57 protein-coding genes (1 of these 57 running past the window's edge) are annotated in these 56777 nt (G+C 54.8%); 28 read left to right on the forward strand and 29 right to left on the reverse strand.

What is annotated here, in order from left to right; all coding sequences use genetic code 11:
* Window positions 1-283 precede the first annotated feature (283 nt).
* The 5 genes from AYI96_RS13385 to AYI96_RS20680 all read left to right on the forward strand — a co-directional run bounded on the left by AYI96_RS13385 (window position 284) and on the right by AYI96_RS20680 (window position 4665).
* Window positions 284-838 (forward strand): NADAR family protein, encoded by a 555-nt coding sequence (locus AYI96_RS13385; RefSeq protein WP_082014284.1) that lies wholly within the window; start codon window positions 284-286, stop codon window positions 836-838.
* Between the two features lie 112 nt (window positions 839-950).
* Window positions 951-2084 carry a pyridoxal phosphate-dependent aminotransferase gene (locus AYI96_RS13390; RefSeq protein ID WP_144361764.1) on the forward strand — a complete coding sequence of 378 codons (1134 nt, stop codon included), beginning with the start codon at window positions 951-953 and terminating at the stop codon, window positions 2082-2084.
* Window positions 2085-2190: 106 nt separating this feature from the next.
* Complete coding sequence (locus tag AYI96_RS13395; RefSeq protein ID WP_144361765.1) at window positions 2191-2649, forward strand: hypothetical protein; 459 nt, start codon at window positions 2191-2193, stop codon at window positions 2647-2649.
* Window positions 2646-3062, forward strand: a complete 417-nt coding sequence (locus AYI96_RS13400) for a hypothetical protein (RefSeq protein ID WP_144361766.1) — start codon at window positions 2646-2648, stop codon at window positions 3060-3062. Before AYI96_RS13395 ends, AYI96_RS13400 begins: the two co-directional genes overlap by 4 nt.
* 289 nt (window positions 3063-3351) lie before the next feature.
* Window positions 3352-4665: a PAS domain S-box protein gene (locus AYI96_RS20680; protein ID WP_144361767.1), complete on the forward strand. Its 1314-nt coding sequence runs from the start codon at window positions 3352-3354 to the stop codon at window positions 4663-4665.
* Window positions 4666-4930: 265 nt separating this feature from the next.
* Here AYI96_RS20680 and gabT read toward each other — a convergent pair whose 3' ends face one another.
* From gabT to AYI96_RS13460, 11 genes are all read right to left on the reverse strand, one after another.
* The gene (gene gabT / locus AYI96_RS13410; RefSeq protein ID WP_039034295.1) at window positions 4931-6202 is read right to left on the reverse strand and encodes a 4-aminobutyrate--2-oxoglutarate transaminase; all 1272 of its coding nucleotides are present in this window, start codon (window positions 6200-6202) and stop codon (window positions 4931-4933) included.
* 47 nt (window positions 6203-6249) lie between these two features.
* A complete protein-coding gene (gabD, locus tag AYI96_RS13415) occupies window positions 6250-7692 on the reverse strand; it encodes an NADP-dependent succinate-semialdehyde dehydrogenase (protein ID WP_039034296.1) in 1443 nt (480 codons plus the stop codon).
* Between the two features lie 46 nt (window positions 7693-7738).
* On the reverse strand, window positions 7739-9025 hold the full coding sequence (locus AYI96_RS13420; RefSeq protein WP_039034297.1) for an NAD(P)/FAD-dependent oxidoreductase: 1287 nt from the start codon (window positions 9023-9025) through the stop codon (window positions 7739-7741).
* A 164-nt stretch (window positions 9026-9189) separates the two neighbouring features.
* A complete protein-coding gene (locus AYI96_RS13425; protein ID WP_025009896.1) occupies window positions 9190-10005 on the reverse strand; it encodes an ABC transporter permease subunit in 816 nt (271 codons plus the stop codon).
* Window positions 10002-10901 carry an ABC transporter permease subunit gene (locus AYI96_RS13430; RefSeq protein WP_037436682.1) on the reverse strand — a complete coding sequence of 300 codons (900 nt, stop codon included), beginning with the start codon at window positions 10899-10901 and terminating at the stop codon, window positions 10002-10004. Before AYI96_RS13430 ends, AYI96_RS13425 begins: the two co-directional genes overlap by 4 nt.
* Window positions 10898-12034: a polyamine ABC transporter ATP-binding protein gene (gene potA / locus AYI96_RS13435; protein WP_025009894.1), complete on the reverse strand. Its 1137-nt coding sequence runs from the start codon at window positions 12032-12034 to the stop codon at window positions 10898-10900. The genes AYI96_RS13430 and potA overlap by 4 nt, the downstream gene beginning before the upstream one ends.
* A gap of 118 nt (window positions 12035-12152) precedes the next feature.
* Window positions 12153-13256, reverse strand: coding sequence for a polyamine ABC transporter substrate-binding protein (locus AYI96_RS13440; RefSeq protein ID WP_144361768.1), 1104 nt, complete (start codon window positions 13254-13256; stop codon window positions 12153-12155).
* A gap of 155 nt (window positions 13257-13411) precedes the next feature.
* Window positions 13412-14785, reverse strand: a complete 1374-nt coding sequence (locus tag AYI96_RS13445; protein WP_144361769.1) for an aspartate aminotransferase family protein — start codon at window positions 14783-14785, stop codon at window positions 13412-13414.
* A 10-nt stretch (window positions 14786-14795) separates the two neighbouring features.
* Entirely contained in the window at window positions 14796-16145 is a 1350-nt protein-coding gene (locus AYI96_RS13450) for a glutamine synthetase family protein (RefSeq protein ID WP_028780689.1), read from the reverse strand.
* A 1-nt stretch (window position 16146) separates the two neighbouring features.
* Window positions 16147-16911: a gamma-glutamyl-gamma-aminobutyrate hydrolase family protein gene (locus AYI96_RS13455; RefSeq protein WP_071477026.1), complete on the reverse strand. Its 765-nt coding sequence runs from the start codon at window positions 16909-16911 to the stop codon at window positions 16147-16149.
* Between the two features lie 369 nt (window positions 16912-17280).
* Window positions 17281-17829 carry a cupin domain-containing protein gene (locus AYI96_RS13460; RefSeq protein WP_039034340.1) on the reverse strand — a complete coding sequence of 183 codons (549 nt, stop codon included), beginning with the start codon at window positions 17827-17829 and terminating at the stop codon, window positions 17281-17283.
* Window positions 17830-18038: 209 nt separating this feature from the next.
* Between AYI96_RS13460 and AYI96_RS13465 the strand changes: the two genes are divergently transcribed.
* On the forward strand, window positions 18039-19346 hold the full coding sequence (locus AYI96_RS13465) for an NAD(P)/FAD-dependent oxidoreductase (protein WP_144361795.1): 1308 nt from the start codon (window positions 18039-18041) through the stop codon (window positions 19344-19346).
* Window positions 19347-19433: 87 nt separating this feature from the next.
* Complete coding sequence (locus tag AYI96_RS13470) at window positions 19434-19655, forward strand: hypothetical protein (RefSeq protein ID WP_144361770.1); 222 nt, start codon at window positions 19434-19436, stop codon at window positions 19653-19655.
* Window positions 19656-19709: 54 nt separating this feature from the next.
* Here AYI96_RS13470 and AYI96_RS13475 read toward each other — a convergent pair whose 3' ends face one another.
* Window positions 19710-21206, reverse strand: a complete 1497-nt coding sequence (locus tag AYI96_RS13475; RefSeq protein ID WP_039034303.1) for an aldehyde dehydrogenase — start codon at window positions 21204-21206, stop codon at window positions 19710-19712.
* A gap of 255 nt (window positions 21207-21461) precedes the next feature.
* Between AYI96_RS13475 and AYI96_RS13480 the strand changes: the two genes are divergently transcribed.
* From AYI96_RS13480 to AYI96_RS13495, 4 genes are all read left to right on the forward strand, one after another.
* Window positions 21462-22799: an aspartate aminotransferase family protein gene (locus tag AYI96_RS13480; RefSeq protein WP_144361771.1), complete on the forward strand. Its 1338-nt coding sequence runs from the start codon at window positions 21462-21464 to the stop codon at window positions 22797-22799.
* 16 nt (window positions 22800-22815) lie between these two features.
* A complete protein-coding gene (locus AYI96_RS13485; RefSeq protein ID WP_144361772.1) occupies window positions 22816-24300 on the forward strand; it encodes a CoA-acylating methylmalonate-semialdehyde dehydrogenase in 1485 nt (494 codons plus the stop codon).
* 18 nt (window positions 24301-24318) lie between these two features.
* Entirely contained in the window at window positions 24319-24681 is a 363-nt protein-coding gene (locus tag AYI96_RS13490; RefSeq protein ID WP_144361773.1) for a cupin domain-containing protein, read from the forward strand.
* Window positions 24682-24800: 119 nt separating this feature from the next.
* Window positions 24801-25523 (forward strand): TorF family putative porin, encoded by a 723-nt coding sequence (locus tag AYI96_RS13495; RefSeq protein WP_409928945.1) that lies wholly within the window; start codon window positions 24801-24803, stop codon window positions 25521-25523.
* A gap of 129 nt (window positions 25524-25652) precedes the next feature.
* On the opposite strand, the gene AYI96_RS13500 is transcribed toward AYI96_RS13495, so the two are convergent.
* On the reverse strand, window positions 25653-25904 hold the full coding sequence (locus AYI96_RS13500) for a hypothetical protein (protein ID WP_313954998.1): 252 nt from the start codon (window positions 25902-25904) through the stop codon (window positions 25653-25655).
* A gap of 138 nt (window positions 25905-26042) precedes the next feature.
* On the opposite strand from AYI96_RS13500, the gene AYI96_RS13505 reads away from it, so the two are divergent.
* A complete protein-coding gene (locus AYI96_RS13505) occupies window positions 26043-26384 on the forward strand; it encodes a DUF3634 family protein (protein ID WP_144361775.1) in 342 nt (113 codons plus the stop codon).
* Here AYI96_RS13505 and AYI96_RS13510 read toward each other — a convergent pair whose 3' ends face one another.
* From AYI96_RS13510 to AYI96_RS13575, 13 genes are all read right to left on the reverse strand, one after another.
* Window positions 26385-26615 carry a hypothetical protein gene (locus AYI96_RS13510; RefSeq protein ID WP_101056851.1) on the reverse strand — a complete coding sequence of 77 codons (231 nt, stop codon included), beginning with the start codon at window positions 26613-26615 and terminating at the stop codon, window positions 26385-26387.
* A 414-nt stretch (window positions 26616-27029) separates the two neighbouring features.
* The gene (locus AYI96_RS13520) at window positions 27030-27623 is read right to left on the reverse strand and encodes a DUF3833 domain-containing protein (protein ID WP_234501381.1); all 594 of its coding nucleotides are present in this window, start codon (window positions 27621-27623) and stop codon (window positions 27030-27032) included.
* Entirely contained in the window at window positions 27617-28309 is a 693-nt protein-coding gene (locus tag AYI96_RS13525) for a hypothetical protein (RefSeq protein WP_052248100.1), read from the reverse strand. The genes AYI96_RS13520 and AYI96_RS13525 overlap by 7 nt, the downstream gene beginning before the upstream one ends.
* 12 nt (window positions 28310-28321) lie before the next feature.
* Window positions 28322-28963, reverse strand: a complete 642-nt coding sequence (locus tag AYI96_RS13530) for a DUF2878 domain-containing protein (RefSeq protein ID WP_144361777.1) — start codon at window positions 28961-28963, stop codon at window positions 28322-28324.
* Window positions 28964-28966: 3 nt separating this feature from the next.
* A complete protein-coding gene (locus AYI96_RS13535) occupies window positions 28967-30226 on the reverse strand; it encodes an SAM-dependent methyltransferase (RefSeq protein ID WP_101056848.1) in 1260 nt (419 codons plus the stop codon).
* 321 nt (window positions 30227-30547) lie between these two features.
* Window positions 30548-31339, reverse strand: coding sequence for a DUF1365 domain-containing protein (locus AYI96_RS13540; protein WP_144361778.1), 792 nt, complete (start codon window positions 31337-31339; stop codon window positions 30548-30550).
* A complete protein-coding gene (locus AYI96_RS13545) occupies window positions 31336-32607 on the reverse strand; it encodes an NAD(P)/FAD-dependent oxidoreductase (protein WP_144361779.1) in 1272 nt (423 codons plus the stop codon). The genes AYI96_RS13540 and AYI96_RS13545 overlap by 4 nt, the downstream gene beginning before the upstream one ends.
* A complete protein-coding gene (locus AYI96_RS13550; RefSeq protein ID WP_144361780.1) occupies window positions 32604-33353 on the reverse strand; it encodes an SDR family NAD(P)-dependent oxidoreductase in 750 nt (249 codons plus the stop codon). Before AYI96_RS13550 ends, AYI96_RS13545 begins: the two co-directional genes overlap by 4 nt.
* A complete protein-coding gene (locus AYI96_RS13555; protein WP_144361781.1) occupies window positions 33350-33844 on the reverse strand; it encodes a nuclear transport factor 2 family protein in 495 nt (164 codons plus the stop codon). The genes AYI96_RS13550 and AYI96_RS13555 overlap by 4 nt, the downstream gene beginning before the upstream one ends.
* 27 nt (window positions 33845-33871) lie before the next feature.
* Window positions 33872-35371 carry a deoxyribodipyrimidine photo-lyase gene (phrB, locus tag AYI96_RS13560; RefSeq protein WP_144361782.1) on the reverse strand — a complete coding sequence of 500 codons (1500 nt, stop codon included), beginning with the start codon at window positions 35369-35371 and terminating at the stop codon, window positions 33872-33874.
* Between the two features lies 1 nt (window position 35372).
* Window positions 35373-36344: a MerR family transcriptional regulator gene (locus AYI96_RS13565; RefSeq protein WP_071477036.1), complete on the reverse strand. Its 972-nt coding sequence runs from the start codon at window positions 36342-36344 to the stop codon at window positions 35373-35375.
* A complete protein-coding gene (locus AYI96_RS13570; RefSeq protein ID WP_144361783.1) occupies window positions 36334-37290 on the reverse strand; it encodes a YbgA family protein in 957 nt (318 codons plus the stop codon). Before AYI96_RS13570 ends, AYI96_RS13565 begins: the two co-directional genes overlap by 11 nt.
* 300 nt (window positions 37291-37590) lie before the next feature.
* Entirely contained in the window at window positions 37591-38511 is a 921-nt protein-coding gene (locus tag AYI96_RS13575; RefSeq protein ID WP_039034313.1) for a DUF368 domain-containing protein, read from the reverse strand.
* Between the two features lie 393 nt (window positions 38512-38904).
* Between AYI96_RS13575 and AYI96_RS13580 the strand changes: the two genes are divergently transcribed.
* The 3 genes from AYI96_RS13580 to AYI96_RS13590 all read left to right on the forward strand — a co-directional run bounded on the left by AYI96_RS13580 (window position 38905) and on the right by AYI96_RS13590 (window position 41290).
* The gene (locus AYI96_RS13580; RefSeq protein WP_144361784.1) at window positions 38905-39399 is read left to right on the forward strand and encodes a hotdog fold domain-containing protein; all 495 of its coding nucleotides are present in this window, start codon (window positions 38905-38907) and stop codon (window positions 39397-39399) included.
* A gap of 98 nt (window positions 39400-39497) precedes the next feature.
* On the forward strand, window positions 39498-40664 hold the full coding sequence (locus tag AYI96_RS13585) for a DUF418 domain-containing protein (protein ID WP_144361785.1): 1167 nt from the start codon (window positions 39498-39500) through the stop codon (window positions 40662-40664).
* A complete protein-coding gene (locus AYI96_RS13590; protein ID WP_144361786.1) occupies window positions 40661-41290 on the forward strand; it encodes a cold shock and DUF1294 domain-containing protein in 630 nt (209 codons plus the stop codon). The genes AYI96_RS13585 and AYI96_RS13590 overlap by 4 nt, the downstream gene beginning before the upstream one ends.
* Window positions 41291-41348: 58 nt before the next feature.
* Here the strand turns inward: AYI96_RS13590 and AYI96_RS13595 are convergent, their stop codons facing one another.
* Entirely contained in the window at window positions 41349-41909 is a 561-nt protein-coding gene (locus tag AYI96_RS13595) for a TetR/AcrR family transcriptional regulator (RefSeq protein WP_144361787.1), read from the reverse strand.
* Between the two features lie 117 nt (window positions 41910-42026).
* On the opposite strand from AYI96_RS13595, the gene AYI96_RS13600 reads away from it, so the two are divergent.
* Window positions 42027-42575, forward strand: a complete 549-nt coding sequence (locus AYI96_RS13600; protein WP_162206685.1) for an HPP family protein — start codon at window positions 42027-42029, stop codon at window positions 42573-42575.
* Here AYI96_RS13600 and AYI96_RS13605 read toward each other — a convergent pair.
* The gene (locus tag AYI96_RS13605; RefSeq protein WP_028781171.1) at window positions 42562-43872 is read right to left on the reverse strand and encodes a short-chain fatty acid transporter; all 1311 of its coding nucleotides are present in this window, start codon (window positions 43870-43872) and stop codon (window positions 42562-42564) included. The two genes, AYI96_RS13600 and AYI96_RS13605, sit on opposite strands and share 14 nt — an antisense overlap.
* A gap of 454 nt (window positions 43873-44326) precedes the next feature.
* Between AYI96_RS13605 and AYI96_RS13610 the strand changes: the two genes are divergently transcribed.
* A complete protein-coding gene (locus AYI96_RS13610) occupies window positions 44327-44797 on the forward strand; it encodes an FKBP-type peptidyl-prolyl cis-trans isomerase (RefSeq protein ID WP_039034318.1) in 471 nt (156 codons plus the stop codon).
* A gap of 141 nt (window positions 44798-44938) precedes the next feature.
* On the opposite strand, the gene AYI96_RS13615 is transcribed toward AYI96_RS13610, so the two are convergent.
* A complete protein-coding gene (locus tag AYI96_RS13615) occupies window positions 44939-45439 on the reverse strand; it encodes a zinc ribbon-containing protein (protein WP_071477041.1) in 501 nt (166 codons plus the stop codon).
* Between the two features lie 122 nt (window positions 45440-45561).
* Here AYI96_RS13615 and leuS point away from each other — a divergent pair, with 122 nt between their 5' ends.
* The 11 genes from leuS to AYI96_RS13670 form a co-directional block, all read left to right on the forward strand.
* Complete coding sequence (gene leuS / locus AYI96_RS13620; protein ID WP_144361788.1) at window positions 45562-48141, forward strand: leucine--tRNA ligase; 2580 nt, start codon at window positions 45562-45564, stop codon at window positions 48139-48141.
* Window positions 48142-48158: 17 nt separating this feature from the next.
* A complete protein-coding gene (lptE, locus tag AYI96_RS13625) occupies window positions 48159-48668 on the forward strand; it encodes an LPS assembly lipoprotein LptE (protein WP_025011678.1) in 510 nt (169 codons plus the stop codon).
* Window positions 48668-49699: a DNA polymerase III subunit delta gene (holA, locus tag AYI96_RS13630; protein WP_144361789.1), complete on the forward strand. Its 1032-nt coding sequence runs from the start codon at window positions 48668-48670 to the stop codon at window positions 49697-49699. Before lptE ends, holA begins: the two co-directional genes overlap by 1 nt.
* Window positions 49700-49708: 9 nt before the next feature.
* Window positions 49709-50365, forward strand: coding sequence for a nicotinate-nucleotide adenylyltransferase (gene nadD / locus AYI96_RS13635; protein ID WP_144361790.1), 657 nt, complete (start codon window positions 49709-49711; stop codon window positions 50363-50365).
* 91 nt (window positions 50366-50456) lie between these two features.
* A complete protein-coding gene (gene rsfS / locus AYI96_RS13640; protein ID WP_025011675.1) occupies window positions 50457-50786 on the forward strand; it encodes a ribosome silencing factor in 330 nt (109 codons plus the stop codon).
* The gene (rlmH, locus tag AYI96_RS13645; protein ID WP_039034324.1) at window positions 50786-51256 is read left to right on the forward strand and encodes a 23S rRNA (pseudouridine(1915)-N(3))-methyltransferase RlmH; all 471 of its coding nucleotides are present in this window, start codon (window positions 50786-50788) and stop codon (window positions 51254-51256) included. The genes rsfS and rlmH overlap by 1 nt, the downstream gene beginning before the upstream one ends.
* A gap of 87 nt (window positions 51257-51343) precedes the next feature.
* On the forward strand, window positions 51344-53188 hold the full coding sequence (mrdA, locus tag AYI96_RS13650) for a penicillin-binding protein 2 (RefSeq protein WP_409928944.1): 1845 nt from the start codon (window positions 51344-51346) through the stop codon (window positions 53186-53188).
* Complete coding sequence (rodA, locus tag AYI96_RS13655; RefSeq protein ID WP_039034326.1) at window positions 53172-54275, forward strand: rod shape-determining protein RodA; 1104 nt, start codon at window positions 53172-53174, stop codon at window positions 54273-54275. Before mrdA ends, rodA begins: the two co-directional genes overlap by 17 nt.
* An 11-nt stretch (window positions 54276-54286) precedes the next feature.
* Window positions 54287-55282 carry a lytic murein transglycosylase B gene (gene mltB / locus AYI96_RS13660; protein WP_101095962.1) on the forward strand — a complete coding sequence of 332 codons (996 nt, stop codon included), beginning with the start codon at window positions 54287-54289 and terminating at the stop codon, window positions 55280-55282.
* Window positions 55269-56060 carry a septal ring lytic transglycosylase RlpA family protein gene (locus AYI96_RS13665; protein ID WP_039034328.1) on the forward strand — a complete coding sequence of 264 codons (792 nt, stop codon included), beginning with the start codon at window positions 55269-55271 and terminating at the stop codon, window positions 56058-56060. Before mltB ends, AYI96_RS13665 begins: the two co-directional genes overlap by 14 nt.
* A gap of 128 nt (window positions 56061-56188) precedes the next feature.
* A protein-coding gene (locus AYI96_RS13670) for a serine hydrolase (protein ID WP_071477045.1) crosses the window boundary here: on the forward strand, window positions 56189-56777 show its 5' portion. Its footprint extends 593 nt past the window's final position; only the first 589 of its 1182 coding nucleotides appear in the window; the start codon lies at window positions 56189-56191; the stop codon falls past the right edge of the window.

Raw genomic sequence — 56777 nt, forward strand, 5'->3', positions numbered from 1 at the left:
CATGCTTACGAGCGAGAGCCAGGGATGGCGAACTGGCAGTTGTGCATGGATGCACTTGCTCCACGACTTTAAGCCGCTGGCACAGCGGCTATCATGGCTTTAAGCCAACTCTTCACCGACCGTGAACATTCAAGAAATTTCGCTAAATTGTAAGCTGGTGTAGCATGGCCTCATACACAACTTATAGAATTCATAACAATCTCTGAGTTCAGTGCCAAGGCCTGAACTGACCAGGGTAAGAAAGTCTTTTGCAGGTAAAAAGCAACCAAGCATAGGAATCACTTTGAAAATTAGGACAAGAGAACAGTTGGTCGATTTCGTAGACCAAGGGAATAAGGTCAAGTACATATTCTTCTGGGGACACCAGGAGAAAGGAGAACAAATTTCCAAGAGTTGTTTTAGTCAATGGTATGACGCAAAGTTTGAAGAAGAAGGCAACGTCTTCATTACTGCGGAGCATTACATGATGTATCACAAGGCAAAGCTATTTGGTGATGACATTGCATGTGAAAGAATCCTCCTTGCAACCAACCCTGGCGCAGCCAAAGCTATTGGTCGGGAAGTTGTCGGGTTCAACCAAGAAGTCTGGGATGAGAGACGCTTTGAAATAGTGCTTAATGCAAACTTAGCTAAGTTTGCTCAGCATACTGAACTAAAATCGTTTCTGCTTAATACTGGAAACCGTATCTTGGTCGAGGCTAGTCCTGTAGATAAAGTATGGGGGATAGGGCTCGCTCAAGATCATCCTGAATCTGAAATTCCCAGGAGATGGAACGGCTTAAACCTGTTAGGGTTTGCACTCATGGAAGTTCGCGATCGGCTCAGAAAAGATCTCTGACAATCAAAAGCCAAAAGAATAACAAGCTTCAAATAATGAATAAAAATTCATTTATTTTCTCTCCTCCTCTGGGTAGACTGAGCGCCCTCTTATCCAGAACATCATAATAAACATGCAATTAAGTCGTAGGCATTTTATTCAGGCCGGTTTAGCCGGTACCGCACTGGGGCTCAGTGGCTGCAGTAATTTCTCTCTATCTTCCCAGGAGCAAGCCCAAGCTACTGCCTCCAAGGGTCCCCTGGCGCTGAACTTCAATGAAAACCCGCTGGGGATGCCAAGCAGCGCCCGGGAAGCCATTATGCAACATATGGGCGAGGCGCACCTGTATCCCGACACTGCCCGTCAGGCCTTGCTCAAGCGCCTGGCAAGCTATCACGGTATCAGCCAAGAGCAGCTCATCTACGGCAATGGCTCTTCCGAAGTACTCAAGTTCGCCATAGATGCCATGGCCAGCGCTCACTGCCAGTTGGTGATGCCCAAGCCCACCTTTGACATAGTGGCCGACTATGCCAAGGCCCGGGGGCTCAAGGTAACAGAAGTGCCGCTGACCGCCGAGCTGCAAACCGATATCGCCGCCATGCAAGCCGCCGTGGCCGCGCACTCTGGCCCTTCCATTGTCTATCTGTGTAACCCCAACAACCCAACCGGCCTCTTGCTGCCCAAGGCGCCGGTTGCACAGTGGCTGGCCAAGGCCAGTCCCGAGCTGCAGTTTATTATTGATGAGGCCTACGGCGAGTATGCCGGTAGCGATTTCCAATCCGCGCTGCCTTTCATCCAAAATGGCCAGCAACACACAGTGCTGACCAAGACGTTCTCCAAGGCATGGGGAATGGCGGGACTAAGGGCCGGTTATGCCATTGCCGCTCCGGAAATGATAGCCGCCATGCAGGCCCAGGCGAGTTTTGACAACGCCAACCTGTTTGCCCTCTATGGGGCGGCAGCAGTGTTGGATGACAGCGCCTGGCTGGCGCAGACCCGCAGCAACAACTTAGAGGCCGGTGCCATTATCATTGCCACACTCAAACAACTGGGGCTCGACTATCTGCCGCTCAACGCCAGTTTTATTTTCCACCGCATCAAGGGCAATAATGAAGACTATCGCAAGCGGATGCAGCAGGCCGGCATTCTGGTGGGCCGCACCTTCCCAGGGCTTGAAGGCTGGAATCGCTTGACCTTGGGCACACCAATGCAGATGCAACAAGTTGCCAAAGAGATGCAACGTCTGCGTTTGGCAGGTTTGCTCTAATTTCTCTTTCAAGAGCTGTTTCAAGAGCTGTTTCAAGTGCTCTTTCAAGTGCCTTGACTTTTCGCTAGACTCGGACTTTCGCAGCCTTTTTCAGAAGGATTCTGATATGCAAGTCCAATCCATTCTGGGGGCGTTATTCGCCCTCGGTTTCTCCCTGTCGTTGCAAGCCGCCCCCGGCGAGCTGGTCATCAACAAAAATGCCAAGCCCAAATCTTCAAACCGCTATATCGAAGCCGTTCATAAAGAGATCCCGGTAGCGGGAGCCAGTGAGGCCCAGGTTCGCTATGCCATTCTCGAAGGAATGCTCAGCACCAAGGGCTTTGCCTGGGTATACGAGGGCGAAGGTGAGGGCTATATCCTGGCCCGTTTCGACTATCGCGGCGACACTAATGTGATGCGCATTGAATACGACGCCAACTATATTCAGCTTAAATACCACGCCGCCCTGGGGGATTTTGTCTGCAAGAAGCTGATTGATGATATCTGCTACAAGAATGGCCGCGGCTATTACAACTACATCAAGAATCTACGTCTCTCCATCGCCCAGGAGCTGAAAAAATCATGAAACGAATACTACTGCCGCTGCTGCTGAATCTGTTATGGCTAACCCCGGCTTCCGCCGAGACTGAATATCAATTGCAACGCTGGCAAAACCCTGTACCCACAGGTGGTTATGTGCAGGATATCCCCGCCATGTTGCAGCGGGCCGTTACCCGGGATAACTGGGAACTGGAAACTGCCGCTGATGGCACCTGGCTCGCCCGGCTCAATAACTACAAGGGATACACGGTCGAAGTAGAAGTCGCACGACAGGCACAGGAACTGCAGCTTAGCCTGATCTCCAGCCGCTGCGATTGCAAAATGGACCAGGCCAAAATCGACAGCTGGTTAATTCGCCTCAGGCGCAATATCGCCCTCGAAGTCACCAAAGCCGCCAGAGATGAGAGTTTGCGACAAAAGCTGAAGACCAAATATTAAGGGTATTCCCTTGATCGGCAAAGGTGTCGAAATCTTAAGTTAACAAAAACTTGCTAGTCTGTGCGCCGGAGCCTTTCATGCCACACAGCACAGGCTCCAAGGTGTGACAGTTGAAGCTTAATATCATTTACCGCTTTCACTCTGCCACACTTATGCTACCTTTCAGCGACGCTATAATAAGTAAAAATATGCAGCCTATCAGGAATAACGACTGCGAAATGGATCCTCGCCTCAGAATACGAGCCGACAGCAAGCTGCCGACTAAACCTAACAAGTGGGGATCTGTTTTATGTTCTTCAATAAATCGTCCAGACATGCGCTGGAACAATGTCAATTGCAGCTATCCAGGCAACTGGCAACAGTACAAGCCATAGAGCAGTCGCTTGCCTGTGTGGTGTTCACACCCGAAGGCACTGTGATAGAAGCCAATCGCCTGTTTGCCGAGTTGTTTGGCCTGGAACAGGAAAAGCTCAAAGGCATGCCTCACAAAAGCTTGTGTCAAACCGATTATGCCGCCTCAACCCAGTACCGCAGGTTTTGGGAGCAGCTCAGGCAGGGGAAAGCCGCTGCCGGGGTGTTTGAACGTCGCCATGCAGATGGCAGCAGCATCTATTTGCAGGCCACCTACTTCCCGGTGTTTGAGCAGGGTAAAGTCACCCGCGTCATGAAAATTGCCGCCGATGTCACCAACAGCCAAATGGAAACCGACACTCAAAAAGCAGTGGCCAACGCCCTGGATAACTCCCAGGCGATTATCGAGTTTGACCCCAAGGGCAATATCATTGAGGCCAATGCCAATTTTCTCGACGTCATGGGCTATACCAGGGCCGAACTGAAAGGACAACACCACAAGCTGTTTTGTGACGAGGCCTTCTACCGGGAACACCCCCATTTTTGGGAAGAGCTCAATAAGGGCCAGTTCAAGTCCGGGCTGTTTAAACGCTTCAATAAACTGGGGCAAACCGTCTGGCTTGAGGCCAGCTATAACCCGATACACAATGCCGCCGGTAAAGTAATCAAGGTGATTAAGTTTGCCAGTGATATCACCGCCAGGATAGAAAAGTCCCAGGCGATTAAGGAAGCGGCCGAAATAGCCCACAGCACGGCGCTGAATACAGGTGCCACAGTCGAGCAAGCCATAGACAGTCTCGACAGGGTAACTGCTACCTCAAACAACATAACCTATCAGGTACAGCAGGCCTCAGAGGCGATAGCTCAGCTCAATGAGCAGTCACGCCATATCCAGGCGATAGTCTCGACCATCAGCGCCATTGCCGAGCAGACCAATCTGTTGGCGCTCAATGCCGCAATTGAAGCTGCCCGCGCCGGTGAACAGGGCCGAGGCTTTGCCGTTGTCGCCGATGAAGTCAGGCAACTGGCGGCCCGCACCAGTGAGTCCACCAAGGAGATAGGCTCTGTCGTCAGTCAAAATGGTCAGCTTACAGACAAGGCCACCCGGGAAATGGCGGCGGTGGCCGAAGCGGCCAACCAAGGTAAAATCCAACTTCAGGATGTCGCGGACCTAATGAGCGCAATTCTCGATGGTGCCCGTAATGTGGTTGATACAGTCGCGTCCCTGTCCGATGAACATCAGGGACATTGATTCGAAGGCTCATCCCGCTCCTCTAAAAAGCCCCCCCCAGCCAAGGCCGGGGCTTTCGTCGGATCTTGAGTTTACCCAACGGTTCGTTTCGGCTATATCGCAACTGCGCCAGCGTCAGGCACAATGCGCGTGCAGATAAAAAGTTAACAGCGACAAAATAGCCGCTTGGACACGCCAAGCCTCAAGCAACTCAAATGAATAAGCCTCTTTTTTACTACTGACATAAAAAAGGGAAGCGCTGTGCTTCCCTATCATCCTTACCGGCTCAACTACGCAGTTGCCGGAAACACTCGGCAATAATCTCCAGCCCCTGCTGCAGATCCCTGTCACTGACGGTCAAAGGCACCAAGAGACGCAGCACATTGCCATAAGTGCCACAGGAAAGCAGGATAAGACCGCGCTCTCGCGCCAAGGTAAGGACTCGGGCGCAGTACTCCGGTTTTGGCACACCATCTTCAACCAGCTCCATGGCCACCATGGCGCCGAGGCCGCGAACATCGGCAATAAAGTCGTGCTCCTGTTGCAGCTTGCCAAGCGCTTCTTTAATGACAGCACCCACCTGCTTGGCCCGCGCCAGCAGCTGTTCCTTCTCGAAGGTTTCTATCACCGCCAGGGCGGCAGCGCAGGCAAGCGGATTGCCGCCATAGGTGCCTCCCAAACCGCCGGGACCTATGGCATCCATCATCTCGGCCCGACCGGTAATACCGGAGAGTGGGAAACCGCCGGCAATGGACTTGGCAAAAGTCGTGATATCGGCGGCAACGCCCATCTGCTCCATGGCAAAGAAGGTGCCGGTACGGCCGGCGCCCGTCTGCACCTCATCGGCAATCAGCACTATCCCTTCCTTGTCACACAGCTTGCGCAGCCGCGCCATAAACTCGGGGGATGCGGCATAGAAGCCGCCCTCGCCCTGCACCGGCTCAAGAATAATAGCGGCAATATCCGCCGGCTCGGCATCATTCTTGAAAATCTGCTCGATGGACTTCATCGCATCGTCGTCACTCACCCCATGCAGCGCGCAGGGATACTGGGCGCGAAACACGTTGGCCTGCATCAGCCCCATGCCCTTACTGTAGGGCGCCACTTTGCCGGTGAGCGCCAGCGTTGCCATGGTGCGGCCATGATAGCCTGAGGTAAAGGCGATGACGCCGCTGCGTTTGGTGTAGGCCCTGGCGACCTTGAGGGCATTTTCCACCGCCTCCGAGCCACTGGTAAACAGCGCCGACTTCTTGGCGAAATCCCCGGGAACCAGGGCGTTGAGTTTTTCGCAGACGGCCACATAACTCTCATAGCCCAGCACCATAAAACAGGTATGGGAGAAGTCTTCCAACTGGCGGGCAACCGCCTGCTTGACTCTGGGATGCAGGTGCCCGGTATTGAGCACGGCTATGCCACCGGCAAAGTCCAGATATTCGCGGCCCTCGACGTCCCATACCCGGGCATTTTCCGCCCGTTCCACAAACACAGGGTGTATCTGTCCCACACCCGGTGCCACTGCGGCCTGACGCCGCACCATCAGAGAGTCATTGCTTATCATCCTGCTATCCTCTGTTGTTGTCCCGGCATCGCCGGGACATGGGTTAATCAGACCGAGAGGCAGAGATACTTGATCTCCAGATATTCCTCTATGCCGTATTTAGAGCCTTCCCGTCCCAGCCCAGAGGCCTTGATGCCGCCAAAAGGCGCCACTTCGTTGGAGATAAGCCCGGTATTGATCCCCACCATGCCGTATTCCAGCGCCTCGGCGACTTTCCAGACTCTGGAGATATCCCTGGCGTAGAAATAGGCTGCCAAGCCAAACTCGGTATCGTTGGCCATGGCGATCACTTCATCGACACTGTCGAAGCGGAACAGCGGCGCCAGCGGGCCAAAGGTTTCCTCTTTGGCGACCCGCATGCTGCCATTCACCTCGGTCAAAATAGTGGGTTCGAAGAAGTTACCGCCCAGCGCCCGGCCGCCGGTCTTGACCCTGGCGCCTTTGGAGACGGCATCCTCAAGATGCTCCTGTACCTTTTTCACCGCATTCTTGTCGATAAGCGGCCCTGTGGTAATGCCGGATTCGGTGCCGACACCCACCTTGAGCTCGGCCACTTTGGCGGCCAGCTTTTCGCTAAAGGCATCGTAAACGGACGACTGCACATAGATGCGGTTGGCGCAGACGCAGGTCTGGCCGGCATTGCGATACTTGGAAATCATCGCCCCTTCCACCGCAGCATCCAGATCGGCATCGTCAAACACGATAAAAGGCGCGTTGCCGCCGAGTTCCAAAGACAGTTTCTTCAGGGTGGCGGCGCATTGCTGCATTAGATGAATGCCCACGCCGGTCGAGCCGGTGAAAGATAACTTACGCACCACGGCGCTTTCGCAAAGGGTATTGCCTATCGCCTTGGCATCACCGGTGATCACGCTGAAGACACCGGGAGGAATGCCTGCTTCAATCGCCAGGTAGGCCAGCGCCAGAGCGGTAAAAGGGGTCTGCGGCGCCGGTTTGACTATCATGGTGCAACCGGCCGCCAGTGCCGGTCCCGCCTTACGGGTTATCATCGCCGCCGGGAAGTTCCAGGGCGTAATGGCCGCAGTCACGCCCACGGGTTGCTTGATCACCAGCAGGCGCTTGTCCTGTTGATGGCCTGGGATAGTATCGCCGTAAACCCGCTTACCCTCTTCGGCAAACCACTCGATAAAGGAGGCGGCGTAAGCGACCTCACCACGGGCTTCTGCCAGAGGCTTACCCTGCTCAGTGGTCATCAGCAGCGCCAAGTCATCGGCGTGTTGATTGATAAGCTCGAACCAACGTTTGAGAATGCTGCTGCGCTCTTTGGCGGTCAACGCCCGCCAGGCCGGTAGAGCCCGCTCGGCGGCATCTATGGCTCTGCGGGTTTCAAATGCGCCCATCTCGGGCACACTGCCGATACGCTCGCCGGTGGCCGGGTTGAAAATATTGACCTTCTTGCCTGAGTCTGCGTCCAGCCACTGGCCTTCAATATAGGCTTGTTCACGCAGCAGCGCACTCTGGTTAAGTTTCATTGCGACTCCTTTAAATGGGCGCCAAGCGCCCTTGTACGGATAGGCATCAAATACCCAGTTTGTCCCTCAGGCTGTAATACCAGGCGCCGAGCGCAGAAAAGGGGACTCGCAGGGCATGTCCGCCGGGAAATGGATAATGGGGCAGGCTGGCAAAGGCATCGAAACGCTCCGCCTGTCCGGTCAGCACCTCGGCAATCAACTTGCCCGCCAGGTGGGTATAAGTCACCCCATGACCACTACAGCCCTGGGAGTAATAGATGTTGCTGCCAATCCTGCCGACCTGAGGCAAACGGGAGAGTGTCAGCAGAAAGTTGCCTGTCCAGGTATAGTCGATACGGACCCCTTTCAATTGGGGGAAGGTCTTGAGCAGCTTGGGCAGGATAATCGCTTTGATATTCTCCGGATCTCGGGCGCCGTAGACTACACCGCCACCATAGATCAGGCGTTTGTCGGCCGACAGGCGGAAATAATCCAGCAGATAGTTACAGTCCTCGACGCAGTAGTCCTGCGGCAACAGACTGTGGGCCAACTCATCACCCAAGGGTTCTGTCGTGATTACCTGGGTACCGCAAGGCATGGATTTAGCAGCAAGTTGGGGCAGCAGTTTGCCAAGATAGGCATTTCCAGCCACCACCACAAACCTGGCCTTAACCTGGCCATTGGCGGTATGTACTATAGGGTACTCCCCTTCGTCGATACGTACTACGGCCGAGTCCTCAAAAATTTTTCCACCGAGAGATTCCACCGCCCTCGCCTCACCCAGCGCCAGGTTCAGCGGATGGATATGGCCGCCACTCTTGTCCAGCAAGCCGCCGATATAACGGTCTGTATTGACCACCTGGCGAATGCCGGCATCATCCAACAACTGCAGCTGGTCTGTGTGGCCATATCGCTCCCAGAGGGCTTTTTGCTGCTGCAGATGCCCCATCTGTTTGCTATTGATGGCGGCAAATACCCCGCCGTTTTTGAGGTCACAATCTATCTGGTATTTTTCGATGCGTTCGCGGATGATGCGGCCGCCCTCGAAGGCCATTTCGCCAAAGAGCTTGGCCTGCGCCTTACCGACAGTGCTTTCTATCACGTCGAGATCGCGGCTGTAGCTGTTGACTATCTGGCCACCGTTGCGGCCAGAGGCGCCCCAGCCCACTCTGGCCGCTTCCAATACCACTACCTTGAAACCGGCCTCCAACAGGTGCAGCGCCGAGCTGAGTCCGGTATAACCTGCCCCAATCACACAGACATCGGTTTCCAGCACCTCGCTTAAGCTGTTGCGTTCACGAGTGTCATTGGCCGAATCGGCATAATAAGAGGAGGTGTGGGCAGTGGCAGTCATGGTTATTCCAGCCTTTATGTTTGTTATTTTTAACACTTGCATCATCCTACACAGTTAAATCGACTAAAACCAGTATAAAACGCATTATAAAACACAAATCGTTCAAAATTTAAAACACACAAAAGAGATAGCGGCGGTGGCTGTCACAGCCAACCGCCGAATTGTTATTCCTCTGTTTGTCTGCTGCGGCGTTCGGCGCGGCGCGCCAGATACCAAGACAGGAAAGCGATCAGGGATACCACCAGAATGATCAGTGTCGCCAGGGCGTTGATCTTGGGGGACACCCCGAGCCGCACCGAGGAGAACACCACCATAGGCAATGTAGTGGCGCCAGGTCCCGAGGCGAAGCTGGCAATCACCAGATCGTCCAGCGACAGGCTGAACGACAACAGCCAACCCGCCATCAGCGCCGGGGCTATCATGGGCACAGTTATCAGAAAGAAGGTCTTCAGCGGTGTCGCCCCCAGATCCATTGCCGCCTCTTCAATAGAGAGATCCAGCTCCCTGAGGCGCGATGACACCACCACGGCCACATAGGCGGCGCAGAAGGTGGAATGGGCAATCCAAACTGTCATCCTGCCCCGCTCAGCCGGCCAGCCGAGCAGATCCGACATATGCACAAACAGCAGCATCAGCGACAGACCCGTGATCACCTCGGGCATAACCAAGGGCGCCGTAATCATGTTCGACAGCGTCAGCTTGGCCCAGGAGCGACGAAAACGTGTCATCACAAAGGCCGCCATAGTGCCTATGATCACCGCCATGGTCGAGCTGTAGAAGGCGATTTGCAAACTGGTCCAGACCGCATCCAGTATCTGCTGATCGGCAAACAGCTCGGCATACCACTTGGCGGAAAAGCCGCCCCAGACAGTTACCAGTTTGGAGGCGTTGAAAGAGTAGAAAATCAGAATAAACATGGGGGCATACAGAAACACCAGCCCAATCCATAACATCAGGGTCGAGAAACTCAGCTTCTTCATATCTCTTTCTCCAGACTGCGGCTCTGATAGCGATGGAACAGGGTGATGGGCACAATCAGCAGCACCAGCATCACTATCGCCAGCGACGAAGCCACCGGCCAGTCACGGTTGTTGAAGAACTCCTGCCACAGCACCTTACCTATCATCAGCGAGTCCGGCCCGCCGAGCAGCTCGGGGATCACAAACTCCCCCACGGCCGGAATAAACACCAGCATGGAGCCGGCAATGACGCCGCTCTTAGACAGGGGCAGCGTCACTTTCCAGAAGGTATTGAGACTGCGGGAGCCGAGATCCGCCGCGGCTTCCAGCAGGCTGACATCCAGCTTCACCAAGGTGGCGTACAGCGGCAGTATCATAAAGGGCAGATACGCATAGATGATGCCGATATACACCGCCAGATTGGTATTGAGCATCTGCAGCGGCTCATCGACAATCCCAAGCCCCAGCAGCAGGTTATTGATAAGCCCTGTGTTACTCAAAATCCCCATCCAGGCGTAGACCCGAATAAGAAATGAGGTCCAGGACGGCAACATCACCAACAATAGCAGCACTGTCTGCAACCTGGCCGGCGCCCGGGCAATGGCATAGGCCATGGGATACCCCAGCAGCAGACAACCCAGGGTGGAAACCAGCGCCATCTTGAGCGAGTTGAGATAGGCCGAGTAGTACATGGAGTCGCTGAGCAGCAACAGATAGTTGCTCAGGTTGATAAATACCTGCAGCACTTCGTCGGCATACTGAAAACTTGGCTCATAGGGCGGAATGGCAATCGCCGCGGTGGAAAAGCTTATCTTCAGTACTATGGCGAACGGCAGCGCGAAAAACAGCAGCAACCACAGATAGGGAAAGCCTATGGTCAGGTGGCGGCCTTTGAATCCTAACTTGAGCTTCTTCATGATCTTAACACCACGCCACTGGTGTCCTCCCAGCTGATATAGACTTCATCATCCCAGGTGGGATGATCGGCGCGGCGTTCACGGTTGGTCATGCTGCACTGGACTATCTGACCATTGCCAAGGCGAATGTAATACACGGAGAAACCACCGAGATAGGCGATATCGTGGACTATGCCCTTGGCCCAGTTGTATTGCTCTTCGGGCTGCTCGCGGCTTATCAGGGTTTTTTCCGGCCTGACCGCCAACCAGACATGCTTGTCCTCGACACTGGTAGACACCCCATAACCCACGTAAAACGCCTGGTTCAGGCTCTCTGATTGAATGATCACATGGTCCACCTCATCGGCGGTGATCTCCCCCTCAAACAGATTCACTGTGCCGATAAACTCGGCAATCATCCGGCTGTTGGGGCTTTCATAGATATCCATAGGCGAGCCGGTCTGGGCTATCCAGCCATCGCTCATGATGGCAATCCGCTCGGCCATGGTCATGGCTTCTTCCTGATCATGGGTAACCATGACGCAGGTCACCCCTACCCGCTCGAGAATTTCCACCACCTCCAGCTGCATCTGGGTCCGCAGTTTTTTATCCAGCGCTCCCATAGGCTCGTCAAGCAACAGGAGTTTCGGCCGCTTGGCCAAAGAACGGGCCAACGCCACCCGCTGGCGCTGACCGCCGGAGAGTTGATGCGGCTTGCGGCGGGCATATTTTTCCATATGCACCAGCTTGAGCATCTCCTGCACCCGCTGCTCGATTTCAGCCTTGGGTAACTTGTCCTGCTTGAGACCGAAGGCGATATTCTGCGCCACCGTCATATGGGGAAACAGGGCGTAGGATTGGAACATCATATTGATGGGGCGTTCATAGGGCGGCAGATGGGTAATGTCCTGACCATCGAGAAAAATGCGTCCTTCGGTAGGCTTTTCAAAACCGGCCAACATTCTCAAAAGAGTCGACTTGCCTGAGCCTGAGCCGCCGAGCAAGGCAAAGATCTCGCCCTTGTTGATGGTCAGCGACACATCATCCACGGCGCGAACATCGTCAAAGAGCTTGCTGACCCGCTCGATTTTGAGCAGCACTTCATCCTGGGTTTTATTATTGGGTTTGACAGGAATGCCCGAGGTGATTGCCATAATACTTCTCCGCAAAATACCAAATGGGCGGCTCAGCGGCCGCCGCTGGTGGAACGAGTAAAGTTTGCCTGTACTACGCAATCAGGCAATGAAGGGGAATCTGGCCCCTGAGTTATTGTTATTGGCCGGATTTAACTTTGGTCCAAACCCGGGTCAGGGCCCGCTGGGCCTTGAGTGGACGAATTTCCCCCACATACAGGTTGTCCAGAGTTGCCTGTGGTGGATAGATGCCGGGATCGTTGCGGATAGACTCATCCACCAGTTTCTGCGCCGGAACATTGGGGTTGGCGTAGGAAACATAGTTGGAGATGGGGGCTATCACTTCCGGCCTGAGCAGGTAGTTGATAAAGGTCAGCGCATTGTCGACATTGCCGGCGTCGGCAGGGATGGCCAACATATCGAACCAGAGGTTAGCGCCTTCCTTGGGAATGGCATAGGCGATCTTGTTGCCGTTACCGGCCTCATCGGCGCGGGTAGCCGCCTGGAGGATATCGCCGGAGAAACCGAAGGCGACACAGATATCACCATTGGCCAGATCCGAGATATAGCGTGATGAGTGGAAATAGGTGATATAAGGCCGTATCTTGGCCAGCACTTCACCGGCCTTGTCAAAGTCGGACGCCTTGGTACTGTTGGGATCCAATCCCAGATAGATCAGCGCCTGCGGCACCATATCATCGGCCGAGTCCAGCATGGACATGCCGCAGGATGACAGCTTCTGGGCATACTTGGGGTTGAACATCAGTTCGAGCGAATCTGTGGGTGCATCCTCTCCCAGCAGCTCTTTTACCTTGGCGACGTTATAGCCTATACCGTTGGTGCCCCAGAGGTAAGGCACGGCATACTGGTTGCCCGGATCGGCCTTCTCCAGCTGTTTCATCAACTGGGGATCCAGATTCTGATAGTTGCTCAGCTTGCTTTTATCCAGAGGCTTAAAGGCCCCGGCCTTGATCTGCTTGGCAAGAAAGTTGTTCGAAGGCACGACAATGTCATAACCGGAGCGGCCGGAAAGCAGTTTGGCTTCAACCACTTCGTTGCTGTCAAATACGTCATAGATCACCCGGATCCCGGTTTCCTTCTGGAAGTTGGCCAGGGTATCTTCGGCGATATAGTCACTCCAGTTATACACCCGGACGACTTCTTCGGCCTGGGCCTGGGCCGTGGCAGCGGCCGCAAGGCCTCCCAACAGTGCCACAGACGTTACTTTGGTCAATAGCTTCATGCTCTCTCCTTTTACGGGTAGCAGCGGTTGTAACCCGCCTTCAATTGTTAACTTATTGTCATTGTTATTAGTGTCACCAATGCTACTCCCTAAAACCCGCATCGGCGCCTTGGCAGCAAGGTATATCATGCCCTTACCGCCAATGGCAGGCAATCTTAACCGTTCGATTTTTGTACATCCGCGTAGGTCATATCGAGCGCTTGTTTCGCCTTTGTTACCAACTCATCGATTTGATCCTGGGTTATCACCAGGGGTGGCGCGATGATCATAGTGTCTCCCACCGCCCGCATCACCAAGCCACTGGCAATGGAGTGTTCCCGGCACTGAGTGCCTACCCCAAGCTCAGCAGCAAAGCGCTGATGACTCGCCTTATCAGCGACCAGTTCCAGCGCGGCCACCATGCCAACGCCGCGCACCACACCCACCAGTGGATGCTGGGCCAAGACTTGCCGCAGCCGCTGCTGCAGATAAGGCGCGGTTTCCTCGGCCACTTTGGCGACTATGTTTTGCTGCTTCATCAGGCGCAAGTTTTCCAGTGCCACCGCGGCACTGAGTGGATGGCCCGAATAAGTGTAGCCGTGGGCAAATTCACCGCCCTTATCCAGCGCATCGGCGACTTTATCCGACACTATCACCCCGCCCATGGGGGCGTAGCCCGAAGTCATCCCTTTGGCTATGGTGATAAGATCCGGTGCAAGATCGTAATACTCGGCGGCAAAGTAACAGCCGGTGCGGCCAAAGCCGGTGATCACTTCATCGAGGATGAACAATATGTCGTACTTGGCGAGGATCTTTTTGATCTCCGGCCAATAGCTGTCCGGCGGGACTATCACGCCGCCTGCGCCCTGAATAGGCTCGGCAATAAAGGCCGCCACCTTGTCTTCACCCAGCTCGAGGATCTTGCTTTCAAGCTCGCGGGCACAGCGAATGCCAAACTCTTCGGCAGACAGTCCCTGGCCTTCGCCATACCAGTAAGGTTGGGCGATGTGAACTATGCCTGGAATGGGCAGATCGCCCTGGGCATGCATACCGCTCATGCCACCAAGACTGGCACCGGCAACTGTGGAACCGTGATAGGCATTGTGGCGCGAGATAATGGTTTTCTTCTCCGGCTTGCCCTGGATGTCCCAGTAATGACGCACCAGGCGCAAGTTGGTGTCATTGGCCTCTGAACCAGAGCCGGTAAAAAACACCTTGTTCATATGAGGTGGTGCCAGCGCGGCTATCTCGGCGGCCAGTTCAATCGCCGGCGGGTGGCTGCACTGAAAGAAGCTATTGTAGTAAGGCAGTTCCAGCAACTGATGCGCCGCCACATCGGCGATGGAACGCAGGCCATAGCCCATGTTGACGCACCAGAGTCCGGCCATGCCATCGAGAATTTGATTGCCCTGTGAATCCCAGATATAGACGCCATCGGCGCGGGTAATCACCCGCCCGCCGGCCTGTTTCAACGCCTTGGGATCGGTAAAGGGATGCAAGTGGTGGGCATGGTCCTTGGCCTGCCAGCCTTGAGTCTCTTGTGATTTCATCTCTCCCTCCTTAGACAGTCAGCAGCAGGAATTCCCGCTCCCAGGAACTCACCACCCGGCGAAAATTCTCAAGCTCGGCGCGCTTGACCGCGACAAAACCTGTGGTGAAGTCTTCCCCCAGATATTTACGGCAATATTGGCTCTCTTCCATCATGGCCATCGCCTCTTCCAGGGTCTGCGGCAAAGAGATCCCCGAGCGGTCTTCGTTGGCCCGGCCCTGCACCGGCGTCGAAGGTTTCACGTCTTCAACGATTCCCAAATAGCCGCACAACAAGCTGGCGGCAATGGCCAGATAGGCGTTGGCATCGGCCCCCGGGATACGGTTTTCAATGCGGCGATTTTGCGGTGAAGACTCGGGGATCCTCAGGCCACAGGTGCGATTCTCCTCGCCCCACTCCAGATTGACCGGCGCCGAGGTGCCTGGCAGGAAGCGGCGGAATGAGTTGACGTTGGGCGCCATCAACGGCAGAAATTCCGGCATAAAGCGCTGCAGCCCGCCGATATAACTGAGGAAGTTCTGGCTCATGGTGCCATCTTCGCGGGTGAAGATATTCTTGCCGGTTTCCTTGTCGATAACACTCTGATGCAGGTGCATGGCGCTGCCAGGCTCATTGGTCACAGGCTTGGCCATAAAGGTGGCGCAGACGCCGTGTTTGAGGGCGGCCTCTCTCAGGGTGCGTTTGAATACAAACACCTGATCCGCCAGCGCCAATGGATTGCCGTGGCTGAAGTTGATCTCCATCTGCGCCGTGCCTTCCTCGTGGATCAGGGTGTCGATATCCAGCTCCTGCGCCTCACACCAGTCGTACATATCCTCAAACAGGGGGTCATACTCATTGGCGGCATCGATGGAGAAGGACTGACGTCCGGATTCGGCGCGGCCGGAACGACCAACCGGGGGCTTGAGTGGCAGATCAGGATCGTCACTGCGACTGGTGAGATAAAACTCCATCTCAGGGGCAATCACCGGCTCCCAGCCCTTATCTTCATAGAGCTTGAGCACTTTTTTCAATACGTTGCGCGGCGACAGCTCCAGCGGATTGCCCATCTTGTCATAGGTATCGTGGATCACCTGAGCCGTGGCTTCCAGGGTCCAGGGCAACATAAAGACCGCGTTTTCATCTGGCACGCAGACAAAGTCGATATCGGCGCTGTTGAGCAGACCATAGTAGGCCTCATCATCGACATAATCGCCGGTTACGGTTTGCAGCAGCACACTCTCGGGCAGCCGCATGCCCTTTTCATCGATAAACTTGTCTACCGGGGCAATTTTGCCGCGGGCGATACCTGTCATATCGCAGATAACACATTCAACTTCGGTTATTTTTTGTTCTTTTAAGAAGGCTTCAAGCTTATTCATATTATTTATTCCGCTGTTGCGCCCTAAGACTGCAAGCCTCCCCAAAGGCCTTAAAAATTGCGCTGTAGAAGGGGTTATTTCTGACCTGCCATTCCGGATGCCACTGCACTCCCAAGGCGAATGCCTTGGCGTCGGTGACAGAGAAGGCTTCAATCAGACCATCTGGAGCATGTGCTTCAGGCCGCAACCCCTGACCCAGGCGCTCCACGCCCTGAGTATGGACGGAATTAACCATCGCATGGCTACGGCCCCAAGCGTCGAAAAGCATCCCTCCAGGTTCTATGCTGACCTCGTGGGACAAGCCATACTGCACCTCCAGCGGCGCGCTCTTGTCTTCTCTGTGTTCAATAAAACCACCCACTTCATAGAGCTTCTGGTGCAAACTGCCGCCGTAAACCACATTCATTTCCTGAAAGCCACGGCAGATCCCGAGCACCGGCACTCCGGCCTCTATGGCGGCGCGAATTAAAGGCAAGGTAGTGTCATCCCGCTTGGGATCATGGTGGGTGCCCGGCTCGCTGGCCGGGCCTTGGTAATGATGAGGTTCAACATTGGAGGGGGAGCCGGTAAACAATATGCCGTCCAGGCGTTCGAGCAGTTGTGCTATCGGGGTATCGGCCCCCAATGCCGGGATCACCAGGGGCCAGGCTCCGGCACCTTCGACCACGCCCAGGAGGTATTTCTCGCCAACAATATTGAAAGGATGCAGCCCCAACTGCTCATTGCATGCGGTTACACCCACCAACGCCATTGCTGCCTGTGCCATATCTCACCCCAAAACACTCAAATCCAGGTCTCAGTTTTGAACATTCACTAAAGCAAATGTTCATTTTTTCACACACTACACGGATTTTTTCGCACAGGCAAGAGGTTAATACCCTGTTAAGTATCGCCCCAACCAAAAACAACTTAAGCTGTTGTTTTTATATGAATAACTAGAAATTAGTTGCGCTTAACACAGGTGTGAACAAGCATGAACAAAGCAAAAAGTTGGCTTTGCATCACACTGGTTCAGCGGGCACCAATTCGGTGCACACGGGGTTATACGGTCGATATTATTTACACTTTCAGGCAAATATGCTGCCCGAAGTGAATTTACGGGCAGCAAATCGCAATCAGCTGAGGAAATGGAAGATCAAAAGTTGGCAGGAGTGGTGGCACTGACCAGATGACAGGGTTCATCGAAAGGGTTGCGGAACCTGTGTGGTTGTTCGCTATTGAAATAGTAGCTGTCACCGGCCTCCAGAATAAACACCTCTTCACCGACCGTCAGTTCAAAGCGACCGGTAATCACCAGCGCCGCTTCTTCCCCTTCGTGGCGCAGCATCTCTTCACCCGTATCGGCGCCCGGGGGATAAGTCTCTGACATCACAGACATGGCACGGTTGGGGTAATCCCGACCTATGAGCTTGAACTCCAGCGGCCCTGTGCCTATATCCAAAAGCTCATTGGAGCGATACACCACTTTTTGCTCGGTAGAGCCGTTTTCACCTATGGAGAAAAACTCCACCAGCGACATGGGGATCCCCGAAAGCACTTTCTTGAGTGAACTGACTGAAGGGCTGACACTGTTTTTCTCTATCATAGAGATGGTGCTGTTGGTCACCCCGGCGCGTTTAGCCAGCTCACGCTGGGACAGGCCTTTCATCTTTCTAACAGCCTTGAGGCTGGCACCTATATCCAAATCGCAAATCCCCCAAAAATCTCTTATCAGGCGGTTACAGGACACGGTCGGCAGCGGCTTCTGCACAAGGGCAACCAGGGTCCCGGTGAAATTGTTTTGTATTATATGACAAAAGCATGTTAAATAAAACGAACACTTTGAAGGCAAGAGTGCGACGACCGTCAGGTGTAACCAGCCGAGTCCAAACTTATAACAAGAACGGAGCCATGATGCCAATCCAGTCCCCCATTCACAGTGACAACTATCCCGCCTCTTTTTACCATGCGACCGCCAAAGAATTGTTTCAGCATCCCAGGCTGGAAGAGTCATTGGAGACAGATGTCTGCGTAATAGGCGCTGGCTTCAGCGGCCTCAACAGTGCCATAGAACTGGCTGAACGAGGCTTTGGGGTCACCATACTGGAAGCCAAAAAAGTGGGCTGGGGCGCCTCAGGGCGTAATGGCGGGGAGTTGATCCGCGGTATTGGCCATAATATTGAACAGTTTGAGCCAAGTATAGGTAAAGAAGGTGTGCTGGCTATCAAGCAGATGGGTTTTGAAGCCGTCGATATTGTCCGGCAACGGATCGCGCAATACCAAATCGATTGCGATCTGCGCTGGGGCTACTGCGATCTGGCGCTGAAACCAAGACATATGCAGGAGCTTGAGCTGGAGCTTACCGAGCTTGAGCAACTTAACTACCCACATAAGCTCAAGCTGTTGTCCAAGGAGCAGTTGCCCGAAGTCATAGGCTCTGAGCGTTATCTCGGCGCGCTCAGCGACATGGGCAGCGGCCATCTGCACCCTTTGAATCTGGCCCTCGGCGAAGCCCGTGCGGCCCGAAGCCTGGGGGTTAACATCTATGAAGACAGCGCCGCCACCGAAATCATCAAGGGCGAGCAGATACGGGTCAGGACTGAGGGCGGCGAAGTCCGTTGCCGCTATCTGATTTTGGCCGGCAATGCCTATATAGGTGCCAAACTCGAACCTCATATCGGCGGCAAGGTGCTACCGGCCGGCAGTTATCTGCTGGCGACCGAGCCCCTGTCGCAAGCTCTCTGCGCTGACATTATTCCGCAGAATATGGCCTTCGCCGATATGAGCATAGCACTGGACTATTTTCATCTGTCGGCCGACAACCGCCTGTTATTTGGCGGGCTGTGCAACTACTCGGGCAGAGATCCCAAGGACATTTGCGCCGCGCTCAGGCCCAATATGGAAAGAGTCTTCCCGGCACTCAAGGGCGTGAAAATAGATTATCAGTGGGGCGGCATGATAGGGATAGGCGCCAATCGTATGCCGCAGATAGGCAGGTTGCCGGATAGCCCCAACATCTATTTCGCCCAGGCCTATGCCGGGCACGGCGTCAACGCCACCCATATGGCGGGGCGTCTGCTGGCAGAAGCTATCAGTCAGCAGGCTGAGCGCTTCGATATCTTTGCCTCAATAGAGCATATGACCTTCCCGGGTGGCCCGGCGCTGCGCTCGCCCATTCTGGCGGCAGGCATGCTGTACCATAGATTCAAGGATCTATTCTGAACAAGGCCTGTTTTGAAAAGACCTGTTTTGAAGACAAGTGTATGTTGAATAGGGAGCCATTTTGAAAACAAGTGCAGCAAAGGCGTTGTGGCAGTCGTGAATACTCGCTTCGATATCAGCCGCATTCATACGCCGCTGGGGATTTTTCGCCTCAAGGGGGAACTGCAAGCCTCATTGCCGATACTCGTGTGCAGGCAGCTTGAAATTCTCGGCAGTGACGGCTGGCTGGAGCTGCGAGTCGAAGATAACCGCACTCAAGTGCTGCTCGATGCGCTGTTTGAACCTGTGCGTGAACATCTCAAGCCCTGAACTTAGCCTCTTTCCCCCCGTAATGCAGGGGGATTGTCTATTACAGCAAACCGATTAAATGGCTATCCAGGTCGCCTTAATCTCTGTGTATTTATCAAAAGCATGTAGTGACTTATCGCGGCCGTTACCCGACTGCTTATAACCACCGAAGGGCGCCGTCATATCGCCGCCGTCATAATGATTGATCCACACCATACCGCTTCTCAGCGCCTTGGCGGTTCTGTGGGCCTTGCTGAGATCAGAAGTCCACACACCGGCCGCCAGGCCATAGATGCTATCGTTGCCTATGGCTATCGCCTGCTCCATTCCCTCAAATTCAATCACACTCAGTACAGGACCGAAGATCTCCTCGCGGGCGATACTCATCTGGTTATTCACTTCACGAAACAGAGTCGGCGCCACATAAACGCCACCGGTTTCAGCCATGAGTTGCTCGCCGCCACAGGCCAGCACAGCACCTTGCTGCTTACCCGCCTCGATATAACCGAGAATAGTCTGCAGTTGCTGCTGATCCACCACCGCGCCACTGACGGTATCCGGATCCAGCGGATGCCCCGGCTGCCAGGATTTGAGTTCGTCGATAATGAGCGCTATCAGTTGCTCCTTGACCCCGGATTCCACCAGCAGGCGCGAACCTGCGGTGCAAACTTCGCCCTGGTTGAAGGCGATGGCCGAAGCTGCCGCCTGCGCCGCCGCCTTGAGATCCGGGCAATCGTTAAAGACTATGTGCGGGCTCTTGCCACCGGCCTCCAACCACACACGTTTCATATTGGACTGACCGGCGTAGACCATCAGTTGCTTGGCTATCTTGGTGGAGCCGGTAAACACCAGGGTATCGACATCCATATGCAGCGCCAGCGCCTTGCCAACGGTATGACCAAAACCGGGCAATACATTGAGCACTCCAGGCGGGATCCCGGCTTCCAAGGCAATGGCAGCCATACGAATCGCCGTCAAAGGGGATTTTTCCGAGGGTTTGAGGATGACAGAGTTACCGCTGGCCAGCGCCGGCCCCAGTTTCCAGCAGGCCATCAACAGGGGGAAGTTCCACGGCACAATCGCGGCCACCACCCCGACAGGCTCACGGGTGATCATGCCGATTTCATTGTCAGCGGTGGGCGCTATCTCGTCGTAAATCTTGTCAACCGCTTCGCCGGACCAACGCAAGGCCCTGGCGGCATTGGTCACATCCACCGACTTGGAAAAACGGATTGGCTTGCCCATATCCAGGGTTTCCAGCAAGGCCAGTTCATCACTATGAACCTCCAGCAAATCGGCAAAGCGTATCATCACCTTTTTGCGCTCTACCGGCGCCATTCTCGACCAGACTCCGGATTCAAAACTGGCTCTGGCACTGGCCACCGCCGCCTCGGCATCGGCCAGATCGCAACTGGCTACGGCGGCAAGCTTGTTGCCATCCACAGGGCTGATGCAATCGAAGGTCTCGCCGGATACGGCTGCACAATACTCTCCATGGATAAAGGCCTGGCCACAGATCTGCAATTGCGCGGCCAACTGCTGCCATTGCTGACGGGTTTGCGGTGTACTCATAAATCCTCTCATCTGCTTGCAAGCGGGCATTCCACTACCTCAGTAGGCCTATCGCGGCCAACTCGTGCAGCCATCGCCAGTTATTCGGGTCGCTCCAGATTAGCCTCGAGCACGGCATAAATTCAATATATTTTACAAAAATAGATTTTTTGGCATAAATAATTGCACACAGGCCTTCCATGTTCATTATTTCTGACATAGCATAGCGAAATATCAATCACCATTAACAAGCCCGCAACACTAAGGTTAATGCTTATGGCAGAGCTAAAACAACAGGCGAAAACACAGGGCAATCTCGATCACTACTGGATGCCTTTCAGTGCCAACCGTCAATTCAAGCAGACTCCCAGGCTACTGGCTTCGGCCGAAGGCATGTATTACCGGGATGTCGATGGCCGTCAGGTGCTGGACGGCACCGCAGGTCTTTGGTGCTGTAATGCCGGCCATGGCCGGGCGGAGATCAGCGAGGCGGTCAGCCGTCAGATCCGCGAAATGGACTATGCCCCCAGCTTTCAGATGGGTCATCCGTTGGCATTCGAGTTGGCCGAGCGCCTCAGTGAAATCGCCCCGCCCGGCATGAACCGTATCTTCTTTACCAACTCGGGCTCAGAGTCGGTCGACACAGCACTCAAGCTGGCGCTGTGTTACCACAGAGCCAATGGCGAGCCGAGCCGCAGCCGTTTTATCGGCCGTGAGCTGGGCTACCACGGTGTGGGGTTTGGCGGTATTTCGGTGGGCGGAATTGGCAATAACCGTAAAGGTTTCAGCCCGCAGCTCCTCGGCGGCGTCGATCACCTGCCCCACACTCTGGATATGAAAGCCAACGCCTTCAGCCGCGGCTTGCCCGAGCATGGCGCCGACAAGGCCGAGGCACTCGAGGGGCTGATTGCCCTGCATGGCGCAGAGAATATCGCCGCCGTTATCGTCGAGCCCATGTCAGGCTCGGCCGGGGTAATATTACCACCCAAGGGCTATCTCAAGCGCCTTCGGGAGATCACTCAAAAATACGGCATCTTGCTGATATTCGATGAGGTAATCACAGGTTTTGGCCGGGTGGGCGGCGCTTTTGCCAGCAACCACTGGGATGTGACTCCGGACATAATGACCACGGCCAAGGCGCTCAACAATGGCGCCATCCCCATGGGCGCGGTGTTTGTGCAGCAAGCGATTCACGATGCCTGTATGCAGGGCCCTGAGGCGATGATCGAGTTCTTTCACGGCTATACCTATTCGGGGCATCCGGTTGCGGCCGCGGCGGCACTGGCCACCCTGGATATCTACCGTGACGAAAAACTGTTTGAGCGCACTACAGCGCTGGCGCCCTATTTTGAGCAGGCGCTGCACAGTCTCAAGGGGCTGCCCAATGTCATCGATATTCGCAATACCGGCCTGGTGGGTGGCATTCAGCTGGCCCCCAGCCCGCAAGGTGTCGGCAAACGCGGCTATCAGATTTTCGAGCGCTGTTTCTGGCAAGGTGCGCTGGTACGGGCCACCGCCGACATCATAGCCCTCTCTCCGCCGCTGATAGTGGAAGAGTTCCAAATAGATCAACTGATTTCCACCCTGGCCGACGCCATCCAAACCGTCGACTGAAGCACACAGGATAGTTATGCGTATTTACAGCCACTATATAGATGGACATGAAACAGATGGCAGCCGGGCACAGGCTTCACTGCCGATTTTCAACCCGGCCAACGGCGAAGAGCAAGCCAGAGTCGCCCTCGCCTCCCAGGCAGATACAGAGCGGGCAATAGACTCGGCCAAGCAGGCTTTTGACGCTTGGTCAAAGGTATCGCCCCTTAACCGGGCGCGGGTGCTGTTTCGCTTCAAAGCCCTGGTGGAAGCCCAGTTGGATGAGCTGGCCGAGCTTATCTGCCTGCAACACGGCAAAGTGCTTGAGGATGCCAGGGGCGAGTTGGTTCGAGGACTGGAAGTGGTGGAGTTTGCCTGCGGCATTCCCCATCTTCTCAAGGGGGAACACACGGAGCAGGTTGGCACTGGCGTCGATGCCTGGAGCATCAATCAACCGCTCGGGGTGGTTGCCGGCATTTCGCCGTTCAATTTCCCTGTGATGGTTCCCATGTGGATGTTCCCGATTGCCATCGCCTGCGGCAATACCTTTGTGATGAAGCCATCGGAAAAGAATCCGGCGCCGGTACTCAGAATTGCCGAGCTGCTGACCCAGGCCGGGCTGCCGGATGGGGTTTTCAATGTTATCAACGGCGACAAGCTGGCGGTAGATACCCTGCTCTGCCATCAGGATGTTCAAGCCATCTCCTTTGTCGGTTCAACGCCTGTGGCCGAGTATATCTACAGTAAGGCATCGGCTCACGGCAAGCGGGTACAGGCACTCGGCGGCGCCAAGAACCACATGCTGCTGATGCCGGATGCCGATCTGGAACTGGCCAGTAACGCCCTGATGGGTGCGGCCTATGGCTCTGCCGGCGAGCGCTGTATGGCAATTTCCGTGGTACTGGCGGTTGCTGATGTGGCCGATGCCCTGATAGAAAAACTGCAACCCAAGATAGCCGCGCTCAAGGTAGGTAACGGCCTGGAGCCGGGTATGGAAATGGGGCCGCTTATCTCCCGCGCGCATCTGGACAAGGTCTGCAGCTATATAGACAGCGGTATACAGCAGGGCGCAGTTTGCCTGGTCGATGGCCGCAATACCTTGGCAGACAGCGAAGGTTTCTTTCTCGGTGCGACCCTGTTCGATGCCGTCACCCCTGAGATGCAGATTTACCGGGAAGAGATCTTCGGCCCTGTGCTTTGCATAGTCAGGGTGGCCGACTATGACTCGGCGCTGGCTCTTATCAATCAACATGAGTTCGGCAACGGCACCGCCATCTTTACCCAGAGTGGCGAGCTGGCGCGCGACTTTTGCCACTCGGTGCAAGTCGGCATGGTAGGGGTCAATGTGCCTATCCCTGTGCCTATGGCATTTCACAGTTTCGGCGGTTGGAAACGCTCGCTGTTTGGCCCACTGCATATGCACGGCCCGGATGGAGTTCGCTTCTACACCCGGCGCAAAGCCGTTACCGCCCGCTGGCCCAAACAGCTGAGTGCCGATTTCATCATGCCGACCATGAAATAGGGAGAGAGGGAGAGCCTGATGCACATCAACAATATCAGAGTACTGGCGCGCAATACTCCCGAGGTAAGTGAATACTCCATCGCCGAGGAAAAGCGTCTGCAGGGCGCGCCGCGCCAACGGCTGGAGAACCATTACTCCAGCCCCTGTGAACAGTTTCATACTGGGATTTGGCAAAGCGAAACAGGCACTTGGAAAGTTAACTACACTGAGCACGAGTATTGCGAAATCCTCGAGGGTAACAGTGTCATCAGCGATGAGCAGGGAAATCATCTCGAAGTTGGTCCGGGCGACAGGTTTGTTATCCCGGCCGGGTTTCGCGGCAACTGGCAGGTAACGGTTCCCTGCCGCAAGCTCTATGTGGTGTTTGAATCCAACAGATAAAAACAAAACCGCCATGAGGTCTCAGCATAGCTGCTGTTGTTTGGCATAAACCAGGCCGCGCCGGGATGTTCCCGGACGGGGCCGGCAAACCAAAGAAGGGAGAAATGCTTGTGAACCCAGTGATAAGAAGATCCAACCCTCTGCTATGGGCACTGCTGCTTGGCGGCGCCATAACCTCAACCTCTGCCATTGCCGAAGTCAGCGGCGAGATAGCCGTGACCAATGACTACCGCTTTAGAGGCGTGTCACAAACCGCCGGTGACTTTGCCGTGCAAGCTAGTCTGGACTGGAATCACGACTCGGGTTTCTTCGTCGGGGCCTGGGCCAGTAATGTGGAATTCGATGAAGATGGTACTCCCAAAGAGGATCAGGTGGGTGCCGATTTCGAACTGGATGTCTACCTGGGTTACGCCGGTGAAATCAACGACAACCTGGCCTATGACATTACCCTGCTGCGCTATATGTACCCGGGCGACAATGTCTCCCAGGACTACAACGAAATCTCTTTCGGCCTCGAGTTCAGCGATTTTAGGGCTGCCTACTGGTACACCAATGACTATTCGGGCTCAGATCTGGACTACCACTATGCAGAGCTGAACTATAGTTATGAGTTTGCCGAAAACTGGAGCCTGGATCTGCACCTGGGTTACAACTTCGGCGATGCGCCCGATGACGATATGGGCAAATATCTGGATTACTCCATAGGTGTCTCGACTGAGATTGCCGGTTTTGGTTTGTCTCTGGCCTGGTTGGACACAGATATAGATTCGGATGCCGAGATAAGCAGTGGCACCTTCCAGAATGACGACACTGTGCTGGCGAGTGTCAGTTACGCTTTCTAAGCAGCAAAATTGCGCTGCCCAGGCAAGCCATAGGACAGACCTGCACGGGCAAGCCACATCTTCCTCCCACCAGCCAAAAGTAACAGAGCCGCTCCCTGAGCGGCTCTTTTTTATAAATTGATTCAGTTCTCAACGCAGTGGCGGTACGTGGGGGGGATCGCCCCGGCGCACCTGCTGTTTGACGTCTTGCCAGCTATGGGTGAGATGTTGCAGTTGCTCTCGCCGCTCGGGAAACTGCTCACTGAGCTTTCCCATCAGTTCCACTTGTCTGTCACAGATTTGCGCCCAGCGCTCGGCATTGGAAAGGTACATGGCTTCATCCTTGATCTTGGTTTGTGGTAAACAGGTGTTACTGAACAAATAATAACCAAGGTTTGCCAATTTGCCAGTCCTTCTAGTCTTATCACAAAAATCCACCCTGGGTGCACTGTCAAACGCCGCTGCTTGCAGGTATAACTGAAGATATAAGATCACATCTGGATAGCAGTATTTACTCTTGCTGAAACAAGGAGTCTCACTATGGCCACTATGTTAAAAATACTCTTTATCGCCCTGGCGTTAGTGCTTATCTACAAACTGGTTTTCAGTAACAAGAAAGGAATGACAATATTTGAAATGCATTTCAAGGACGGTCGTATGACCTCGCACAAGGGCAAAATCCCGGAGAAGTTTGAACGTGAATGCCGCGCCCTGGTCAAGAAAGAGAAACTCACCTGCACAGTGCGCGCCGAGCGCAGCGGTGAAGTGCGGCTGCATATCAGCGCCAACACCGGAGATGCCAATATTCAGCGTCTGCGCAACCTGTTTCCCTTCGAATACTATGACCGCAAGCAGAGCGACAACAGCAAACAACTGGGCTGATCAGCGCTGCCCGGGGAACACTTGAGGGTCGATTTTCCCTTCCCGGCGCGCATCATCTATGATCCTCTGGTTATCCTGTGCCATGGGATCTTCGGCGGGGAGATTGGGATTCACCCGCTCCTCCTCGGGCGCTTCAAAACTGAAATCGATACCATTCGAGCAGCCGCCGAGCGATACCAGTGCCAGTAAGCCCATCGAAACCCAAGGCAGTAGCAAAGACTTGTTGTTCATCAATATTGAAACCTGTGTTGAGAGACGGTTGTTATTAAAACAGAGCTAAGCTTAACTTAGGCTGAGACTCAGCGTTAGTCATGGCGTACCATAATTGATAGCGTTTATTCAGGAGAAAACATGCAAATGAACCAAAGGCACTATATACATGGAGATCAATCTGAGCAGGACTGCTCACTGTTCTATTGCGCAGCCTGTGACGCGTTCTTAAATGAGCATCATTTCTTCAATAGAGACATAAGCTGTTGTGATCATTGGAGCAAATACGATGAAGCAATGAAACAATTAGGGAAATCGCCACAAAACCACAGTAATTTTGGCCGTCCAATAGACGCCGCAAATGTTTTTAGACACAAGCGGTAAAACGTCCTGCGGCAATTATTCTTGTTCAACCAACGAATAAATAAGGAATATTCAATTATTTTTGTGCGGCGGGAGTGCTTCCTTGTTAGCATCAAATTCGTTCAGCTTACGGATCACCAGAGTCACCTCCCCCACTGTCAGGCCCCATTTGCGGATCTCGCTGCGGTTGATTATGGTGTCCGGCGCCGTTTGATACATCCAGTCGTCAAAATGTACCTGATACTCGTTGCTATCAAGCTTTAGCAGCATGTCGTAGCGCCAGCGCAGGGCAAAACCCTCTGCTTGCCCTTCTGCCACCCCCAGAATATCCGCGGCTCTGCCCTGGTAGCGGCCATCGGCAAGCTTGGTAATCTGCCAGGTTCGCTCGGCAAGCTCACCATCGTCATACTCAAACCATTCCTGCAACACACCTTGATTCCCCTGCCAACTGCCCGTCATCCGCACATTGAAACGGCGCACCACCTGGCCGCTGTAATCTTGCACCATACCGGAAGCCTGCAACTCCCCGTTAAAGAACTGCTGCAGATCCAACTTAGGTTCGCTGGCGCTATAGTCATGAATATCGACACTGCCGCAACCGCTCAGTCCAAGCATCAGAAGTAACATCCAAACCTTAGTGAAACTGATAAACCTGCTGATTAACATTTGCATGCCTGCTCTCCTATCAACTGGGCTCTCAGTTGCGGCCGACTGCTGCGCTCTGACAACCAAATCGCCAAAAAGGCATCAGCAAAACGCTTATGCTCGCTCGAAGCGCTCTCATCTATAACAATCGCGGCTAACGGCTTGTCGTTGAACAGAAAATGCCCTCGCTGCGGCCCGCTTGCCACAAAGCTCAATCTATCCCCTTGCTCCACATCCGGCCAGATATCTTCAAGCAGCGCCAACCAGGCAGATATCTGCTCTCTGTCGTATCCCAGGTGCAACCACTGGTGTTTGGTGGCCTCAAGGAGTCGCGAAGCGGGTATATCCCGGTAATACTGAATTTCCAGCTGCTGCGGGAAGCTATTGGGCTGGTAACTACCATCCGGCGTCAGCAACCTGGCCCGATAAAGGGTTATAAACCACCAGTCCATTTCACCGCGGCCCACTTCCCGAAAGCTGGCAAGCTCCGCCTTGGATGGCTCGACCTGGGCAGCTTTGGGCTCAGGAGTCTGCTCTTGGCTCAGCGCTTGAGCCTGCTGTGCTTGAGTCTGTGCTTGAATCTGTAAATTGTCGGCCCAGGCCTGAGAGGGCAGGCCAAGCAGTATCATCAGCCCGGCAAAGCCTACTTTATGCAGCTTACCGACTTGCTTTGCTCCCTTGTTTACACCCTTGATGAATCGTTTCATTGCCGGTCTCCGTCAGAGAAATCCTGTAGTTGGGGGATTTTTACCCCATTCAAGCTTAAGGTTGCAATAACTTAACAGTGGCAGCAGCAGCGACCAGATGATTATCAACAAGCTAAAAGTAACCGATTGCCCCAGGGGCCAAGCCACGGCCTCCAACCTGAATGCCGCCAGGTAACTGCCTGCGCCCCCCACAGCACCAAAGAGTGCCTGCTGCCATTTAGGCAAGTCCCTGAGCCAGGCCAGACTCACCCCCAAGGTCGCGGCAAAATGCCCCCAAAGACAGCAGAGCCACAAGGGTAAAAGTCGCGAGGGGCTGTCAAACTCAAATACTCCGCCAAGGTGCAGCATGGCGTCCAAAACTATGCCAATGACAGCAGGTATCAGTACGGCGTTGAATGCTTTCATACTGTATCCGCTACGCTTTACGCTTTGCTCTGCCAGTTGGCTGTGCTCTACCCGTTGGCTTTTCTCATCCAGGGCATTCTCGGCCATGAGGGCGGAGCGGTAGCCCGGATTGACAAGCAGCAACTGGGCACAAAGCAGCAAGAGAGCAAACACCAGCGCCTGATTGGCAAACAGGATCAAAGACCACCAGCCCAACTGGAAAACGATGGCGTTGAGCAGCAGAAAAAACCAAGGCGATGACAGTTTCATGGCCTAACCTGCAATTTGCCTTGAGCTCAGCGGACGATAGCCGTCCTTGACTGCAGTCAGTTGCACCGTGCTTATGGTGCGCTCAAGAAAACCACCTTCGCAGTAACTCAGGTAAAACTTCCACATACGCACAAAATCTTCACCATAACCGAGTTCACGCACCCGCTCTCTGGCGTCATCGAAATTGGCATGCCAGTCATTCAGGGTGCGGGCATAGTCGAGACCAATATCATCCAACGACCAGAGGGTCATGGAGGTTTGCCGCTGCAAGTGGCGTGTCATCTCGGTGACAGATGGCAGGCAACCGCCGGGGAAAATATAGCGCTGAATAAAATCCACCCCTTTGCGGTAGCTGTCATAGCGCTGATCTTTAATGGTGATCGCCTGCAGTAACAGCTTGCCGCTCGGCTTGAGCAGGGCATCCAGGCCGGCAAAAAATCCCGGCAGATAATCGTGGCCCACTGCCTCTATCATCTCTATCGAGACCAAACGGTCATACTGGCCGCTGAGCTGGCGATAATCCTGCCGTAGCAGGGTAATGCGCTCACTCAGTCCTTCGGCGGCAACCCGTTCACTGGCATATTGGTACTGGGCATCGGAAATCGTGGTAGTGGTTACCTTGACGTCATAGTGTTTGGCAGCATAGATAGCCAGGGCGCCCCAACCGGTACCTATTTCCAAAAGACTCATCCCGGGCTGCAGATCCAGCCGCTCGCAAATCAGTTGCAGCTTATACTGCTGCGCCTCATCCAACTGCGCCTGTTCATGGGGATAGACGGCGCTTGAATAGAGCAGCTCAGGGTCGAGAAATGCCTGATACAAGGGGTTGCCCAGATCATAGTGCGCCAGAATATTGCGCTTTGAACCGGCCTTTGAGTTTCGGCGCAGCAGATGTTTCACCCGGCTAACTGTGTTGGAAAACCAGGAAAACCGCTGCTCTATCTTATCCAGCAGCGGCAGATTACGGGCAAACAGCCGCACCACTGCGGTAACATCCGGACTGGACCAGTGCCCCTGAATATAGGCTTCACCGGCGCCGATAGAGCCGCCCAGAATCACCTGGCGAAAAAAGCGCTCATCGTGAATACGAATTATGGCGACCAGGTCTGTGTCGAGCGGGCCGAAGGTCCACTGCTCACTGCCCAGTTGCAGTTTAAGACAACCGCCCTCCAAGGCATTCAAGGCCTGTTGCATGACTCTGGCCCATAGGCTCTTGCCGCTGGCGGCCAGCTGCTGTCTGTTCTTGGCTACTGTGTTTTCCATCTCATTCTCCAATGTTTGCTGTCACACTCGGGGAAATTTCCAAACCTTTAGGGAAGGTGCAAATAAGTCCTCGTGGCACTCTGGCTTGCACAGCAATTGGCGTTCAAGACATCTGACTGAAGGCATGCCGGGGCCTGTCGAAGTCGGATAACGCAGAGAGCCGGTTGCTGTGAAAGCCCCGAAGGGCGTGGCTTACAGGCCTGCCTGCTGTGTTGTGCTTCTTGCAAAGGACTAGGGCCATTTGCTGCGAACCACGCCTTGCATCCAAGCCCGTAAGCCGACGCAGAGTACACATGGGACTTGTTCGCACCTTCCTTAGCCTCAGTCCGTGCCGCCCTGAGGCCTGCGCTCGTAAGGCACAAAGGGCACCCGCTTAAGCCACAAACGCAGCGCTTGCCAATAGATGAGCCAAAGAATTTTCAGGCTCATCAAGGGAAAGCCCCACAGATAACGTCTAAGTTCACGACCATTGAAGGGGCGGCGTTTGAGGCTTAATACCGCATCGAAGCTGACCTTTTGCGACTCGGGGGCAGCCTCTGCCTCATCTCCCTTGCCGGGCAGATTGCTGATCCGCAAGTCGAGCCGCTCTGCCGGCGCCGGAATATGCCAGCGATAGCGATAATCCAGCGACATAAAAGGCGATACATGGAAGCACTTGTCGCCAAGCGCCGGCGCCTCGGCCGACACCAGATAACAGTGACGCTCATTCCAGGGGGTATTGCTCACCTCTGCCAACAGGTATTTATATTCATCACCTTGAAAGCAGTAGAAAAAATTGACTGGGCTGAAATAGAGCCCAAAGTGGCGCAGTTGCCCGGCGAACAGCACGCTGTCGCAGTCGGCCTCGCCGCCGAGCGCAATCACCTTATCCAGTACCCGCTGTTTAAGCGATGAGGCAGTATTCGATATTGAAGCCGCCTTGAGGTAATCCTGCTGCCGAAAACGCAGCACTGACCAAGGGGATTCACCAAACAAGCCGCTGAGGGATGAGAGCCTTGGCAAGTCATCCAAGTCCAGCAGCATCAAGGCAAAGGGATAGCGAAAGCTGTGCCTTACCGGCGTTAGCCTCAAGTGACTGACGCTGCCGAGGTAGAGACCCGTTTCAGGTTTCATAGGCTCACCCCGAACCTTTCACAAACATCCAGGGCGCTGCGTACCCCGTCTTCATGAAAGCCGTTGTACCAGTAGGCGCCGACAAAATGGATACTGTCTTGGCCGCAGATCTCGCTGCGGCGTTGCTGCGCCGCCTGGCTCTGTTCATTGAATACCGGGTGAGCATAGACAAAACGTTTGAGCACCTTGTCCTTGGCTATCGCCTCATCCTGGTTCAGGGTCACCAAAAAATCCGGCGCAGACTTTGGCAGGCGCTGCAAAATATTCATGTTGTAGGTTACGCAGGCGGGACGGCTGGCATCGCCATCGAGACGATAATTCCAACTGGCCCAGGCGGCGCGATGCTTCGGTAACAGCGAGGTATCAGTGTGCAAGGTCACCTGGTTATCCTGGTATTTAAGCCTGGAGAGTATCTCCCGCTCCAGCTCACTGGCGTCACTGAGCATGGCCAGCGCCTGATCGCTGTGACAGCCGAGGATCACCTGATCAAACTCATGCCAGCTATCCTTGACTCTGAGCTGCACGCCCCCCGCTTGGCGGCGGATTTGTGCTACCGGCGAGTTGAGATGCACCCGCTCGGCAAAGGGCGCGCTGAGCGCCGGAATATAACTGCGGGAGCCGCCTTCGAGCACATACCACTGCGGCCGATTGCTGACGGCCAACAGTCCATGATGTTCAAAGAAACGGATAAAGAATGGCAGCGAGAAGGCGCGCATATCCTGAATGCTGGACGACCAGATAGCAGCGCCCATCGGCAGGATATAGTGCTGACAGAAGAAGTCGGAAAACCCCTGCTGGTCGAGAAATTCCCCCAGCGTCACCGCCGGGTAACGACCACTTTGGTACAAGGCTTTGCAGCGGCTGTTGAAGGCCAAAATCTCCCTCAGGAACCCCCAAAAAGTCGGACTCAGCAGATTGCGCTTTTGCGCAAACAGGGTCGCCAGGCTATGGCCATTGTATTCAAGACCGCTGACAAGGTTTTGCACCGAGAAGCTCATCTCGGTCGCCAGCGCCTTGATACCGACCCGGGCCATCAAGGCCTGAAACCTGGGATAAGTGCGATCGTTGAACACAATAAACCCTGTGTCTATGGCGTAGGGTTTGCCGTCAAGCTCAACATCCACAGTGGCCGTATGCCCACCCAGATAATCGGCGGCTTCAAACAACGTCACCTCATACTGCTGTGACAACAGATAACCACAAGTGAGCGAGGAGATCCCCGAACCGACTATGGCGATGCGCGGCTTATTGCCGGTTGAAACTGTCATACTGGGCTCCCGTTTTTTGCAGAGGGTTTACCAAGGGCGGCGGCCAACCAACTGCGGGGCAACCAGCTCAGCAGAGTCAGCAGCCAGATAAAACGCCCGGGAAAGGCAATCAGGCGCCGTCTGGCGGCCAGGGCTTGGATGATGGTGTTGGCGGCTTTATCGGCGGAGATCCGCATCGGCATGGCGAAGTCATTTTTGTCGGTGAGCGGCGTTTTAACAAAGCCCGGGCGAATTTCGCTGACATCTATTCCCTTGTGGGCCAGATCGAGCCGCAAGCTCTGCGCCAGGTAACTGATCCCGGCCTTGGAGGCGCCATAGGCCTCCGCCCTCGGGAAAGGCAGCATCACAACGCTTGAACTCATCAGCGCCAGTTGGCTGCCACGGGCAAGCAAAGGCGTAAAGGCTTCCAGGCAATAGCCCACAGCCAACAGATTGGTGCGGATAACCCGCTCAAACAGGGCGCTGTCAAAGGCCATGGCCTCGTCTATGTACTCACAGGTACCGGCGTTGAGCAGCAGCAGATCCACACAGTCGGCTTGGCCTAACTCCAATTTGAGCTTGCTGCCCAGCTTCAGCACCGAGTCTCTGTCGGTGACATCGAACCTCAAAGGCTCGCAGCCTTCGAGGGCGACCAGAGCTTGTTCATTGCGGCCACAGGCCAAGACCCGCCAACCGGCGGCGGCATATTGTCTGGCAAGCTCGGCACCTATGCCTGAGCTGGCACCCGTGATCAATACCGTCTTCATCGGCTTGCCCTGCCCTTGACCATGCGCACCACTGAGCCCAGCAGCGGCAACTGTTCATAGAGCATCTGCCCCAGATCCAGATAATCCCTGTGATAATGGATTTTGTCGCCAAACTTGATGAGGCTGATACCATCGACGCTGATGCTCTGCCCCCGGTTCAATTTGGGGTGGCAATACTTCATCTGCCAACTGATGGCGGCCTGGTCCCCGGCGGGCAAGACGTCAGTGATCTCAAAGGCGATTTCGGTCAGGTTGCGATACAAACCGGCAAAATACTGTTCCAGTTGCTCAAGCCCCTCCAGTCGGTGCATGGGATCGCAAAAACAGATCTCAGGCGCATAGACGGCCTGCAGCCTTTGGCGCAATGTGGGCAATTGCTCAGGGCCCAGAGATTGATACAAGGCAATAAATGCCTGAATAATCTCTTGAGACTGCGGCGCTGCCGGCTGTGAAGCGGGTGCTATGTTCGCAGTGACTGAGTGGCTGGTCATGATAATCCCTCGGCTAATGAACTGAGTTCAGGCAGACTTTTTCAACACGGCCAGGGCGGTCAACGCCCTTTGCCGCGCCGCGCTGTGCTCGACTATCGGTGGCGGATAAGCCGCAGTGGCAAACAGACTCGGCTCGGTGAAGCGGGACGATGCGGCTGTGCCCGGATGGTGTATCTGTTTAAGCGGCCAGTGCGCCAATTCAGGCAGATAACGACGGATAAAACTGGCGTCGGGGTCGAACTTTTCGCTCTGGCTCATGGGGTTGAAGATCCTGAAATAGGGCTGGGCATCACAGCCGGTGCCGGCAGACCACTGCCAGCCGCCGTTATTGGCTGCCAGGTCGCCATCTATCAGGGCGCGCCGAAAATACTGCTCACCCCAGCGCCAGTCCACCAACAGGTGTTTGGTGAGGAAGCTGGCGGTCACCATTCGCAGCCGATTGTGCATCCAGCCAGTCTGGTTTAGCTGACGCATGGCGGCATCCACCAGCGGATAACCGGTGCGGCCCTCGCACCAGGCGGCAAACTCTTGCGGGTCGTTACGCCAGACTATGTCATCACCGAGCGAGTTGAAATTGCGCCCCATACACAGCTGGGGCCAGGCGTGCAGCAGATGGCGGTAAAACTCGCGCCAGGCCAGCTCAGCCAGCCAGCTGCGCCCTGGACTATTGTCCTCTGCCATAGCCTCGGGGAAACGATTGAGCAGCGCCGCCACACATTGCCGCGGGCTGAGAATTCCAAACGCCAGATAGGGCGACAGGCAACTGGTGCCATCGAGCGCCGGGAAATCCCGCTCCTGGCCGTAATCGGCAAGCTGGTTGGCAATAAAGCTATCGAGGCGCTGCCTGGCCGCCCCTTCACCCACTGGCCAGTGGTGGCTGTCTTGTTTACTGCCTTGATTGCTGATCTTAAAACTCAGCTCTGCGGGTTCAGGTAAAGCCGGGGCCAGAGGCGCAGGTACCGGCAGCGGCATTATCGCCTCACTTCCCAGCAGCTCACGCCAGCGGCGAAAGAAGGGGGTAAATACCCGATACATTTCGCCGCCTTGGGTACGGACGCTGCCGGGCGGCAGCAGACAGTGCTCATCGGTAAACTGCAGGCCCACCCCTATAGTCCTGGTGAGCTGTGCCAGCGCCTGATCCCGGCGCTGCTCGTTAATCTCCACCTCGCGCCCGGCAAAAATCTGCTTAACGCCCTGGCGTTGGCAATACTCCTCGACAGTGACATTCACCAAAGAGAAATCGTCACAGTGCAGCAAATCAAAAGCTATCCCCAAAGATGCCAACGCCCGTTGCAGTTGATTGACGCTGCGCTCGATGAAATCCAGCTGCATGGGACCAACAGAGTGCTGCTGCCACTGGGCCGGAGTCGCCATATAAAAACCCCGCAGCGGCAGACCTTGGGCCCTTGCCGCTTCGCACGCCAGCCACAGGGCCTGGTTATCTGAAGTGCGCAGATCGCTGCGAAACCAGATGGCAACACAGGCCTTTTCACTGGAAGGCACATGATTGGGCAAGGACTGGGACATGTTACTTGTCCTCCGGTTGTTTTGAGGCGGACTCGGCCTGACCCAGCAGTGCCAATATGGCGGCATTGCTGCTGCAAAGCACAGGATTCTTGACGGGCTCCCGGTTCTTGTTGGCGCCTTTTTCAGTCACAGCCAGTTCCTTGGCATAGTGCTCAAAGGCATTGGCGTGAGCCGCCACATAATCCCCGCTCAAGATCAATGGATATTCCAAAGCGCTCGCCAGCTGGAACAGGGCTTTGACACTGCTGCCCGGCAACTGGGAAGGTGGCAGCAACAAGAGCCCCTGCAGCGGCAGCCTGTGTGCCAAGAGTTGCAGCCCCTGGCCTTCCAAAGGCTCCTCTATATTGAGCGGCAGCAGGCTGACACCCCGGGTGATAAGCTCCAGTTGCAACAAGATCTCACTCCAGGCCGGCTGCTTGCCAAGCGGCAGATAAAGAAGTTGCCAGCGGGGTTTCTGGCGCAGCAACTGCTCGCTGCGGGCGCCGACATAGTGAGCCAAGCGGCTTTCGAGCCAACTGCGGACAAATGCGCCGTCGAGGCGTTCATCGAGTTGGGTGTCCAATACTTGCAACCAATGGCGCAAGCGCCGACAACACAAGGCGATGGGATAGAGGGCACTGAATTCATCCAGCAAGCGGCCAAAGCGGGCACTGCTGAGAGAAAGTGCCGCCTCGGTGAGACTGCTGCTGAACTTCAGCCAGTCGTCGTCTTCATTTTCTTGCTGCAGCTGTTTTTCTGTCTGGCCACTGAGCAGTGGCTTGACCTTGCTGATGGCCACGCCCTGCTCAAGCCAGGAGAGGATTTCACGGATCTGTTGCACCTGCTCCTGAGTGTAGAGTCTATGGCCCTTGGGGGTGCGCTGCGGGATAACCAGTCCAAACCGTCGCTGCCAGGCACGCAAGGTGACAGGATTCACCCCGGTCAGTCTGGCGACTTCGCCGATGGAAAGGTTGGCAATGTTATCAGTAGGCATAACGCAGTTTTAACTCCTGTGGATGAGGGTTGAGATAAACCTGGGCCGCAATATACGGCTGCGGATGCTCCCTCAAGTAATGTTTAATCAATGTCAGCGGCACCAACAGAGGTTGCAGCCCCTGACGATATTCATCTATCGCCTGACTAAGCTCAGCCTTCTGTGCCTTGGTCAGTTTTTGTTTGAAATAGCCCTGAATATGCTGCAGTGCGCTGGTGTGATTGCGGCGACTAGCCTTATTTTTCAGCGCCTCCATAAAGCCTTCAAAGTAACGCCGGGCAGTTTCCTGCAAGTCTTCACCACCTTCAGCCAGCAAGGGGCCAAGTTGGCGATATTGAGCCGGACTGTGCGCCAGTAATAGGTATTTGTATCTGGCGTGAAATTGGGTCAATTTATGCAGGCTTAAGCCGGAGTGCAGCAGACACTGCCAGTCGTGAAAGGCATACACCCGGGTGAAAAAGTTTTCCCTGATCACCAAATCGTTCAAGCGCCCCTCTTCTTCAACCGGCAGTTGTGGCCAGCGTTGCATCAGGGCCTTGGCGAACACACCTATGCCACTGCGATTCCCCTGATCGCCGCCTTCCTTGTAGACAGTGACCCGTTCCATGCCGCAGGTAGGTGATTTGGCACAAAGCAGATAGCCACTTAAAAACCCCAATTCAGCGACTTTTTGCTCACTGAAACTTTGCAGGCTCTCGGTTACATCCAAGCTGGCATCACGGCTCTGGATCCTAATCTCATCACCGCGGCGCACCTGACGTATGCTCTTGCGTGGCGCGCCCATGCCTATCGCCATCTCAGGACAGACGTGCACAAAGTCGAAATGTTGCCTAAGTTCCTGCTGGCAATAGACAGAATTCTTATGACCACCGTCAAAACGCACCTGCTGCCCCAACAGGCAGGCACTGATACCCAGTTGAATTCGCTGCGGCTCAAACTTGTACATATTGAGAATCCTTGTATAACCTTGTAGTAGATTAAGGCATACACCTGTACAAGGATCAAGTTTTTGTACAATATTTTTTTAGTAAAGAAGGATCGACTTGCCGGGCAAGTCATACAAGACCTTAAAAGGAGTCGAGCTCAGAAAACCTGAGCTGTCTGCTGGCGAAGTAGCACCCATCTTGGATGAAACCTGTAACGCAAAGGCATTTAAGAGAGATTCGAAGGGAGATAAAAAACGGGAGCCTTGAGCTCCCGTTTTCTGTCATTGATATCTTTCACTGCAGGGCACTAACGCCTGAAATTATTGCTTGCCGGCCCCCAGGCGCTCAACTAGGAGTACCAGGCCAATTCCGGCGGCGGCACACAAGAGCGCCAACCCCAACTGATGCGGCTGCTGTGTCAGTTGCTCAAAGCCAAAGGGTGACAGGTTTTGCTGCACCAGGGGTACCTGCTCACCATGGGAATTGGTGCGCCAGCTCAGCGTCTGTTTCCAGGGCCAGATCTTGCCCAGCGTCCCCAGCATAAGCCCGGTAAGGAAGATAAGGGTGGCATCGTGAAAGCGCCGCAGCAGCGCCGACAGCAGATGGCTAAAACTCAGGATACCTATCACGGCGCCAACAGCAAAACAGCCAAGAATATCCAGCTGGATATTCTTGGCCGCCGCCAGCACGGCAGGATACAGACCCAATAGCAAGAGGATAAAGCTGCCGGATATCCCCGGCAGTATCATGGCGCAAATGGCGATGGCACCGCCAACAAAAATATTAAAGTAGCTGGCCTCCAACTCAACCGGGCTCAGCACGGTAATGCCCCAGGCAAAGGCCACTCCCAGTGCAAAAATCAGTAGCCGTGGCAGTGAAAAACCGCCCTTGACCTGGCGCAACATATGCACCACGGAGATAAGGATCAGCCCGAAAAAGAATGACCATACAGGAATAGGATGATGTGCCAGCAGGTAAGAGATAAGCTTGGCCAGACTCAGAATACTGCTGAGGATCCCCGCCAACAGACTCAACAAAAAGGCGCCATTGATATGTGCAAACGCCGCCTTGATCCCGTCGCGGCGTATAATGCCCCAAAGACTGGGATTGATACGGCGAATACTTTCCAGCAGGGTGTCATAGATGCCGGTAATAAAGGCTATGGTTCCCCCGGAAACGCCGGGCACCACATCGGCGGCCCCCATGGCCAGCCCCTTGAGGTAGGTCAACAGAAATTTCACTAGGTTTCCTTACTACTGTTTTGATAATTCTCGCGGATTATACCAATCCTGATTGAAGTTGGATTGTCCAAGGAAGTGATTCTTGCACTTGCAAAAGGTTCACCCATTCGCACCTTCCCGAAGAAACCGCCATTTAAGCACAGGCACCAGTTGCTGCCACGCGTTTTTATTCTATCTGTTCAGCCTCAGCTCAGATTGGCGAGCCCCTCGATCATCTCAGCCAATGCTCTTGGTTCTTTCCTTTTAGCTCGTGCCTCTTTCCTTTTAACTCTTGCCTCTTGGCTCTTGCCAAAGCGCTCGTCAGCATACACACTCATCCGACCAGAGTGATAACAAAAACATTACCCTATACCAACAAAAAACATCAAAAAGGAATACCCACAAGGAATCACTATGAGTAAAACCGCCAATTCGACCCTGAACTTGTATCACAAATGCCGGCGCCTGCCCTTTGGCAATAAGATATTCTCCTTGCTGGTCAGCCGGATGGCGCCCTACTTTGGCAGTATCAAGCCGATAATTACTCAGTTGGAGCCCAACTACTGTGAATGCCTGTTGCGTAAACGCCGCGCAGTGGAGAATCACATAGGTACAGTACATGTCATTGCCATCTGCAACGGCCTGGAAATGGCGATGGGGGTCATGGCCGAGGCTTCAATACCACCTCATCTGCGCTGGATCCCCAAGGGCATGACGCTGGATTACACCGCCAAGGCCGGCAGCGATATCCGCTGTGTGGCCAAGGTTGATGCCAACGCCTGGCAGCCGGGGGATCTTGATGTCGAGGTGCTCGCCTATGACAGCAATGATATCCGGGTGGTCAAGGGCAATATCAGGCTCTGGATCTCGGCCAAGCCGGCTAAAAACGCGACCGAGAAGGGATCATAATTTGAAACAAGCGAGCACTTCCCTCATTCGGGTTTGATTGCTAACTTAGCTCTGTTAATAAAAGCCATAGATGGTATACAAAAATAGGCAGGGAAAAGATGCAGGGACAGCCGGTCAAAATCAGTCACAACCCCAATATCGATGCCGTCAGAGGGCTGGCGGTATTAGGGATATTCTTTCTCAATGTGAGTTTTATGGGCGTCACCTTATATGGTTATGCGCCCTTTCCCGAGTTTCATTTAACCGATGCCATTACCGAAACCCTGAGTAATTTTCTGCTGGAGGGGCGCTTCCTCAGCCTGTTTTCCATGCTCTTCGGTGTCGGCCTCTATATTCAACAACAGAATTTCCTCGCCAGAGGATTGGAGCCCTTCCCCTTAATACGCTCGCGCTTACTCTGGCTGATGCTCTTTGGGGCGCTGCACAGCCTGTTTATCTGGCCGGGGGATATCCTGCTCACCTATAGCATTTGTGGCTTCCTCACCTGGCATTATCGTAACCTGGAGATTGAAGCCCAGCAAAGGCGGGCACTGCTCTTTATCGCCATCGGCATCCTGGCCTATGGCCTGATGATCTTTCTGCCGGGTGATGAAGCCTGGATCCGCGGCAACGCCCTTTTCAATGAACAATACAGCGCCTGGACCGGCAGCTATGGCGAGCAGTTGCTGATGCATCTGTTTATGACCTTGCTGATGCTGATTTCCCTGCCATTTACTCTGCTGTGGTTTGTCAGCGGTGTGATGCTGCTGGGGATCAGCCTGTATCGTCGCGGGCTGTTTGACCAAGGTTTACCCCAGGGCAAATTGGGGAAATTGCTGGCACTGAGCTTGCTGCTGTCGCTGGCGGACACGATTCTCAGCCTGCAATCCCGCCCCAAACTGGTGATGCTTTCCGATATTCTGGTCATGCTGAGCGCCATTCCCATGGCTATCGTCTATGCGCATCTGTTAGTTAAGTTCGGCCGACGCCTGCCATGGCTGCAAATGCGCCTGCAGGCGGTTGGCCGGATCCCCTTGAGCCTGTATATTCTGCAGTCCTGTTTTGGGATCTGGCTGTTTCGCCATCAGGCGCCCGAATTGCTGCTGACACTTGAGCGCATAGACTACCTGGCCATAGCCCTGGGTTATGCCTTGGTGCAGATAATACTGGCCGGCTGCTATCTTAGGTTCTTCAAGCAAGGGCCGCTGGAATGGCTCTGGCGTCGTCTGGCCTTTGGCAAGAAGCCAATCAATAACGCCATGAATACTCACGAGTCAAACACATGAAGCACAAAGGAAAAGTCAGCCATTGGCAGGACGATAAAGGCTTTGGGTTTATCAGCCCCAATGACGGCAGTGAACGGGTGTTTCTGCACATTAAATCACTGAGCCTGAGCGGTCGCAGGCCACAAGTGGGCGACCTGCTGACCTTTGAAATCACCCAGGATGACAAGGGTCGGCGCCAGGCAAAACAGGCCTTCTTTCCCGAGGACAGGGGCAGACTCAAACAAAAGCAGCGTCAGCAGAATAAGCGCAGCAGTCACAAGTCTTTCATCGGTAAGCTCACCGCCCTGTTTGCCCTGCTGCTACTGGCTTTAGTGGCACTGGATAAGCTGCCGCTCTTGGTGCCCGTCTGGTATCTGCTGCTGAGCCTTCTCTGTTATTGGCTCTATGCCCGCGATAAAAAGGCCGCTGAAACAGGCCGCTGGCGCACCAAGGAGTCGACCCTGCAACTGACCGGCTTGCTCGGTGGTTGGCCCGGCGCTTTACTGGCACGCCATCAGTTTCGCCACAAGACCAGTAAAACAAGTTTCAGACTCCTGTTCTGGTGCTGTGTCGGCCTCAACCTGTTGGTGCTTGGCGCCGCTCTTAAGCTGGGATGGCTGGCACTGCTGCCCGAGATAGCCTTTTAACGGTTGGCTCTAAACTCAAGGGCAAGCTCACCTATCAAGCAGGCTCAATCATCTAGGCTTAATCAAGTAAGCTCAGTGCCAGCTTGCGGCCGCGCTCGGCAGCATAATGCCGACTGACGAGCTGGGCCGAGACTATCGCCCCCTCTTTAATCAAACACAACTGCCCGGCCAACTCACGAGCGCACTCGTTGCCAAGCCAAGGCGACAACTTCTGCTCAAGCTCATTTTGAACCCTGGCCTTATGCTCACGGCAGAGACGATTTACCGGATGCTCGGGTGAGGGATACTCGGCGGCGGTATTGATAAAGAAACAGCCGCGAAACTGGCTCAGGGATTCAACCCGGCTGTTGAACCAATCATCCAGGGCGTTAAACAGCTCATGAACCAGCTCCGTCGGCGTTTGCGCCGCCTCCAGCCTTTGATTCAACCAATCAAAAAACAGCTGATCGCGATAACGCACCACGGCCAGCACCAGAGCCTCCTTACCCTCGAAATGATGATAAAGGGTCTTCTTGGCTATGCCGGCCTCAGCCAGAATTTGATTGATGCCCACCCCATGCACACTCTCTCGATAAAAGAGTTCAAAGGCGCCGGCAAGCAGTTGGGAAACCTTGTCCATCTCACGCTCCTTAACGATTCAATCTGAGTTTGACAAAAGTAGAACGGTCTGTCTACCATAAAAAGTAGACCGATTGTTCTACCAGGCAAAAATGCTGACAACCAAAGGAAAACAGATATGGACAACACACCGCCCCTGACCGCAACACCTGCTGCAAAAAACACAGCACAAGCGGCGACAAACCGTTGGCAGGCTGCCGCCTGGGCCACACTGGGCGCCGGAAGCTGTATTGGATTACTGGCGGGATTACAGGAGATGCTGACGCAGAACCTGAGCTGGAGTCTGCTGCTGATGGCACCATTCGGCGCCACTATGGTGTTGCTCTACGCCCTGCCCCAAAGCCCGCTGGCGCAGCCGAAAAACATCTTCTTCGGCCATCTGCTCACCTGCGCTCTGGGCCTCTTGTTATTGCACACCTTGGGAGTGTCGCCGCTGACACTGGGGCTAGGAACCGGCCTGGGTGTCGGCCTGATGATGCTGACTAACACCACACATCCACCGGCCGGCGCCAACCCCTTGCTGGTGATGCTGGCCGGGGCCGACTGGCAGTTTTTGCTAACCCCTGTGGTTTCGGGGTTGCTGCTGATCCTCGCTTTCGGTTGGGCCTATCACAAGAGCCTGTATATCAAGGGGATCAGCAAGCATAGCTGGCCTAAAACCAGCTGAGGGCAACACTTATCACCACGCCGGTGATCAGCAGCTGCATCAGACAAAAACCCATGATATCCCGGGCCTTGAGCCCGGCAATAGCCAGCACAGGCAGCGCCCAGAAAGGCTGGATCAAGTTGGTCCAGGCATCCCCCCAGGCCACCGCCATGGCGACCCTGGCGACATCGGCGCCAAGAGCCTCGGCGGCCGGCAACATGATAGGTGCCTGTACCGCCCACTGGCCGCCACCGGATGGCACGAAGATATTCACCACCCCGGCGCTGATAAAGCTCCAGAATGGCAGTGACTCGGCGCTGGCAATGGCAACAAAACCCGAAGAGATACTCTGTGCCAACCCGGACTGTACCATCACCGCCATGATGCCGGCGTAGAAGGGAAACTGGATCACTATCCCGGCGCCGCCCTTAATCGCCTCATTGAGACTGACCAGCAGACTTCGCGGCGTCTGGTGCAGGGTTATCGCCAGGAACAGAAACAGGAAGTTGACTATGTTGAGGTTAAGACTGCCCCCCTGAACAAAGAACCAATACCCCAGATACCCGAGACCACACAGGCCCACCAGGATCCCGAGTATCCGGCTGTTCTCCAGATAGTCGGCCGGGCGTTTGTTCTCACTCTGAGTCGGCGCAGCATCCTCGAGCAGCGCAGGATCGACTATCACTGACTCTTTGTCATCCGGCAGCATAAAGCGATTGACCAGCGGCATTATGATAAACAGCAAGGCAAGTAGCAGCAGATTAAAGCCGGCAAAAATAGTTTCCGAGGTAGGAATAATGCCTATCTGCGCCTCGGCAAAGTGTCCTGGTGTGGCCACTGTCAAGGGCACTGAGCCCGCCAAGCCGCCATGCCAGACCACAAAGCCCGAATAGGCGCTGGCCACCAGCAAACGGTAATCCACCTTGACCCGGCGCGCCAACGCCTTGGCAAACAAGGCACCAACCACCAAACCGAACCCCCAGTTAAGCCAACTGGCCGCCAAGGAAACCAAGGTCACCAGTATGATAGCCTGCGGCGCGCTGCGGGCCAGGGACGCTATGGCATCCAGCAACTTCTTCACCGGCGGCGAGCTGGCCAGCATAAAACCGGCCACCAGCACCAGCAACATCTGCATCGAGAAACTAAGCAGGTTCCAAAAACCGCTGCCCCAATAACCCAGCACTTCTACCGGTGTCTTTTGCTGGCCGAGCATGGCGGCAGCAAACACCAATAAAGTAAGCAGGAGCACAAAGATATAGGGATCGGGCAGATACTTATCCACCAGCTTGACCAGTGGCCGGGAGGCGCGATTGAGCATAGGGGTTTCCTTGAGTCTTATTATGATTATTCTGCGGAGAGCTGATTTAGGGAAGGTGCGAATAAGTCCTCGTGGCACTCTGGCTTGCACAGCAATTGGCGTTCAAGGCATCTGACTGAAGGCATGCCGGGGCATGTCGAAGTCGGATAACGCAGAGAGCCGGTTGCTGTGAAAGCCCCGAAGGGCGTAGCTTACAGGCCTGCCTGCTGTGTTGTGCTTCTTGCAAAGGACTAGGCCATTTGCGGCGAACCACGCCTTGCATCCAAGCCCGTAAGCCGACGCAGAGCACACATGGGACTTGTTCGCACCTTCCTTAGCTTTCACTTTTTTATCAATAGCCTACACAAGTCTGCCCGAGGGATAAAGCCCGACAAAAGTACACTATAACCCTAAGCTGTAAATGCCGCAGTCCAACTGCTAAGATAGCGCCACCTTCAGGACAGAGGATCCCCAAATGAGAATGTTGCTTGCCGTGGTGGTTATCGCCGCAGTTATTTTTTACTTTTTCACCACTATGAATGGCCAGAAACTGGCAAAAGAGAATGTTGCCAAGGGCGAGGTATTTCTTGAGGCCAACAAGCATAAAGAGGGGGTGGTCACCACAGACTCGGGGCTGCAGTATCAGTTACTGCACAAGGGGCAAGGCCAGGTTCATCCGGGTCCCAAGGATAAGGTGACAGTGCACTACCATGGCACCCTGATTGACGGCACTGTGTTTGACAGCTCGGTCGATCGCGGTGAGCCCATCGCCTTTCCACTCAATCAGGTGATCAAGGGCTGGACCGAAGGGGTTCAGTTGATGACAGAAGGCGACAAGATGCGCTTCTTTATTCCCAGCAGTCTGGGCTACGGCAATCGCTCTGCCGGCTCGATCCCGCCGGGTTCAGTACTGATTTTTGATGTGGAGTTGCTCAAGATCAACTGACAATCCCCAACAACAAGCCCGGCCAAAGCCGGGCTTGTTAATTGGCACTTTTCTCACTCAAACCCAGCTCTCACAACACGATCCCTTTTTACGAGTTTGCAACTCCGGGCCTCGTCCATTCAAAATCTGGATGCTGGCAACTCAGGGCGCCAGCGCTTCACGGGTAAATTCCGAGTGGTCACACTCGGGGCAGTCGGGAATAACGCCTGGGAACTCGAAGTCCATCTCATGGCCGCAGTTACTGCAGACCATTTTACCCTGACTGACGATATCGCCGCTCTGATAATAGCCATGGTGTTTGAATTCATGGGCCAGTTCGTGCCACTCCACCTGGCTGCGGTCGCTGATTTCACCCAACCAGTGCCAGAGGGTATTTTCCAGCGTCAGCATAGTAGGGCTGTAACTGATGTCATCTTCCGTTTGGCTCTGAATATAGCTGGCGATATCCCGCTTGAGGAATTCCTCGACCAGAGACAGCTCGGCCTCACCGGCCTGCTGCTTGATAGCCAAATACTCTTTCCCTTCCTTGATAGAATTAAATAAGCTCTTCACTGTCAATGAGTTATCTTGGTCATACTGTTGTTTGACTCTGTCAATCAAGGCCTGATACAGCGCCAGTAACTCCGTACTTCTCTCACTCATGGCCAATACTCCTTTAAGACGAACCTTTCTTAATGACTCACTTCTGGTTTATTCTATGCAGATCTAAACGGCGCAGTATAGCGCGCATGTCAAAATAATGGGCGGCATTGCCGAAAAACCTGATGCAAGAGCAATATAATCCCTCAGAAATCGAAGCCAAAGTGCAAACGCACTGGGCAGAAAAGAAAACTTTTGAAGTCACCGAAGATCCGAGTAAAGAGAAGTTCTACTGTCTCTCTATGTTCCCCTATCCTTCAGGTCGGCTGCATATGGGACACGTGCGTAACTACACCATAGGTGACGTAGTTTCCCGTTTCCAGCGTCTGCAGGGTAAAAATGTGCTTCAGCCCATCGGCTGGGATGCCTTCGGTCTACCGGCAGAAAATGCCGCGATCAAGAACGCCACTGCGCCGGCGCCTTGGACCTATGAAAACATAGATTACATGAAGAACCAGCTGAAAATGCTGGGTTTTGGCTACGACTGGAGCCGTGAAATTGCCACCTGTACCCCGGAATACTATCGCTGGGAACAGTGGTTCTTCACCAAACTGTATGAAAAAGGCTTGGTGTACAAGAAGACCTCTTCGGTCAACTGGTGCCCCAATGACCAGACAGTGCTGGCCAACGAGCAGGTTATCGATGGTTGCTGCTGGCGCTGCGACACTGTAGTGGAGCAGAAAGAGATCCCTCAGTGGTTCATCAAGATCACTCAGTACGCCGAAGAGCTGTTGAATGATATCGATACCCTCGAAGGTTGGCCTGAGCAGGTCAAGACCATGCAGCGTAACTGGATTGGTCGCTCCGAAGGGGTCGAGATGACCTTCAAGGTGGCTGGTTCTGACGATAGCTTCGACATCTACACCACACGTCCGGATACAGTGATGGGCGTGACCTATGTGGCCATTGCCGCCGGTCACCCGCTGGCCGAGAAAGCCGCCGCCAACAACCCGGCGCTGGCAGCCTTTGTTGAAGAGTGCAAGCAGAGCACCGCCTCCGAGGCCGAGCTGGCCACTATGGAGAAGAAAGGTGTCGATACCGGCCTCAAGGCAATCCACCCGCTGACAGGTGAAGAAGTCCCGGTTTGGGCCGCCAACTTTGTCCTGATGAACTATGGTACCGGCGCCGTAATGTCGGTTCCCGGCCACGACCAGCGTGACTATGAATTCGCCACCAAGTATGGCCTGGCTATCAAGGGTGTGATTAAGCCTGCCGATGGCGAACTGGATATCTCTGAAGCCGCTTACACTGAAAAAGGCATACTGTTCAACTCAGGTGAGTTCGATGGTCTGGACTTTGAAGCCGCCTTCAACGCCATCGCCGACAAGCTGAGTGCCGAAGGCAAAGGCAAGCGCCAGGTTAATTTCCGTCTGCGCGACTGGGGCGTCAGCCGCCAGCGTTACTGGGGCGCACCTATCCCTATGGTGACTCTGGAAGACGGCACTGTGATGCCGACGCCGGAAGAACAACTGCCGGTCATTCTGCCGGAAGATGTGGTCATGGATGGGGTCCAAAGCCCAATCAAGGCCGACAAAGAGTGGGCCAAAACCACAATCAACGGCCAAAATGCCCTGCGCGAAACCGACACCTTCGACACCTTTATGGAGTCCAGCTGGTACTATGCCCGCTACTGCTCGCCCAAGGCAGATCAGATGCTGGATCCAGCCAAGGCCGACTACTGGCTGCCGGTAGATCAATACATAGGCGGTATCGAACACGCCTGTATGCACCTGTTGTACTTCCGCTTCTTCCACAAACTGCTGCGCGATGCCGGTTTGGTTAACTCCAATGAGCCTGCCAAGCGCCTGTTGACCCAAGGCATGGTACTGGCCGATGCCTTCTACTACAGCAACGAGAAAGGCGCCCGCGTTTGGGTATCGCCACTGGAAGTGACTGTGGTTGAGAAAGACGACAAGGGTCGGATCCTCAAGGCGGTGGACAGCGAAGGCCATGAACTGACTTACACCGGCATGAGCAAGATGTCCAAGTCGAAAAACAATGGTATCGATCCGCAAGTGATGGTGGAAAAGTACGGCGCAGATACTGTGCGACTGTTCATGATGTTTGCCGCACCACCGGAGCTGACATTGGAATGGCAGGAGTCAGGCGTAGAAGGTGCCCACCGCTTTATCAAGCGTCTGTGGAAACTGGCCCACGACCATATATCCAAGGGCGAAGCTCCAGCGCTGGATATCGCGGCACTGACCGGCGAGCAGAAAGCGCTGCGCCGCGAACTGCACAAAACCATCGCCAAGGTGACCGACGATATCGGCCGCCGTCAGATGTTCAACACCGCCATTGCTGCTGTGATGGAACTGATGAATGCGCTGCAAAAGGCTCCACAGGAAACCGAGCAGGACAGAGCCCTGATGGCCGAAGCCCTGTCGGCCATTGTGCGTCTCTTGTACCCCATCACCCCGCACCTGAGTTTCAACCTGTGGCAGGAGCTGGGCATGGAAGGCGATATCGAGTCAGCCAGCTGGCCTGAAACCGACGAATCTGCACTGGTCGAAGACAGCAAGCTTATCGTGGTGCAGGTCAACGGTAAGCTCAGAGCCAAGATCACTGTGGCAGCCGATGCTGCCAAGGAAGAGGTCGAAGCCCTGGGTCTGGCCGATGAGCAGGTGATGAAGCACACCGAAGGCAAGACCATCCGCAAGGTGATCTATGTTCCCGGCAAACTGCTGAACATAGTCGCCAACTGAGAAAAAACAGGACATCCATGCTGAAACTATCTTTAAGCGTGAAGCAGTTGATGTTCGCCCTGCTGGCACTGGTCGTTATGACCAGTGCCGGTTGCGGCTTTCAACTCCAGGGAAGTTATTCCATTCCGCCCGAGCTAAGCAAGCTGAGCCTGGAGAGCAGCGACAAATACAGCGAGCTGAGCCGCCTGGTGCGTGAACGTCTGCGTCTCAACAATGTCGGCATAGAGGAACCCGCCAAGGGCATTCCCCGGCTGGTGCTGCTGAGCGACACTCTGGAGCGCTCAACCTTGTCGCTCTACCCCACAGGCAACGTCGCCGAATATGAACTCATCTACCATGTGCGTTTTGCCGTGTCTCTACCGGGTAAGGAAGCACAGCCTTTCGATGTGGAAATCCGCCGCGATTATCTCGACGACCCCCGCACCGCGCTGGCCAAGAGCCGGGAGATGGAGTTGCTGGTCAAAGAGATGCGCATTCAGGCAGCCGATAACATCATCCAGACCCTGGCCGCCATCGAGGTGAACTGATGCGGGTCTATCCGGATCAGTTACACCGGCAGTTATCGCCGCTGAAATCCTGCTATCTGCTGCTGGGCGACGATCCCTATCTGCTGGACAGCAGTAAGCGGCAAATCCTGGCTGCCGCCCGTAGCCAAGGCTTTGAAGAAAGGTTACAACTAACTCAGGAAGCCAACTTCAACTGGCAGGATCTCGCCAACGAATGGCACGCCATGAGCCTGTTTGCCAGTCGCAGGATCATAGAGCTCAACCTGCCACAGGCCAAGCCGGGCGCCGATGGCGGCGCCATGCTGCAAAGCCTTATCGCCGAACAAAACCCGGATATCTTGCTTATCATCGACGGCCCCAAGCTTGGCCGCGATCAGCAAAACAGCAAGTGGTTCAAGGCCCTGGACAGTCAAGGTCTTTATGTTCCTTGCGCTACCCCCGAAGGGGTTCAGTTTCAGCGCTGGCTCGACGGCCGTATTCAATACTATCGGCTCAATCTCAAAAACGATGCCAGAGCCATGCTGTATGCCCTCTACGAAGGCAATCTGCTGGCGGCCGATCAGGCGATGCAACTGCTGCAACTGCTGGCCGGTGCCCGTCCTGTGGACAGCGAAGAGTTGAGCCGCTACTTCGAAGATCAATCCCGCTTCAGCGTGTTCCAATTGACCGATGCCCTGCTGGCCAACCAACAGGATAAGGCCCAACATATCCTCGCCCAGCTCAAGGCCGAAGAAACCGCCATGCCCATTATCCATTGGGCGCTGCAAAAAGAGCTGACCTTGCTGCTGACGCTGCAATCGGCCCGCAGTCAGGGCGAGAGCCTCAATAGCCTGTTCGGCAAGCATAGAATTTGGGACAAGCGCAAGCCGCTCTATCAGGGCGCCCTCACCCGGCTGAGCCTGGAAGCCATAGAGTCCATGCTGGCTATCGCCTCCAAACTGGAGCTGGCACTGAAACAGCAAGGCCAGGAAAACTGGACCGGCCTGTCCCATCTGTGTTTGCTGTTCGATCCCAAGGCGGCGCGCCATCTTGGCCATATTGAGTTCGACTGAGGAGACTAGATGCGTATCGGACTGATGGGCGGTACTTTCGACCCAGTTCACTATGGTCACCTCAAACCCGCGGCCGAAGTCAAAGCCCGGCTAGAGCTGGATAAACTCTGGTTGCTGCCGAACCATATTCCGCCGCACAAGGCCAACGCCACCGCCAGCAGCGAGCAGCGCCTGGCCATGCTTAAACTGGCCTGCGACGAGTTCCCCGATATGGACATTTGCGATATCGAGCTCAAACGCAATGCCCCCTCCTATAGCGTCGCAACGCTGGAAGCGCTGCAGCAGGCTTTCCCAGGCGCCGAATTTCAATTCATCATGGGTACAGATTCCTTGCTGTCGCTGCCGAGCTGGCATCAATGGCAGCGGCTGTTTTCCCTGTGTAACCTGGTGGTTTGCCAGCGCCCGGACTGGCACCTGCCAAAGGACGCCGAAATCCAAACCGAACTGGCCCAAAGAGGCTGCTCGGTCGCACAAGCCTTGGCAGCGAGAGACAAGGGCCAACATCAAAGCGGCAAAATCATCAGCCTCTCGGTCAAGCCGCAGCCCTTCTCCTCCACGGCCATTCGCCGCGCCATCGCCGCCGGTAACATTAATGCCTGCAGCGCCGCCATGCCCAAAGCCGTGCTCGAATATATAGTTACAAACCGTCTCTATCTTGGCGGTTAACTGCGGTGGATGGGCGATAAATCCTATGGGACTTGCCCGCCAGCGCTGATATACTACTGCGCTTGATCAAAAACATGAGAGGATCTTCAGCGTGCAAGGCACAGAACTGAAACAATTTGTTGTCGACAAGGTCGATGATCTCAAGGCCCGGGACATAGTCGTGCTGGATGTCAGCAAAAAGTCCAACGTGACCGACTTTATGGTTATCTGCTCAGGCACATCCAAGACCCATGTTCGCGCCATTGCTGAAAATGTAGTTGCCGAAGCCAAACAAGCCGGTATGCAACCTCAGGGCGTAGAAGGCCGCGACAGCAGCGACTGGGTTCTGGTGGATCTGGGTGATGTGATTCTGCATGTGATGCAGGAGCAAACCCGCGAACATTACCAGTTGGAAAAACTCTGGTCTGACGCCAACGCCTGATGAAACTGCAACTCGTTGCCGTAGGCACCAAAATGCCGGACTGGGTCAGCAAGGGTTTCGCCGAGTACCAGCGCCGCTTCCCCAGGGACATGGCGCTGGAGCTGGTTGAAATCCCCGCCGGCAAGCGGGGCAAGAATGCCGATATAGCCCGTATTCTGCAAAAAGAGGGCGAAGCCATGTTGGCCGCGATCCCCAAGGGCAACCATATCGTCACTCTGGATCTGCCGGGCAGGAACTGGACGACTCCGGAGCTCGCCTCTGCCATGGAAAAGTGGCAGCTCGATGGCCGGGATGTCAGCCTGCTGATAGGCGGCCCGGAAGGCCTGGCTCCTGCCTGTAAACAAGCCGCCAGCCAAAGCTGGTGTCTGTCGGCCCTGACCCTGCCCCACCCTTTGGTGAGAGTCGTGGTGGCCGAGAGTCTGTACCGGGCCTGGAGCATCAACAACAATCATCCCTACCACAGGGAATAAGGCACCCAAGAGCCACTTGCTTTAGCTGACTTTGCATTAACTGTTTGAGCCGGAGAGAATCCATTGCCGCGTAGAAAGCGAATAACCATGCATGATCACGCCGCCGAGGCGGCACTGTTCAAACGCCGGGCGCTGTTTACCTTTGTCTGCGTGGTCGCTTTGCTCAGCCTGTTGCTCGGCAATCTTTACTATCTGCAGGTGGTATCTTTCAAAGACTACGAAACCCGCTCCAATGATAACCGTATCCGAGTGGTACCGCTGGCACCCAGCCGCGGCCTGATCTATGACCGCAACGGCAAGCTGCTGGCAGAGAACCTGCCCTTCTACACCCTGGAAGTGATCCCGGAGAAGGTGAAGAACATGCAGCAGACGCTGGATGAACTCTCAACCGTTATCGACCTCAGTCAGGATGAGCGCGACAGCTTCACCGAGTCACTGAAATATCACCGCCGCTTCAAGCCCTTGCCGCTCAAGACCAGGCTGACGGAAGATGAGGTGGCCCTGTTCAGTGTTAACCAACACAGGTTCGATGGTTTCTATGTCGATGCCGGTCTCAAACGTCACTATCCCTACAGCAGCCTGCTGACCCATGTGCTCGGCTATGTCGGCAAAATCAACTCCAGAGACAGAGACGCGCTGGAACGCTCCGGCAATTGGAAAAACTATGCCGCCACCAAGGACATAGGCAAACAGGGTATAGAAAAGTTCTATGAGAGCCTGCTCCACGGCCTGCCCGGGCATTTGGAGGAAGAGGTCAACAACCTGGGGCGCAGTGTCCGCACCCTCAAGGTGACCCAGCCCGAGCCCGGACAGGATATCTACCTGACACTGGATCTGCAGCTGCAGCAAAAGGCCACCGAACTGCTGGATGGCCGCCGCGGCTCAATCGTGGCGATAGACCCAAGAGACGGTGGTATTCTGGCCATGGTCTCCAGCCCCAGCTATGACCCGAACCAATTTGTGCACGGGATCAGTTCAAAAGCCTACAGCGAGCTGCTCAACAGCCGCTCGCGTCCCCTGATTAACCGCGCAACCCAAGGGCAATATGCCCCGGCCTCCACGGTCAAGCCGCATCTGGCGCTCCTGGGGCTGGAAGATCAAACCATTAGCGAGAAGACCCGCATCTGGGATCCCGGCTTCTGGCAGATCCCAGGGGTCGACCGTAAATATCGCGACTGGAAACGCTGGGGCCACGGCTGGGTGGATGTATATGACTCCATAGTTCACTCCTGCGATACCTTCTACTACGACATGGCCTACAAGGTGGGCATCGACAAGATCTCCGGTTTTATGGATCAATTCGGTTTCGGTCAGAATACCGGGGTGGATATCTTCGAAGAATCTGCCGGGGTAATACCATCGAGGGATTGGAAACGCCTCAAGTACAACCAACCCTGGTACATAGGCGACACCATCTCGGTCGGGATTGGTCAGGGTTACTGGACCACCACGCCTTTGCAGCTGGCCAATGCCACAGCCATTTTGGCCAACCGCGGCAAGCGTTTTACCCCGCACCTGCTCAAGGCCATCAAGGACAACACAGCCCGCATCGAGACGCCGGTGGATGAAAGGCCACCGATAGTGCTGAAAAACAAAAACAACTGGGAGATCATCAACGAAGCCATGCGCCGCACCGCGCAGAAGAGTCGCTTCACCGATGCCAGTTATACTGCGGCGATGAAGACAGGTACCGCCCAGGTCTTCAGCGTTGCCGAAGATGAGAAGTATGATGCGGACACCATTGACGAGCATCTGCGCGATAACGCGCTGATCATCGCCTATGCCCCCTACGAAGATCCAAAAATTGTGCTGGCGGTGGTACTGGAAAACGCCGGTTGGGGTGGCGCCAACGCCGGGCCGGTTGCCCGGGCCATGCTGGACGAATATCTGCTACGGGATACCTGGGAGTTGAAACATGAGCCACAGCCGTAAACCCAATATCTGGCAGAAGATGCATATCGATCTGCCACTGCTGCTAGGCATCCTGGGCCTGATGGGCTTTGGCCTGTTCGTCATCTATTCTGCCAGCGGCGAAGACCTGGCCATGATGGAGCGGCAGCTATTCCGTATGGGATTGTCCCTTGGACTAATGTTGATCCTTGCCCAGATTAACCCCGAGGTATTTCGCCGCTGGGCTCTGCCCATCTATCTTGCCGGGGTCGCGCTGCTGCTGGGGGTGCATTTCTTCGGTGAGATCAACAAGGGCGCCCAACGCTGGCTCAATCTGGGCTTTATGGAGTTTCAGCCGTCTGAGCTGATGAAACTGGCGTTCCCGATCACCATGGCCTGGTTTATCTCCAAGTTTCCCTTGCCGCCGAAGAAGCGTTATCTGGCCGGTGCCGGGGTGATTTTGCTGATCCCCACTCTGCTTATCGCCAAACAACCGGATCTCGGTACCTCAATTCTGGTGGCCGCCTCGGGGATCTTTGTGCTGTTTCTCTCCGGTATGAGCTGGGCCATTGTCGGTGGTTTTATTGCCGCCGTGCTGGCGCTGCTGCCGATTCTATGGTTCTTTTTGATGCACGACTACCAGCGCAATCGAGTGATGACCCTGCTGGATCCCGAGGCCGATCCGCTCGGTACCGGCTACCACATCATTCAGTCCAAAATTGCCATAGGCTCGGGCGGACTCTGGGGCAAAGGCTGGCTCGATGGCACTCAATCGCAGCTGGAGTTTTTGCCGGAGCGCCACACCGACTTTATCTTCGCCGTGATCGGCGAGGAGTTTGGCCTCATCGGCAGTCTGCTACTGTTGGCGCTTTATCTCTATGTGATCGGCCGCGGCCTGGTGATCGCCTCCAGGGCCCAAACCAGCTTTGCCCGCTTGCTGGCCGGCTCGCTGACCCTCACCTTCTTCGTTTATGTGTTTGTGAATATCGGCATGGTGTCCGGTATTTTGCCCGTAGTAGGAGTCCCGCTGCCGCTGATAAGTTATGGCGGCACCTCTATGCTGACATTGATGGCCGGTTTTGGCATTCTAATGAGTATTCACACCCATAGACGCTTCATCGACAGATAGGAACGCCTTAGATGCCGACATTCAAAAAGCTGCTCGCCCCTCTGGGCCTGCTGCTGAGTCTCAACCTCAGCGCCTGTGCCACCGCCGAGGTGCCCGCTTCCGAGCAGCTCAAACAGGATTTTATCAAACAGCAACAGAGCCAAGGCTTTAGCCAGGAAGAAGTCGAAAGCTTCCTCGCCTCGGCCCAAAAAAACCAGGCGGTATTGGACGCCATTTCCAGCCCTTGGGAGGCCAAACCCTGGCATCAGTACTACCCCATTTTTCTGACCGAAAAGCGCCTCGAAGCCGGGCTGAATTTCTGGCAGCAACATGAGCAAACCATAGCGCGCGCCGCCAAGACCTATGACGTTGATCCGCAAATCATAGTCGCCATTATCGGTATTGAAACCTTCTACGGCGGTTATATGGGCAAGTACCCGGTGATCGATGCCCTCTATACCTTGGGGTTCTACTACCCGCCACGGGCGACTTTCTTTCGCGGCGAGTTTGCCAAACTGATGACGCTGCTTAAAGAGGAGCAACTCGATAAGGAAACGCTCCTGGGCTCCTACGCCGGCGCTATGGGTTATGGCCAGTTTATTCCTTCAAGCTATCTGGCCTACGCCGTCGACTTTGACGGTGACGGCAAGCGGGATCTGCTGGGCAGTGTCGACGATGCCATAGGTTCAGTAGCCAACTATTTTCACCGTCACGGCTGGAAAGCCGGTGAGCCGGTGGCACTGGAACTGAGCACAACGGCCACGCCCAAGGCCAAGGTCTGGAAAGGAGAAAAGCTCAATTACCAAGTGGCCGATATCCTCTCCCCCGAGGTGGCTCTGATGGAAAACCGGGATCTGGATGCCAGCCAAAAAGCGCTGCTTATCGAGCTGGAACAGGCCGATGCCAAAGACTATTGGCTGGGGCTGAACAACTTCTATGTAATCACCCGTTACAATCGCAGCCCGCTGTACGCCATGGCGGTTTATCAATTCAGTGAACAACTAAAAGCCCACCATGACAAGACTTAAACTATTGCTGCCACTGACCGCCTCGATTCTGCTGGCCGCCTGTGCCGGCAACTCGGGCCGTTACACCATGAAAGATGATAGGCCTCCGGCCGATGCACCGGATGTCTCCAAGGTGGAAGATGCCCATCCCAGATTCGAGCCCTACAGCAAACAGGGCAACAAGGATTACCAGGTCAGAGGCAAATCCTACCAAGTGATGCCGTCCGGCAAGGGGTACAAGGTTGAGGGGCTGGCATCCTGGTATGGTGCCAAGTTTCACGGCCATCTGACCTCCAACGGTGAAACCTATGACATGTACTCCATGTCCGCGGCGCACAAGACATTGCCACTGCCCAGCTATGTCAGGGTCACCAATTTGGCCAACAACAAGAGCGTAGTGGTCAGGGTCAATGACCGTGGCCCCTTTCACCCAGACAGGGTGATAGATCTGTCCTACGCCGCGGCTTACCGGCTGGACATGCTGAAAACAGGCACCGCCAAGGTCAGACTGGAAGTCCTGTTTGAAGACAGTGAAGAGAGCCAGACCATGGCCGAACTTCGCAGCAACAACCTGCACTATGTACAGGTGATGGCATCCGGCTCGCGCGAACGTCTGCTTGAGTTGGCTTCAGAGCTTGAAAACAAATACCAGGTCAAGAGCCGAATCACAGATGCCAAGTCGGTATACAGGCTGCAACTTGGGCCGGTCAGCCATGAAGGTATTGCCGCCAAATTGCTGGAAAAGCTGAAGCAGGACGGCTTTCCGAGCAGCTATATGGTGACTGAACCAAAAACATAAGCGTTCAAAATTCCACCACATTTTTAACTAATTAAGGAACCTTAACTGAAATTTCCGGTCGACTAATGTTATACTCGCTGCCAATTTCAGCATATTTTCCGACTCCAACCAGAAGACGTATTCAGGTAATGATGAATTTTGTAAAAAGTCCCGCGAAAGCCTTTCTGTTGTTGGCCTGTGCCTCGGTTTCCGCCGCACAGGCCAACAATGCCCCGATAGTCGTCCCAGATGCACCGGACGTTGCCGCCAAGGCTTATGTCTTGATGGATTACAACTCAGGACGCTTACTGGCGGAAAATAACGCCTACGAAAGCCTTAACCCAGCCAGCCTGACCAAGATGATGACCAGCTATGTCATAGGTCAGGAGATCAAGGCAGGTAACGTCTCTGCCGATGACGACGTGACCATCAGCAAGAACGCTTGGTCGAAGAACTTCCCCGACTCATCCAAGATGTTTATCGAAGTCGGCAAGACGGTTAAAGTTTCGGATCTGAATCGGGGTATCATTATCCAATCCGGTAACGATGCCTGTGTCGCCATGGCCGAGCACATTGCCGGAACCGAAGGCGCCTTCGTCGATCTGATGAACTCCTGGGCCAAACAGCTGGGCATGCGTGACAGCTACTTTGAAAACTCCCACGGCCTGGATTCAGACAACCACAAGTCCACCGCCTATGATATGGCGCTGCTGGGCGCGGCCCTCATTCGTGATGTTC

The sequence above is a fragment of the Shewanella sp. MSW genome, from assembly GCF_007636515.1.
GTDB classification, from domain to species: domain Bacteria; phylum Pseudomonadota; class Gammaproteobacteria; order Enterobacterales; family Shewanellaceae; genus Shewanella; species Shewanella indica.

Bases quoted from the DNA above. Each gene is read 5' to 3' on its own strand.
- lptE (WP_025011678.1), top strand. From the start codon at position 48,159: ATGCTGAAACTATCTTTAAGCGTGAAGCAGTTGATGTTCGCCCTGCTG.
- AYI96_RS13615 (WP_071477041.1), bottom strand. From the start codon at position 45,439: ATGAGTGAGAGAAGTACGGAGTTACTGGCGCTGTATCAGGCCTTGATT.
- AYI96_RS13530 (WP_144361777.1), bottom strand. From the start codon at position 28,963: ATGAAACTGTCATCGCCTTGGTTTTTTCTGCTGCTCAACGCCATCGTT.
- gabT (WP_039034295.1), bottom strand. From the start codon at position 6,202: ATGATAAGCAATGACTCTCTGATGGTGCGGCGTCAGGCCGCAGTGGCA.
- AYI96_RS13420 (WP_039034297.1), bottom strand. From the start codon at position 9,025: ATGACTGCCACTGCCCACACCTCCTCTTATTATGCCGATTCGGCCAAT.
- AYI96_RS13425 (WP_025009896.1), bottom strand. From the start codon at position 10,005: ATGAAGAAGCTGAGTTTCTCGACCCTGATGTTATGGATTGGGCTGGTG.
- rlmH (WP_039034324.1), top strand. From the start codon at position 50,786: ATGAAACTGCAACTCGTTGCCGTAGGCACCAAAATGCCGGACTGGGTC.
- AYI96_RS13450 (WP_028780689.1), bottom strand. From the start codon at position 16,145: ATGAATAAGCTTGAAGCCTTCTTAAAAGAACAAAAAATAACCGAAGTT.
- AYI96_RS13430 (WP_037436682.1), bottom strand. From the start codon at position 10,901: ATGAAGAAGCTCAAGTTAGGATTCAAAGGCCGCCACCTGACCATAGGC.
- AYI96_RS13565 (WP_071477036.1), bottom strand. From the start codon at position 36,344: ATGCCTACTGATAACATTGCCAACCTTTCCATCGGCGAAGTCGCCAGA.
- AYI96_RS13540 (WP_144361778.1), bottom strand. From the start codon at position 31,339: ATGAAACCTGAAACGGGTCTCTACCTCGGCAGCGTCAGTCACTTGAGG.
- AYI96_RS13555 (WP_144361781.1), bottom strand. From the start codon at position 33,844: ATGACCAGCCACTCAGTCACTGCGAACATAGCACCCGCTTCACAGCCG.
- AYI96_RS13535 (WP_101056848.1), bottom strand. From the start codon at position 30,226: ATGGAAAACACAGTAGCCAAGAACAGACAGCAGCTGGCCGCCAGCGGC.
- AYI96_RS13485 (WP_144361772.1), top strand. From the start codon at position 22,816: ATGCGTATTTACAGCCACTATATAGATGGACATGAAACAGATGGCAGC.
- AYI96_RS13520 (WP_234501381.1), bottom strand. From the start codon at position 27,623: ATGTTAATCAGCAGGTTTATCAGTTTCACTAAGGTTTGGATGTTACTT.
- AYI96_RS13665 (WP_039034328.1), top strand. From the start codon at position 55,269: ATGACAAGACTTAAACTATTGCTGCCACTGACCGCCTCGATTCTGCTG.
- AYI96_RS13390 (WP_144361764.1), top strand. From the start codon at position 951: ATGCAATTAAGTCGTAGGCATTTTATTCAGGCCGGTTTAGCCGGTACC.
- AYI96_RS13525 (WP_052248100.1), bottom strand. From the start codon at position 28,309: ATGAAACGATTCATCAAGGGTGTAAACAAGGGAGCAAAGCAAGTCGGT.
- AYI96_RS13440 (WP_144361768.1), bottom strand. From the start codon at position 13,256: ATGAAGCTATTGACCAAAGTAACGTCTGTGGCACTGTTGGGAGGCCTT.
- AYI96_RS13590 (WP_144361786.1), top strand. From the start codon at position 40,661: ATGAAGCACAAAGGAAAAGTCAGCCATTGGCAGGACGATAAAGGCTTT.
- AYI96_RS13545 (WP_144361779.1), bottom strand. From the start codon at position 32,607: ATGACAGTTTCAACCGGCAATAAGCCGCGCATCGCCATAGTCGGTTCG.
- nadD (WP_144361790.1), top strand. From the start codon at position 49,709: ATGCGTATCGGACTGATGGGCGGTACTTTCGACCCAGTTCACTATGGT.
- AYI96_RS13610 (WP_039034318.1), top strand. From the start codon at position 44,327: ATGAGAATGTTGCTTGCCGTGGTGGTTATCGCCGCAGTTATTTTTTAC.
- AYI96_RS13400 (WP_144361766.1), top strand. From the start codon at position 2,646: ATGAAACGAATACTACTGCCGCTGCTGCTGAATCTGTTATGGCTAACC.
- AYI96_RS13595 (WP_144361787.1), bottom strand. From the start codon at position 41,909: ATGGACAAGGTTTCCCAACTGCTTGCCGGCGCCTTTGAACTCTTTTAT.
- AYI96_RS13600 (WP_162206685.1), top strand. From the start codon at position 42,027: ATGGACAACACACCGCCCCTGACCGCAACACCTGCTGCAAAAAACACA.
- holA (WP_144361789.1), top strand. From the start codon at position 48,668: ATGCGGGTCTATCCGGATCAGTTACACCGGCAGTTATCGCCGCTGAAA.
- leuS (WP_144361788.1), top strand. From the start codon at position 45,562: ATGCAAGAGCAATATAATCCCTCAGAAATCGAAGCCAAAGTGCAAACG.
- AYI96_RS13480 (WP_144361771.1), top strand. From the start codon at position 21,462: ATGGCAGAGCTAAAACAACAGGCGAAAACACAGGGCAATCTCGATCAC.
- AYI96_RS13550 (WP_144361780.1), bottom strand. From the start codon at position 33,353: ATGAAGACGGTATTGATCACGGGTGCCAGCTCAGGCATAGGTGCCGAG.
- AYI96_RS13455 (WP_071477026.1), bottom strand. From the start codon at position 16,911: ATGGCACAGGCAGCAATGGCGTTGGTGGGTGTAACCGCATGCAATGAG.
- AYI96_RS13585 (WP_144361785.1), top strand. From the start codon at position 39,498: ATGCAGGGACAGCCGGTCAAAATCAGTCACAACCCCAATATCGATGCC.
- mrdA (WP_409928944.1), top strand. From the start codon at position 51,344: ATGCATGATCACGCCGCCGAGGCGGCACTGTTCAAACGCCGGGCGCTG.
- phrB (WP_144361782.1), bottom strand. From the start codon at position 35,371: ATGTCCCAGTCCTTGCCCAATCATGTGCCTTCCAGTGAAAAGGCCTGT.
- AYI96_RS13580 (WP_144361784.1), top strand. From the start codon at position 38,905: ATGAGTAAAACCGCCAATTCGACCCTGAACTTGTATCACAAATGCCGG.
- AYI96_RS13570 (WP_144361783.1), bottom strand. From the start codon at position 37,290: ATGTACAAGTTTGAGCCGCAGCGAATTCAACTGGGTATCAGTGCCTGC.
- AYI96_RS13605 (WP_028781171.1), bottom strand. From the start codon at position 43,872: ATGCTCAATCGCGCCTCCCGGCCACTGGTCAAGCTGGTGGATAAGTAT.
- AYI96_RS13465 (WP_144361795.1), top strand. From the start codon at position 18,039: ATGCCAATCCAGTCCCCCATTCACAGTGACAACTATCCCGCCTCTTTT.
- AYI96_RS13490 (WP_144361773.1), top strand. From the start codon at position 24,319: ATGCACATCAACAATATCAGAGTACTGGCGCGCAATACTCCCGAGGTA.
- rodA (WP_039034326.1), top strand. From the start codon at position 53,172: ATGAGCCACAGCCGTAAACCCAATATCTGGCAGAAGATGCATATCGAT.
- AYI96_RS13475 (WP_039034303.1), bottom strand. From the start codon at position 21,206: ATGAGTACACCGCAAACCCGTCAGCAATGGCAGCAGTTGGCCGCGCAA.
- AYI96_RS13395 (WP_144361765.1), top strand. From the start codon at position 2,191: ATGCAAGTCCAATCCATTCTGGGGGCGTTATTCGCCCTCGGTTTCTCC.
- AYI96_RS13505 (WP_144361775.1), top strand. From the start codon at position 26,043: ATGGCCACTATGTTAAAAATACTCTTTATCGCCCTGGCGTTAGTGCTT.
- gabD (WP_039034296.1), bottom strand. From the start codon at position 7,692: ATGAAACTTAACCAGAGTGCGCTGCTGCGTGAACAAGCCTATATTGAA.
- AYI96_RS13445 (WP_144361769.1), bottom strand. From the start codon at position 14,785: ATGAAATCACAAGAGACTCAAGGCTGGCAGGCCAAGGACCATGCCCAC.
- AYI96_RS13510 (WP_101056851.1), bottom strand. From the start codon at position 26,615: ATGAACAACAAGTCTTTGCTACTGCCTTGGGTTTCGATGGGCTTACTG.
- potA (WP_025009894.1), bottom strand. From the start codon at position 12,034: ATGGCAATCACCTCGGGCATTCCTGTCAAACCCAATAATAAAACCCAG.
- mltB (WP_101095962.1), top strand. From the start codon at position 54,287: ATGCCGACATTCAAAAAGCTGCTCGCCCCTCTGGGCCTGCTGCTGAGT.
- AYI96_RS20680 (WP_144361767.1), top strand. From the start codon at position 3,352: ATGTTCTTCAATAAATCGTCCAGACATGCGCTGGAACAATGTCAATTG.